This window comes from Lysobacter sp. Soil_C_15, from assembly GCF_057657315.1.
On record NZ_JBDGIR010000004.1, the window covers coordinates 391,822 to 449,492 of the forward strand.

The window sequence follows — 57,671 nt, forward strand, 5'->3', positions numbered from 1 at the left end:
CAGCCCGGCTCCACCACCGGAGCCGGAGCGACCGCAGCGACCGGCTCCGGACCCAGCGGGACGATGATGCCGACCGAAGCCAGCACGTCGCCGAACCAGTCTTCCGACTTGCCGTTGCGGTCGACGCCGTTGACGCTGTTGTCGTCGAAGTCGGCGCGGTAGGCCAGCTCGGTGCGGATGCCGACGCGGCCCAGGTCGCCCTGGACGCCGACGCCGACCTTGGCGGCGAAGTTGCCGTCCTTACGCTCGGCCGGCGACAGCGGCGAGTTGACCACATACTCTTCTTCCGAGCGCTGGTAGCCCAGGCCCATCAGCAGGTACGGGTTCCAGTTGCGGCCTTCGGTGACGAAGTGGCGGCGCAGGTCGAGCGAGATGCCGTACTGGCTCCAGTTGGCGTCCTGGTTGGCGTCGAACTTCGGGTTCTGATAGTTCAGCTCGCCGTCCAGCGACCAGTTCGGGTTGAGGAACTTGCCCAGGCCGATCGCGCCGAACGGAGCGTTGCGGGTGCCGCGGTCGTTGTCCTGGACGTTCATGCCGGCCGAACCGGTGAGGTACCAGCGGTCGTCGAAGTCCTGCGCGCTGGCGACCTGCGCGAGGCTCAGGCCACCCAGCAGGGCGGCGCAGAGGAGTTTCTTATTCATCTTGTAGCTCCTGGTTCAGAAAATTCGGAAAACCGCGTCTGCGAGGTTTCTACCGTTCAGGACGGTCGCCTGGATGACGCCATCCCGCGCAGGTTAGGTTTGCCAACGTGAAAGCGGTGTTAACAACCGTCTAACATATCGACGCGCAGCGTCACCGAATCGCTGCGAGTCGTGATTCGTTCAGTTTCGATGTACGCAAAGCCGCGGCCGGCTTTGCGCACACGAATGAGTCGCCGTGGCGATGCTCTATTACTTGGCCGAGGCGAACAGGCCGAGGAACTCGGTGATCGGCAGCGCTTCCAGTTCCTCCGGCTTGGCCGCCAGGGCCAGCAGGCGCTCGGCCTGGGCGGCCGGCAGCTTGGCCCGGATCGCCGCTTCGAACTTGGCCATCAGCACCGGGATGCCTTCGGCGCGGCGCTTGCGGTGGCCGATCGGGTAGTCGATCGAGACCTTCTCGGTCGAGCTGCCGTCCTTGAAGAACACCTGCACCGAGTTGCCGATGTAGCGCTTCTCGGGATCGAAGTAGTCCTTGGTGAACTGCTCGTTCTCCTTGACCACCATCTTGTCGCGCAGCGCGTCGATGCGCGGGTCGGCGGCGACCGCGTCGACGTAGTCGTCGGCGGTCAGGCGGCCGAAGATCAGCGGCACGGCGACCATGTACTGCAGGCAGTGGTCGCGGTCGGCGTAGTTGGCCAGCGGGCCGGTCTTGTCGATGATGCGCACGCCGGCTTCCTGGGTCTCCAGCTCGACGCGCTCGATCTGGTCGAGCTTGTCCTTGACCTGCTCGTGCAGCTTCATCGCGCACTCGACCGCGGTCTGGGCGTGGAACTCGGCCGGGAAGGAGATCTTGAACAGCACGTTCTCCATCACGTAGCTGCCGAACGGACGCTCGAACTCGAACTGCTTGCCCTTGAAGGCGATGTCGTAGAAGCCCCAGGTCTTGACCGACAGCGCGCTCGGGTAGCCGACCACGCCCTTGTTGGCGTTCAGCGCATGGGTCACGGCGCGGCGGCAGGCGTCGCCGGCGGCCCAGCTCTTGCGCGGGCCGGTGTTCGGCGCGTGGCGGTAGGTGCGCAGCACGCCGTTGTCGATCCACGAGTGCGAGACCGCGGTGACGATCTCGTCCTTGCCGCCGCCCAGCATCTGGGTGGTCACGGCGGTCGAGGCCAGGCGGACCAGGATCACGTGGTCCAGGCCGACCCGGTTGAACGAGTTCTTGAGCGCGTAGCCGCCCTGGATCTCGTGGGCCTTGATCGCGTGGCCGAGCACGTCGCGCACGGTCATCGCCTGGCCGCCTTCGGCCTCGGCCTTGCGGCCCAGGTAGTCGGCGACGCCGAGGATGGCGCCGAGGTTGTCGGAGGGGTGGCCCCATTCGGCCGCCAGCCAGGTGTCGTTGAAGTCGAGCCAGCGGATCTGCACGCCGATGTTGTAGGCGGCCTGGACCGGGTCGAGCTCGTAGGAGGTGAACGGCACGCGCGCGCCGCCCTTCATCTCGCCGCCCGGCACCAGCGGGCCGAGGTGCTTGAGGCATTCCTTGTGGTCCATCGCCAGCGCCGCGCAGGCCAGCGAATCCAGCAGCATGTAGCGCGCGGTGTCGAAAGCCTCCTTCGAATCGATCTTGTAGTCGGCGACGTAGTCGGCGATGTCGACCATCGGCTTGTCGGGATCGGGGCGGACGGTCGAACGGATGTCGAAGTGGCTCATGTGCAAGAGGCCTGCGGGTGAGTGAGCCGGCTATTTTGCCAGACGGCGGGGAGCCGGCGGCACGGGCGGCCGGCGCGGGCAGGCGGCGCGGACAGGAACGGCAAGCCGCGGGCGGCGGCGCGGATCAACAATCGCGCCGCAGCCTCCTGATTGCGAACAGGAACGGAACGATCAGGCGCGCCGACCCAACTTGGAAATCGTCCGGCGCAGGATCACCCTGGACGCATGGACATCCCCACTCGCCTGCCGACCCTGTTCCTCTCGCACGGCTCGCCGATGCTGGCCCTGGAGGACTCGCCCGCCGGACGTTTCCTCGACGATCTCGGCCAGCAACTGCCGTGGCCGCGGGCGATCGTGATCGCCTCCGCCCACTTCATGACCGAGCGGCCGATGGTCGGCGGCCACGAGCGCCCGCACACCGTGCACGACTTCGGCGGCTTCCCCGAACCGCTGTACCGGATCCAATACCCGGCGCCCGGCCTGCCGCGGCTGGCCGAAGAGATCCGCGACCGCCTCGCCGATGCCGGCCTGGAGGCGCGCCTGCGCGACAACCACGGTCTCGACCACGGCGTCTGGGTGCCGCTGCGGCGGATGTACCCGCAGGCCGATATTCCGGTAGTGCCGCTGTCGGTGATGCCGCACGGCGACGCGCGGCGCCATTACGCGGTCGGCCAGGCCCTGGCGTCGTTGCGCGACGAGGGCGTGCTGGTGATCGGCTCCGGCGGCTTCGTGCACAATCTCGGCGATCTGGACTGGGCCGACCGCGACGCGCCGATGCCGGCCTGGGCGGCCGAGTTCGCCGACTGGATGCGCCGGCGCCTGGCCGCGCACGACCTGCCCGCCCTGCTCGACTGGCAGGCGCAGGCGCCGCATGCGCATCGCGCCCATCCCACGGTCGAACACCTGATGCCGCTGTTCGTCGCCCTCGGCGCCGCCGGCGAAGCCCCGACCGCGCGCGGCCTGCACCGCTCGCACGAAATGGGCTCGCTGGCGCTGGATGCGTTCGCGTTCGATTGATGGCCGCCAGCGCCGAGGCCCCGGCGAAGTAACGGAGCGGCAGTGTCGGGTCTGGATCCATTACGGCGGCATGGTTTTCCGCGCATCCGATGGTCGCGGCTTGCGCCGCTCCTACAGACGACAGCTTCGAGCTTCGATCACTGACGACAGTCTTGGATTTTCTGCGCGTCCCTTGGCCGCGGATTGTGACCGCAGGAAATCCCCGTGGGACGCCGCTCCTACAGGGGCCGGACGCGGCAAGATCGGCGAATGCAATCGCGGCTCGCGCCTCAGCCGCCGCGTTCCCATGGCGGCACCTCGCCGAACGACTCGGCGACGAAGTCGATGAAAGCGCGCACCCGCAGCGGCACGAAACGGCGCTGCGGCATCACCGCACTGATCGCCGTGTCCGGCAGGCGGTAGTCCGGCAGCACCTGGACCAGGCGGCCGCTGCGCAAGTCCTCGTGCACGTGCCAGACCGAGAAATGGGCGATGCCCAAGCCCGCCGCCGCGGCGTCGCGCAGCACTTCGCCGAAGTTGCTCTCGATCCGGCCGTTGACCCGCACCGTGGTCGCGACGCCGTCCGCGTCGAGCAAGCGCCAGTCTTCCATCCGCCCCTGCCCGCCCACCAGCACCAGGCATTCGTGCCCGATCAGATCCTGCGGCGTGCGCGGCGCGCCGTGCCGGCGCAGGTACTCGGGCGCGGCCGCCAGCACGCGCCGGTTGTCGGCCAGCTTGCGCGCGACCAGGCTGGAATCGTCGAGCGGGCCGATCCGGATCGCCAGGTCCATACCGGCGGCGATCAGGTCCAGGTTCTGGTCGGTCAGGTTCACGCTCAGCCGTACCGCCGGGTAGCGGCGCTGGAACTCGGCCAGCAGCGGCGACAGGTACATGCGCCCGAATGCGGCCGAGGTGGTGACCCGCAACAGTCCGGCCGGCTCGCTGCCGGCGCGGCGCAGGTCGGCGGTCAGCGCCTCCAGTTCCTCGATCAGGCCGCGGCCGCGCTCGGCCAGGGCCTGGCCTTCGGCGGTGGCGTGCAACTGGCGGGTGGTCCGGTGCAGCAGGCGCACGCCGAGCTCGCGCTCCAGCCGTTTCAGGCGCTGGCTGGCGACCGCGACCGACAGGTCCAGGCTGCGCGCGGCGGCGCTGATCGAACCCAGGTCGAGCACGCGCAGGAACAGCTGCAGGTCGGCGATGCGGTCCATGCCACTTTCAATAATTCGTTGATAGTGATTCGCCATCCTGGCGGTTTTTCCACAAGATGCAAGCGCCCAGACTGCCGCGCATCGCCCCTTACGGATGCGCCTCATGCACGCCGCCCCCGCTCCCTCGTCCGCCCCGGCCAGCGCCGCCGGCGGACGCCTGCCGATCGCCCTGTACGCCCTGACCGTGGGCGCGTTCGGCATCGGCACCACCGAATTCGTGATCATGGGCCTGCTGCTGCAGGTCGCCGCCGACCTGCAGGTCGGCCTGGCCGCGGCCGGGCTGCTGATCTCCGGCTATGCGCTGGGCGTGTTCGTCGGCGCGCCGGTGCTGACCGTCGCCACCGGGCGCATGCCGCGCAAGGCGGTGCTGGTCGCGCTGATGCTGATCTTCACCCTCGGCAACATCGCCTGTGCGATCGCGCCCAACTACACCGTGCTGATGATCGCGCGAGTCATCACCTCGCTCGCCCACGGCACCTTCTTCGGCGTCGGCGCGGTGGTCGCCACCGGCCTGGTGCCGGCCGACAAGAAGGCCTCGGCGATCTCGATCATGTTCACCGGCCTGACCGTCGCCACCCTGCTCGGCGTGCCCGCCGGCGCCTGGCTCGGCCTGCAGTTCGGCTGGCGCTCGACCTTCTGGGCGGTGGCCGCCATCGGCGTGATCGCGACCGTGGTGATCGCCGGCCTGGTGCCGGCCGACCGCAGCAAACCCGAGCCGGTGGCGCTCCGTCGCGAACTGAAGGCGGTGCTGCATCCGCAGGTGCTGCTCGGCCTGGCGATGACCGTGCTCGGCTTCGCCGGCGTGTTCACCGTGTACACCTTCATCCAGCCGATCCTGACCCGGATCAGCGGCTTCGGCGAGGCCGCGGTGTCGCCGATCCTGTTGGTGTTCGGCGGCGGCATGATCCTCGGCAATCTGATCGGCGGCCGCTTCGCCGACAAGCGCCTGGCGCCGGCGCTGATCGGCACCCTGATCGCCCTGGCCGCGGTGCTCGGGATCATGACCTTCGCCCTGCATCATCAGATCGCCGCGATCGCTTTCGTCGGCCTGCTCGGCGTGGCTGCGTTCGCGACCGTGCCGCCGCTGCAGCTGTGGGTGCTGCAGAAGACCGACCCGGCCGGGCAGAACCTGGCCTCCAGCCTCAACATCGGCGCATTCAATCTCGGCAACGCGCTCGGCGCCTGGCTCGGCGGCGCGGTGATCGAACACGGCCCCGGCCTGGGCGCGGTGACCTGGGTCGCGGCGCTGGTGACCGTGTCGGGCCTGCTCCTGGCGCTGTGGGCCGCGCGCCTGGATGCGCGGCCGCGTCGGCGCGAAGCCAGCGTGCCCGCCGACGCGGCTACCTGCGTCGCAGGTTGAGCCGAATGCGCCAGCGCTCAGCCCGGCGGCAGCTCCAGGCCAGGCAGCTCCAGGCCAGGCAGTCCCAGGCCGGGCAGTAGCGGCAGGCGTTCGCTCAGGAACTCCAACAAGGCCCGCGTGCGCACCGGCAGGTAGCGGCGGGCCGGATACAGCAGATACAGCTCATGCGCCGACGCCCGCCACTGCGGCAGGATCCACTGCAAGCGCCCTTCGTCGACCAGGTCCTGCACCAGCCAGGCCGGCGCCAGGCCGATGCCGCTGCCGATCAGGAAGCTTTCGCGGATGCCCAGCGAGTTGTTGATCCGGTAGCGGCCGTCGCCGCGCAATACCGCGGTCTCGCCGCCGGGGCCGTGCAGGGTGTAAGTGTCCCCGGCCCAGGCGAAGCGCAGGTAATCGTGCGCGGCGGTGTCGCCGGGGCTCAGGATCGGCGCATGCCGGGCCAGATACTCGCGCGAAGCGACCAGCCCGCGCGGCGATACCGCGGCACGGCGCGCGACCGCGTTCGGCGGCAGGTTGGCGCCGATGCGCAGGGCCAGGTCCATGCCTTCTTCGACCAGATCGACGTAGCGATCGTTGAGGATCAGTTCGACCTCGACCTGCGGATGCAGGGCCAGGAATTCCTGCACCAGCCGGTTGAGGCGCAGCACGCCGACGCTGACCGGCGCGGCCACGCGCAACAGCCCGGCCGGAGTTTCGCTGAGCCCGCGCGCATCGGCCACCGCCTCGCCGTATTCCTCCAGTACCCGCCGCGCGCGCTCGTAGAAACGCCGGCCTTGCTCGGTCGGCGCCAGATGGGTGGTGCTGCGTTGCAGCAGGCGCACACCGAGTTCCTGCTCCAGCGCGGCCACGGTCTTGCTGACCGTGGGCTGGGTCGTGCCGAGTTCGCGCGCGACCGCCGACAGGCTGCCGAGTTCGACCGCGCGCACGAAGGTCTGCAAGCCGCGAAGCGTGTCCATGGGCGGTTCGGGCGACTCCGGGCCATGCCCATTCCGAAATGGAATGAGCCCCATGCGATCTTGCCCGCTACTAGCGAATTCCGGAAGAGCCTAACGTGGTCGGCGTCGACTCCCCGACCCCATTGCGGACCCCACTCATGAACATTTCCCGCCTGCTCTCCCCCCTTGCCGCCGCGGCGCTCGCCCTGGGCCTGGCCTCGCCGGCCCGGGCCGCCGACGCCCAAGCCGCGCCGCATTGGGTCGGCACCTGGATCGCCAGCCCCCAGGCCACCTGGGGCGCCGATTTCGTCCTGCCCAACGGCGCCCCGGCGCGCCTGCACGACCAGACCCTGCGCCAGGTGGCGCGGGTCAGCGTCGGCGGCGGCCGGGTCCGGATCGCCCTGTCCAATGCCTACGGCGATGCGCCGGTGACCATCGGCGCGGCGCGCATCGCCCGCAGCGCCGGCGGCTCGCGGATCGAACCGGGCAGCGACCGGGTACTGACCTTCGGCGGCCGGCGCGAGGTCACCCTGCTGCCGGGCGCGCCGGTGCTCAGCGACCCGGTCGAGCTGAAGCTCGCCGCGCTCGCCGAAGTCGCGGTCAGCCTGTACCTGCCGCAGGACACCGCCTTGCGCAGCTTCCATTGGGAAGGGCGCCAGGATGCGTTCCTGGTCGCCGGCGACCGCACCGCCCAAGCCCGGCTGGACGGCGGCGACGTGCTGCAGACCCGGCCTTTGCTCAGCGGCGTCTATGTCGAAGCCGCGCAGCCGGTGCGGCGCGTGGTCGCGTTCGGCGACTCGATCACCGACGGCGCCGCGTCCACCCCCAACCGTTACCAGCGTTGGCCGGACCTGCTCGCCCAGCGCCTGGCGCCGCGCGGCGTCGCCGTGCTCAACGCCGGCATCTCCGGCGCACGCGTGCTCAGCGACGGCATGGGCGTCAGCGCGCTGGCCCGGTTCGAGCGCGACGTGCTCAGCCAACGCCCGGATACGGTGGTGCTGCTGATGGGCATCAACGACATCGCCTGGCCCGGCAGCAGCTTCGAACCGGCGCGCGAGGCGGTCGACGCGCAACGCCTGATCGACGGCTATCGCCAGTTGATCGCTCGCGCCCGGCTGCAGTCGGTGCGCATCGTCGGCGCCACCCTGACCCCGTTCGAAGGCGCCCTGCCCGGCACGCCGATCCACGATTACTACAGCCCGGCCAAGGAACGGGTGCGGCAGACGGTCAACGCCTGGATCCGCGACAGCGGCGAGTTCGATGCGGTGGTCGATTTCGACGCGATCGTCCGCGACCCCCAGCGTCCGAGCCGGTTCCTGCCGGTCTACGACTCCGGCGACCGTCTGCATCCCGGCGACGCCGGCTACCGCGCCATGGCCGCCGCGCTCGACGAGCCGCTGCTGTTCGGACCGCGCTGACGCCGACGCGGCTCGGCGGCGGCGCGGCTTGGCGACCCGCAGCTCGACAACGACGAACCTGCGCTTGATCCACAATCCGGCATCGATGCCCGCGATGCCGGTTCTCCTCCCCTCCCCTCGGAGTCCGCAATGAAAGCCGTAGCCCTGATCCGCCACCTGCCGATCGACGATCCGCAATCCCTGCTCGAATTCGACCTGCCCACGCCGGTCGCCGCCGGCCACGATCTGCTGGTGCGGATCGAAGCGGTCTCGGTCAATCCGGTCGACACCAAGGTGCGCCGCTCCAAACCGGCGACCGAGGTGCTGGCCGAGCCGCGCGTGCTCGGCTACGACGCCGCCGGCACGGTCGAAGCGGTCGGCGCAGCGGTGAGCCGATTCAAGGTCGGCGATCGGGTCTACTACGCCGGCGACATCGGCCGTCCCGGCAGCAACAGCGAATGGCAGCTGGTCGACGAACGCATCGTCGGCCGCGCGCCGACCTTGCTGAGCGCGGCCGAAGCGGCGGCCTTGCCGTTGACCGCGATCACCGCCTGGGAACTGCTGTTCCAGCGCATGCCCTACGACAGCGAGCGCGGCGGCCGCGGCCGCCGCCTGCTGATCGTCGGCGGCGCCGGCGGCGTCGGCACGATCGCGATCCAGTTGGCCAAGCGCGCCGGGTTCGAGGTGATCGCCACCGCCTCGCGCCCGCCCAGCATCGAATGGTGCAAGCGCTACGGCGCCGACCACGTGATCGATCACTCGCAGCCGCTGGCGCCGCAGTTGCAGGCGCTGGGCTACGAGCAGATGGACGCGGCGCTGAACCTGGCCGACACCGACCGCTACTGGACCGAACTGGGCCAGTTGCTCGCGCCGCAGGGCCACGTCGGCCTGATCGTCGAGCCGACCGGGCCGCTGCACATCGGCGATCCGTACAAGGCCAAGTGCATCGGCATCCACTGGGAAATGATGTTCGCCAGGCCGCGCTTCGGTACCGCCGACCTGATCGAACAAGGCCGCCTGCTCGACCGCGTCGCCGAGCTGATCGACGCCGGCGAACTGCGCGGCAGCCACGCCGAAACCCTGGGCGCGATCAACGCCGAGAACCTGCGCGAAGCGCATCGCCGGCTGGAATCGGGCGCCACCATCGGCAAGCTGGTGCTGGCCGGCTGGTGAGCCGGCCCGGTTACGCCACGAGAAGGCGCCGCATCGACGATGCGGCGCCCGGGACCGTCGCTCCGGCCGCAACCGCGGCGGCCGGTCGCAAGGATCAGAACTTCGCCTGCACGTTGAGGAAGAACGCGCGTCCGATGTAGTCGTAACCGCTGTACAGCGGTGCGTTGCCGACCCGGTTGTAAGCGCCTGACTGAGAGATCACCCGCGGCTCGGCGTCGAACAGATTGCGCACGCCGCCGGTGACCGACCACTTGTCCCACTTGTACTGCGCGGACAGGTGCGAGAGGTAGTAATCCTCGGTGTGCATCTTGTACGGCGAGGTCGCCTTTTCCAGGCCGTAGTAGCCGTAGCTCTGCGTCGCGTCGACCCATTCCAGGCCGTAGCGGAGCTTCCAGTTCTTCCAGTCGTAGGTGGTATCGAGCATGGCCACCATCGACGGCGAGGCCACGTTGCCGTTGACGTCGTCCAACTCGTCCTCGGCGAACAGCTTGTTGGACTGTTCCAGGAAGTGGCTTGCCTGCAGGGTGCTGCGCAGGGTGCCCGGGCCGATTTCGCGCACGTAGCGCACGGTGAAGTCCAGGCCGCGCACGCGGTCGGTGGCCAGGTTCACGTAGCTGTCGTGCACGCGCAGGGCGTTGCTGCCCGGGGTACGCGGGTCGACCAGGCGGCAGAAGCCGCCGCCGCTGCGGAAATCCGGGTCGTTGTAGCAACGGTCGAGGATGCCGCTGCCGCCAGCGCGGGCGACGCCGTTCTCGACTTCGATTTTGTAGTAATCGACCGCGAACGACAGGTCGCCGATACTCTTGGGCAGTTCCGGCTGCAGGACGATGCCGGTGGTGAAGTTGGTCGAGGTTTCGGCCTTCAGGCCCTGCTCGGCGCCGCCGGCGGTGATGATGGTGATGCTCTGAGTCGCGCGGAAGTCCGGCGCCAGGCCCTCGGCGCGGCAATTGGCGGCCAAGGCGACCGAGGCGTCGGGATCGACGCCGTACTCGTTGCAAGGGTCGCCGGTCGCGGACAGGAAGCCGGTAGTGCCGCCGAGGAACTGCTCGAACAAGGCCGGCGCGCGGTAGGACGTGCCGTAGGACGCGCGCAGGGTCAGCCAGTTCACCGGGGTCCACAGGCCGCCGAGCTTGTAGGTCTTGTCGCCGCCGTAGGACTGGTAGTCGGTGTAGCGGGCCGACACGTTCATGGTCAGCTCCTGCGCGCCCTTCAGGCCCGACAGCAGCGGCACTTCCAGTTCGCCGTAGATTTCCCGCACCGAGTCCTTGCCGCGGGTCGGGGCGGCTGAGGTCAAGTTCAGCAGGTTGGCGTTCTGCGAATCCAGCGCCGGGGTGTCGTCGATCTTGGCGCGGCGGTACTCGATGCCGAACGCACCGCGCACTTGGCCGTAAGGCAGCGAGAACAACGGACCGTCGATCGCGAAATTGGCGGTACTCTCCTCGTACAGGGTGCTGCTGTGGAACGGGCGGAATACGTAGTTCTTCCAATTTTCCGGCAACGCGCCTGCGATCACCTGCGAGGTCAGGAACGGCGCCGCGACGCAGCCGCCGGCCGGGTTGCGGCAGACGAAGCCGCCGCCGGGCGCGGCGACCGCATCCAGGCTGCGGGTCATGCGGTCGATCATGAACGCTTCGGCGGTGTAGTCCGCGTCCGACCGCGACTTGCTGAGCATGAAGTCGTAGCGCCAGTCGGTCCAGACGAAGTCGCCGCGCACACCGGCGATGGCCTTCAAGTAGTCGACGGTCTGCTCGCCGTGATCGTTGCCGAAGCCGATGAAGGCGCGCACGCCCAGCGGACGGCCGCCGGTGGTCTCGGTCGGCGCGGCCTGGACCTGGCTGGTCTGCAGGAACGCCGGCAGCAGCGGGCTGCCGCGGTAATAGTCCAAGGTCAGCTGGCGATAGCCGGTCTGGCTGGACTCGCGGCGGTTGGCGAGCACTTCGAAGTACAGCTCGGCATTGCCCAGCGCCTGCAGGTCGAACGCACCCTGGACGAAGCCGGTGCGCACCTCCACCGGCGAGATCAGCGAGCGGTTGAGCATGCGCGGATCGAAGGTATCGCGCACGTTGAGGCTGTTGGCGCCGCCGCCGACGCCTTCGAAGCCCGGCAGGCCGGTGGTGATGGCCGCGTTCGGACGCCAGCGATTGAAGCTGGTGCCGACCGAGCCGGCCGCGCCGACGCCGGTGCGGGTGTTGGTGCCGATGGTGTTGATGGTGACGCCGTTGGAACCGGTGCCGGTGATCGGATAGCACTTCGGCCGTCCGGTCAACGGATCGACGAAGTCGGCGCTGCCCCAGGCGCCCACGCCGGTGACGTTGCCGGCGCTGTCGCGGCTGACGGTGCGGCGATAGTCGGTATTGCAGCGGGTCCAGTCGCGGTCGCCGAGGTTCAGGTCATCGCGATCGTAGGCCTCGAACGAGCCGGAGATGCTGAAGCGGTCGCCGGTCTTGCCCCAGCCGAGCGAGTAGCGGGTTTCCTCGCCGCCGCCGTCTTCGGTGGCGTTGTACTGGGCCTCGACCGAAAATCCGTCGATGTTCTTGCGGGTGATGATGTTGACCACGCCGGCGACCGCGTCGGAGCCGTAGATCGACGAGGCGCCGTCCTTGAGCACTTCGACGCGATCGATCATCGAGGTGGGCAGCACGTTGAGGTCGGCCGAACCGACCGAGCCGCGCGAACCGGCCGGCGCGACGCGGCGGCCGTTGAGCAGGATCAGGGTGCGGGTCGGGTCCATGCCGCGCAGGCCGAGCGTGTTGGCGCCAGGACCGCCGTTGGTGACGAAACCGCCGTACGCGTTGTTGATCTGCGCCGAGCCGCCGGTCACGGTATTGCTCTGCAACGCGCCGGTGGTCGAATTGAAACCGGCCAGGGTGGTCTCTTCGCGGGTGATCACCTGCAGCGGCGACACCGAGGTGAAGGTGTCGCGGCCGATACGCGAACCGGTGACCGTCACCGTCTCCAGGCTGGTCGCCTCTTGCGCGGGCTTGGCCGCCTTTTTCTCGTCGGCGGCCGCGGTGTCCTGCGCGAAGGCGAGGCCGGCGTTGGGAAGGATCAACGCTGCGATCAGTGCGCAGCAAAGACGGTGCCGCCGCGGAGCGGCGAGGCGACGTGAAGCCATAGGTTTTCCCCCGGAATCAAAGTGTGCTTAAGAACTTCTTTGACGTTCTGTCTGAATACAGTCGGCCGGCTTCGCGTCCATCGCAGCAGTCGGCGGCTTTCGAAGGCCGAATCCCACATTCGACCGAAGCGAACGTAACGGAGCGAACGCGCATTCGCTAATTACAAAAACGAATGATAATTACCGTTAGCTATCAACGCGCACGCAAACATCAGCAAGCACATTTATCAGTGTGCTATCGCGCATTTTTCAGCCATGAAAACGCGGTTGTCACACTGTCTTATCGCCAATTCTTATCTCGCAATTGGCACATTACTTCGCTGCATTCTCCGCTTGGATCCGCTGACGCGGCTCCCGACATCCAACAACGCGCGCCTGTTATGACCTCCCTACCTCGGCCAAAAAATACCAGGCACGGTTTTCCGTGCCTGGCAACGAAGCCCGCTGCGTGCGGGCCCAGCGCGAGCTCGTTTACGCCGCTTCGACCGCGGCGCGCGCGACCTCGTAACCGTCGAACACCATCGACGCCGAGGCGCGTCCCTGAGTGAGCGAACGCAGGCTGGTGGTGTAGCCCGACAACTTCGCCAGCGGCGCGCGTGCGGTCACGTCGCTGCGGCCGCCGTTGTCCTGGATCGCCAGGACCCGGCCGGAACGCCGCTGCACGTCGCCGACCACATCGCCGACGTGGGCCGCGGGCGTATCCACTACCAACGCCATCACCGGCTCGAGCAAGGTCGTGCCGGCTTGCGCCAGCGCCGCCTTCAGCGCCTCGGCCGCGGCGATCTGGAACGCCAGTTCCGAGGAGTCCTTGGCGTGGGTTTCGCCGTCGACCAGGGTCACGCTCAGCCCCACCACCGGGAAGCCGCGCGGTCCCTCGGCCAGCGCCGCGCGCAGGCCCTTCTCGGTCGCGGCGACGAAGTTGCGCGGCACCGCGCCGCCGACGGTCCGGTCGACGAATTCGAACCGGCCGTCGTCGCGCGGCGCCACATCGACGATCACCCGCGCGAACTGGCCGATGCCGCCGTTCTGCTTGGCCTGCTTGCCCTCCACGCCGCGCACCGCGCGGCTCGGCGTTTCCTGATAGGCCACGCGCGGCGAACCGGTGCGCACCTCGACGTTCCACAACTCGCGCAAACGGTCGACCATCACCTCCAGGTGCAGCTCGCCCATGCCCCAGACCAGGGTTTCGCCGGTATCCGCATCGGTGCCGACGCGGAACGACGGATCCTGCTGGGCCAGGCTGGCCAGGCCCTGGCCGAGGCGGATCAGGTCGCTGGACTTGCCTGCGGTCAGCCGCCACGACAGCACCGCCGGCTGGGCCTGGATGCTGTCCAGCGCCAGGCGCCGGCCGGCGTCGCTGAGCGTCTCGCCGCTGACCGCGTCTTTCCAGCCCGCGATCGCGACGATCTCGCCGGCGTAGGCCACGTCCACGTCCTGCCCGCGGTCGGCCTGCACGACCTGCAGCCGGCCCACGCGCAGCGCCTTTTCGCGCCGCGACGCCCACACCGTGTCGCCGACCCGCAGCGTGCCCGAGTACAGGCGCACGAAGCTCAGCGCACCGTGTTCGTGGTGCACGATCTTGAACACCAGACCGGCCAGCGGGCCGTCGGCATCGGCCGCCAGCGCGACCTCGCCGCGCTCGCTCTGCGCACGCACCGGCGGACGCTCCAGCGGCGACGGCAGATAGTCGACGATGGCGTCGAGCAGCGCTTCCACGCCCTTGTTCTTGAACGCGGACCCGGCCAGTACCGGGGTGCCGGCGCCGGCCAGCGTGGCCCGGCGCAGCGCCGCCTTCAGCGACACGGCGTCGATGGCGCTGCCGTCCAGGAACGCTTCGGCGAGCGCATCGTCGTGATCGGCGACGGCTTCGACCAGGCGCTGCCGCGCCGGCTCGAAAGCCTGCGTTTCCGACTCGGTCCAGGCGCGCCGCGACAACATGCCGCGCTCGTCCCAGGACAGGCGTTCGCGCGCGACGTAGTCGATCCAACCGCTGAGCTCGGATTCCGCGCCCACGGTTTCGCCCAGCGCCCACGGCACTGCGTCGAGCTTCTCGCGCATCTGCGCGAGAGTACGTTCGAGCGAAGCGCCGACGCGGTCCATCTTGTTGACGAAGGCGATCAGCGGCACGCCGTGGCGGCGCGCCTGGCGCCACACGGTTTCCGATTGCGGTTGCACGCCGTCGACGCCGCTGAACACCGCGACCGCGCCGTCGAGCACGCGCAGCGAGCGTTCGACTTCGATCGCGAAGTCGATATGGCCGGGCGTATCGATGACGGTCAGGCGATGCTCGTCGCCGTCGTGCGGCGTCCAGCGCGCCTGCACGGCGGCCGCGCCGATGGTGATGCCGCGGCGGCGTTCGATCGGATCGAAATCGGTGGTCGTGGCGCCGTCGTGGACTTCGCCGGTGCGATGGATCGCGCCGGTTTTCCACAGCAGCCGTTCGGTGAGGGTGGTTTTGCCCGCGTCGACGTGGGCGATGATGCCGAGGTTGCGCCAGCGACGGGCGGGGATGGTGCTGAGGAGCGGGGTGTTCATAAGAGTGTTCGCATTCGTGGCCAACGCGTGGGACGCCGCGCGCCCCGGTTGGCGACGGGACGCGCGGCTAGGCTTGGGTTTCGGCCGTGGTATTCACGACACGTTCTCCTTGGGTTTCAGGCGGACTGCGGCGATGGGAGACCGGCGATCGCCGGCGGCTCGGGAATTGCGGGCAACAAAAAAGCACCCTTGCGGGTGCTTTGTTCTCTGCGGCATCGCACGACGCGGGTCAGTTCGACCGCGAAGCGAAGACTGCAGGAGGCAGGCGCACCCGGCCTGCGCTCGCGCGCAGGGCGTTCAGCGATATCAGGAGCGGGAAGCGCTGCATGACGGAGTGGCCTGAAAGAGGGGTTGTTGCGTTTGCATAGAGTAGACCCGGCGCTACGCCAGTCAAGCGTTGCGCTGGTGCGGACGATGGGATTTATCGTTCCAGGCTTGAGAAGTTCGCCGTTGCTGTTGCGGCGACAAGAGATCGAAAGCAAATCCCCCCTGCCCTCCTTTTCAAAGGAGGGAACAGCAACGGCGGGGAACGCAACGGGGACCGCGGTTCGAGCCATGGCGGCACTATCGATGGCGCGCGAGCCGTGGCCCCCTTTGAAAAAGGGGGCCGGCGCCCGGCGCGGGCTTCGCTGCTGAGTGGCGCGCGGAGCGCGGGGGATTTGCTGTTGCTGTTGTGGCGACAGAGCGAAAGCAAATCCCCCCTGCCCCCCTTTTCAAAGGGGGGAACAGCAACGGCGGGGAACGCAACGGGGACCGCGGTTCGAGCCATGGCGGCACTAACGATGGCGCGCGAGCCGTGGCCCCCTTTGAAAAAGGGGGACCGGCGCCCGGCGCGGGCTTCGCTGCTGAGTGGCGCGCGGAGCGCGGGGGATTTGCTGTTGCTGTTGCGGCGACAAGAGAGCAAAAACCAATCCCCCTGCCCCCCTTTTTCAATGGGGGGGAACGGCGATGGCAAAGCCGCGACGGGGCGGCGAACGCTAAGCCGCCTTGCTGGGACCGCCTTTGCTCAGGCGGCCTTGCCGGCGGCGTCGACCTGGCGCTTGAGCACCGCGACCGGCTCGGCCCAGGCGTTGCCGCCGCGGCGCTTGCTGGTGGTCAGCACCAGGTCGGAGGGATCGAACACGTTGAGGTTGTGGGTGATCGGCGTGGTCAGGATGTACTGGGCGTCGGTGGCGCGCAGGAAGCGGCCGACCTTTTCGATGTTGAACACGTCCAGGTGGGCGAAGGGCTCGTCGATGAACACGAAGCCGCCCGGCTGGTCTTCGTCGCGCAGCAGCGCGACCAGCAGCAGCAGCGACTTCATCACCTGCTGGCCGCCGGAGGCCTCGCCGTCGTCGAGGCCGATCCAGCCCTTGCGGTCGAAGTCGAACCGCACCGACAGGCCGGCCTGGGCCAGGGCGACGTCGTTGTTGGCCAGCTCCGGCATGTCGGCGTCGACGCCGATGCCGGCCAGTTCGCCCAACGCGACCAGGTTCTTCTTGTAACGGCGCACGGTCGCGCGCAGCACGTTGATGTAGGCGCCGCGCGCTTCCTCGGTCAGGCGCTTGGCCCGCTCCAGGTGCGCCTCGCGGCGCATGATCGAGCTGGCCAGTTCGTCGTGGTCGGCGCCGATCTTGTCGCGCAAGGGCACGCAGGACTCGTCGACGACGAAGCCGCCGCGGGTCAGGCGGTCGTCGATGCGGTCGAGCTCGCGCCGCACCGCCGAAGCGCTTTCGTATTCCTCGCGCGCCGCGGCCAGCGCCGCCGCGCTGCGCCAGTCCGCCGGCATCAGGCCGCGCTTGCGCCGGTAGTCGAGGATGCGCTGGATCAGGCTGTGGCGTTCGCCGTTGATCTGTTGCGCCCGCTCGCGCAGCTCGCGCGCCAGGGCGTCGATCTGGCCCTGGCGCTTGGCCGCGGCGATGCCTTCGGCCTTGTCCTGCTCGCCGGCCGCGTCGATCTGCGCGCGCGCCTGGGCCAGGGCCGCGGCGGCTTCGGCGGCGGCTTCGGCCAGCGCCGGCAGGCGTTCCTGGGCATCGGCGAATTCGGCCGCGCGGGTCACCAGTTCCTGGGTCGCGTCCAGGCCGAGCAGGCGCGACTGGTCGGCGTCGACGCGCTGGTTGAGTTCCTGCAGCTCGGCCTCGCGCGCCTGCGCGCGCTGGGCGATGGCGGTCTGTTCGGCGCGCAGTTCGGCCAGCTGCGACTGGCGCGCGCCGCTGCCGAAGTGCTGCTGGTTGCCGCCGATGTGGCGGCCGCCGCGACTTTCTCGCAGGTAGCCCTTCTGGGTGATCCAGTCCTGCGAGGCCGGCAGGCGCGAGCCGTGCTCGATGTCGGTGACCCGGCGGATGCGGTCGAGCTGGCGCGGCAGCCAGGCCGGCGGATCGGCCGAGAAACGCACCACTTCCAGCAGCGAACCGGCGCTGGGCTTGGGCACCGGCGCCCGCTCGGCGACGATGAAATGCCGGTACTGCAGGCTTTCGCCGAGCTTCCAGGCTTCGCGCGCGTGTTTCGGGTTTTCCAGCACCAGCAGATGCCGGTACGGCGCCAGCACCGCTTCCACCGCCACCGACCATTGCGGGTCGGCGATCTCGACCAGTTCGGTCAGCACCCGGTGGTCGATGTTCGCGCGGTCCAGCGCGGCGCGGAAGTCGCGTTCGAACGGCTCGACGATGCGGCCGCCGCCGCTGAGCGCGGCGAGCTGGGCGGAGATCTCGCCGGCGCGCTTGCGGTCGCGCTCGGCCTCGAGCTTGAGCTCGGCCTGGCGGCGGCGTCCGCTCTCGACGCCGGCGCTGAGCGCGTCGATGTCGAGCGCGCCGCGCTGGGCCTGCAGCCTGGCCAACTCGTCGCGGCGTTTGACCAGCATTTCCGCGTCGCGGGCGGCGTCGCGGGCCTGGGTGAAGGCCTGCTCGCTGGCGCCGACCTGGCGCCGCGCCTCGCGCATCGCTTCCTGCAGCACGTCGCGTCCCTGCGAGGCGACGGCGTCCTGCGCCTGCATCTCGTCCAGCGCGCGCTCGCGCTCGCGCAGCGCGCGGCGCAGGCCGGTCAGGCGCGGCTTGGCGCCGTCGATGACCGCGCGCTGTTCGGCCAGCTCGACCTTCGGCGCGACTTCGGTTTCCAGGCGCTGGCGCTGGTTGCGCAGCGCGTTGTATTCCTCGAACGAGCGTACGTCGGCCTTGGCCGATTCCAGGCGCAGGTGCAGGCCGGCCAGGTCCTGGCCGAGCTGCTGCAGCTCCTTCTCGACGTCGAACTGCTCGGTGCGCGCGCGCTGGTAGTCGTCCAGCACCGCCTTGTCCTCGAACACGTCGAAGATCAGCTGCAGCAGTTCGCGCGGCGAGTACTGGCAGAGCTTGTCGGTGGCGCCCTGCTCCAGGGTCAGCACCCGGCAGATCGCGCGGGTCAGGCCGGCGCCGGCCAGGCGCACGCGGTAGTCGCGCACGCCGAGCCATTCGCCGCCCTGCTCCAGGGTCTCCACCGCCACATCGCCGCCGACGATCTGGTAGTCGCGGCTCCAGTCGCCGCCGCGCTTGCGCACCCGGCAGGCCAGGGTGACCAGTTCGTCCTTGATCGGGAAGAACGGCCGGCCGCCGCGCCGGTCGGGGCGGTTGCTGACCACCGCGCGCAACCAGGCGTAGGGCTTGCCGTTGTGGCGCAGATAGGTCTTGTAGTCGCGCGCGGTGTCGCGGTCCTCGATCGCCAGCAGGGTACGCAGGGCGTCGAGCAGGGTGGTCTTGCCGGAACCGTTCGGCCCGACCACGGTGACGATGGACGCGTCCAGCGGCAGCTGGAAACGCTGCCAGTAGTCCCAGTGCACGACTTCGAGCGAGCGGAATTCAAACATCGGCCGCGGCCTCCTGGTCGTGCTTCATGTCGGTGCCGGCGGACGCCCGATGGGCGTCGCCTTCGTCTGGGTCTTCGTCGTCTGCGTCCGTCGTCGCCGAGGGTTCGGCCGCGGCCTCGTCGTCGGGCGCAACGGCGCCGGCCGCGCCGTCGGGATCGGCGCCGGCTTCGGTCTCGGTTTCTTGTCCGGTTTCGTCTTCGGCCGCCGCATCCGCCGCCCGCTCCAGCGCGGCATCGGTCTCGGCGGCCGCGGTCGCCGCGGCCAGCGCCGCGAACGCGGCGTCCTCGTCGCCGACGTAGGCGCCGACCCGGATCGCCGCGGCGGCCGCCTCGTCCTCGGCGTCGCCGTCCAGGCCCGCGGCCGCGTCGAGCAGCGCCTGTTCGTTCGCGTGCTGGCGCGCCTCGGTCACCACGAACGACAACGCGCCGTCCATGACCCGGCCGGCGATGCGTTCGTAATCGAAGGCCAGGTCCAGCAGCGGCCCCTCATGGATGCGCTCCTTGCGCCGGGTGATGAAGCCCTGCCGCGCCAGCGAACCCAGGTTGAACTGGATCCGGGTCTTGCCGCCGAGCTTCTCGCCGAAGTCGGCGAGCAGGGTGCGCTCGTTGATCGGCTCGACCACTTCGGCGCCGACCGGAATCGGCTTGAGCTCGGCGAACATCTGCTCCTGGTCCTGGTCGCGGTCGGCCTGCTGGCGCGCGATCTGGCGTTGGCGCTTGGGCAGCACCAGCAGCGCCCACAGCACCACCAGCAGGGCGATCGCGTCGCGGTCCAGTTGCAGGTTGGTCGCCGACCAGGCCTTGGCGCTGCCGAACGCAGCCGATTCCTGCGGCCGGGCGATGCCGACCGCGACGTTGGCCGCGTAGGGATGCTCGAGCAAACGCAGGCCCGCGGCGGCCAGGCGCCGGTCCAGGTCGTTGCGCAGTTCGGCGTCGGTCAGCAGTTCGCGCACCGAGGCGTCGTCGCGCGGCAGCCAGCGCTCGGCCAGCAGGCGCGCGATCAAAGAAGCGATGGGGTCGTTCATCGTTTAAGCGGTGTCCTTGGCCGGCTTGGCGCGGCGCGGCTTGGCCGGCGCGTCCGCGGAGGCGGTCTTGTTCTTGGGTCTGGGCTGGGCGCGTTGGGGCGCAGCGGGCTCGCCCTCGCCCTCGTCGGGCTTGGGCGCGCGCCGGCGCGCGCTGCGCTGTTGACGCAGTTGTTCTTCGCTAAGGGTTTCCAGGCGGCCGCGGCTCATGTAGGCGACGCCGGCGCGGCCGACGGTTTCGAATTCGGTGTCGATCTTCCACGCCAGCGGCAGGCGCGCCATCTGCGCGCTGACGCCTTCGCGGTTCTCCGCGCCCGGGTCGCCGATCAGGCCCAACAGCGACAGGCGATAAGCGCTGATCGAGAAGCTGTCCTGCGGCACCAGTTCGCACAGGCCGGCCGCGTCGACGGCCAAGCCGGCCAGTTCGTCCAGCCAGCGCTCGGCGTACTGGAAATCGGTGGCCGCAGCGGGCGAACCGTCGGCGTTGGGCGCGGCCTGCGCCGGCGGCAGCGACTGGTCCTCGCGCGCCTCGCGCTCGCGTTCGACCAGTTCGTACTCGGCCACGTCCAGCGCGATCGGCGCCAGCACGAAGGCCGGGATCGCGGTGCGCGCGAGCACGTCCTCGGACAACGCGGCGAGCGCATCGATGTCGAGCTCGCGCAGGAAGCGGTTGACGTCCGAGGACGACAGGCCGCTGGCGCCGAGGTGCACACGATGCCGGTCGAGCTGGCTCAACGCGCGCTGGAACACCGAAGCCTGGCGCAGCATCGCGCTCTGGGCGCGGCCGATCTGCTGGGCGACGCGGTGGGTCACGCTGTCCAGGTCCTGGTCGGCGGCGATGTCCTCGACGATCTCGGTGCCCTTCTCGATCCAGCGCCAGGCCTGCTGCAAGGTGCCGGCGGCGCGCAGGATGCGGTGTTCCGAGCCGCTGAGCACGGCCTGATCGAAGTCCTCGCGCAACTCGTTCAGGCGAGACAGCAGGTGTTGCAGGTCGTCGGCGCTGACCCGGCCCACCGCCTGGCCGGCGGCGATCTGGGCGGTGACGTAGGCCAGTTCGTCGCCTTCGCGGTTGAACTGCAGCAGCAAGCCGATCGAGGCCAGGGCCTGGCGCCCGACCGGGCTGATCCGGTAGCGCTGGGTTTCGCCGTCCCACAGCAGCAGCCCGTTTTCGCGCAGGCGGCCGAGCACGGTGTCGAACTTGATCGGCTCCAGGTAGGCGAAATGCTCGCGCAGCTCCTGCGGGCTCCAGTCCGGGGCCTGCCCGCGCTCGCCGATCGCCCGCAGCACCAGCAGGCGCACCATCACCGACTCTTCGCCGCCGTGGAACAGGGTCGAGAACGCGCGCAGCAGCTCGCGCGCGCCCAGCAGGGGCTGCAGGTCCGGCAGATCGGCCGCCGACATGTCGGCGCGCAGATAGTCCTGAAGGCTGGGATCGAAGGCGGGGTCCATGGAATCCGGACGACTAGGGGTCGGGCATGTTCGGCGATGGGTCCGGCCGTGACAACCGTTGCAATCGGCGGCGTTCGGTGCCTGTCCTCGCGCGGCCTCGACGCGGAGCGTGCCGGCGCTTGAATTACGGCGCTTTTCCCGGCATCGTGCATATTCCATACGCCAGCGTATCCAGCCAGCATGTCCTCGGCCGCCCTCTCCGCCCCGCTCGTCTCCGACGCCGCCCCGCACCCGCTGTATCCGCACCTGTTCGCGCCGCTGGACCTGGGTTTCTGCACCCTGCCCAACCGGGTGCTGATGGGGTCGATGCACACCGGCCTGGAGGACAAGGCGGCCGACTTCCCCAAGCTGGCGGCGTATTTCGCCGAGCGCGCCGCCGGCGGGGTCGGCCTGATCGTCACCGGCGGCTTCGCCCCCAATCTGGTCGGCTGGCTCAAACCGTTCGGCGGCAAGCTCAGCTGGCCCTGGGAAGTCGGCAAGCACCGCCAGGTCACCCGCGCCGTGCACGAGCACGGCGGCCGCATCTGCATGCAGATCCTGCACGCCGGCCGCTACGGCTATCACCCGCTGCAGGTCGCGCCGAGCAAGCTCAAGGCGCCGATCAACCCGTTCACTCCGCGTGCGCTGTCGGCCGGCGCGGTCGAACGCCAGATCAAGGCCTTCGTCAACGCCGCCCGGCTGGCGCGCGAGGCCGGCTACGACGGGGTCGAGGTGATGGGCTCGGAAGGCTATCTGCTCAACCAGTTCACCGTGCCGCGCACCAACCAGCGCAGCGACGCCTGGGGCGGCGACGCCGCCAAGCGGATGCGCTTCTGCGTGGAAATCGTCCGCCGCATCCGCGAGGCCTGCGGCCCGGACTTCATCATCGTCTACCGGCTGTCGATGATCGACCTGGTCGACGAAGGCTCGACCTGGAGCGACGTGGTCGCGCAGGCGCGGGCGGTCGAGGCCGCCGGCGCGACCCTGATCAACACCGGCATCGGCTGGCACGAGGCGCGGGTGCCGACCATCGCCACCTCGGTGCCGCGCGGCGCCTTCACCGGCATCACCGCCCGGCTCAAGCCGGAGGTGCGGATCCCGCTGGTCACCACCAACCGGATCAACATGCCCGACGTCGCCGAACGCATCCTCGCCGACGGCGACGCCGACATGGTGTCGATGGCGCGGCCGCTGCTGGCCGACCCGGCCTGGGTGGCCAAGGCGCGCGACCGCCGCGCCGCCGACATCAACACCTGCATCGGCTGCAACCAGGCCTGCCTGGACCACGTGTTCGAGAACAAGCACGCCAGCTGCCTGGTCAACCCGCGCGCCTGCGCCGAGACCGAACTGAACTACCTGCCGGCCGCGGCGCCCAAACGCGTCGCCGTGGTCGGCGCCGGTCCCGCCGGCCTGGCCTGCGCCACCGTCGCCGCCGAGCGCGGCCACCGGGTGACCCTGTTCGACGCGGCGGCCGAGATCGGCGGCCAGTTCAACCTGGCCAAGAAGGTCCCAGGCAAGGAGGAGTTCCACGAAACCCTGCGCTACTTCGGCCGCCGCATCGAGCAGACCGGGGTCGAGCTGCGCCTGGGCACGGTGGCCGATGCGCAGAGCCTGCAGGACTACGACGAGATCGTCCTGGCCACCGGCATCGTCCCGCGCGAGGTCGCCTTCCCGGGCTCGGACCACGCCAAGGTGGTCAGCTACCTGGACGTGCTCAAGGGCCGGGTCGTGCCGGGCCGGCGCGTGGCCATCGTCGGCGCCGGCGGGATCGGCTTCGATGTCGCCGAGTACCTGGTCCACGAAGGCCATTCGGTCAGCCTGGACCCGGCCCGCTGGCGCGCCGAATGGGGCGTGGACCTGGACTACGCCGACAACCGCGGCGGACTGGTCGAGCCGCGGCCGGAACCGCCGGCGCGCGAGGTCTGGCTGCTGCAGCGCAGCGCCGGCAAGCCGGGCGCGAAGCTCGGCAAGACCACCGGCTGGATCCACCGCGCCACGCTGAAGGCGAAACAGGTGCGGATGATCGGCGGGGTCGAATACCTCGGCGTCGACGACGAGGGTTTCCATGTCAGCGTCGACGGCAGCCAGCAGGTGCTGCCGGTCGACCAGGTGGTGATCTGCGCCGGCCAGGAGCCGTTCAAGCCGCTCGCCGCCGAGCTGGCCGGCAGCGGCCGGCCGGTGCACGTGATCGGCGGCGCCGACGTCGCCGCCGAACTCGACGCCAAGCGCGCGATCGCCCAAGGCAGCCGCTTGGCGGCGCGCCTGTAAAACCCGGGTTTTTCCGCAGCTTTCGCGGCGCGAACGAGCGCGTCGCTGCGCGCTCGCGAACATCGCGCATACATATATATGTGTGCGCGCGTGAGCGACGGACGCGACGCGGCTCGAGTCGGCTTGCGTATCTGGCGCGCGGACTCGGGTCGCAGGCGGAGCGCTTTGTCTGCTCGTCCGATCGTTGCCGGGTGTCGAGGCGGTCGGGGCTGGCGTCGGCAGGCGCGGGGGCGCGGGGGCGCGGTCGAGGCTTGCGCCGCTCCTGCCCCGGGCGGGGGTTGATGTCGGATTTTTGACTCGGACGGGCGCCAATCCCAGTCGCTTTGGAGTCCACGACCGGCTGGAGACGCCGAAACGCGCATTCAGGCAAACCATACGGTTTGAGATCAGAAGTCCGTGAGACGGACTGGGCACGCTTCGTGCCGGCACAAAGCCCTGTAAAACCAAGGACCTGCCGCCTGTTCAGAATAAAAACTCCAACCAAAATAGGAACTTGGGTTTTCGACGTTCAGGTTTTGTTTGGTTAGGCGTCGCTACCGTTCGCCGACTTTTCCGCCGCCCCTGCAGAAGCGGCACCCACCACCGACCCGAGGCCCTGTTGGCCCGGATCCCGGTGACGGGGCAAAAGCGCGCCGCTAGAGCCGCTGCCCTCCCCAGTACGCCATGTTGGCCCAATCGCGGTTCCCCTCGCCCCCGCGGGCGGTGGAACCCCCGGTGCGGCCAGCGCAACGGAGCAAGGAGTCATCTGATGAAACTGGCCTGGATCCTGTGGTTGGCCTCGGTACTGCCGCCACAAACCGCCGATTCGCTGTGTTTGAGCACCACCGTGTACCTGGAAGCCCGCGACCAGTCCCTGCGCGGCCAACAGGCCGTCGCCGAGGTCGCCCTGCGCCGCCGCGACAGCGGCCTGTGGGGCGATACGGTCTGCGACGTGGTCACCGCCAACAAGCAGTTCGCCCCGACCCTGGTCTCCCCGGGCACCCGCCTGAGCAATAGCGAGGCCTGGACCGAGTCGGTCAACGTCGCCCTGGCGGCCGAGCGCAACTGGGCCCTGCCGAACGGCCAGCGCAAGGAAATCGTGCCCGGCGCCAGCCACTTCGCCGCCCACGCCATCGCCAGCCCGTCCTGGCGCAACGCCTACCAGGTCGCGGTCATCGGCGATCACACCTTCTACAAGGTGCAGAAGCTCAAGTCGCGGCGCGGCTGAGCCGGGGCTCGGGACTCGGGGCTCGGGACTCGGAAAAGCTTGGAGCTGCGCCGCTTCTGCTTTGCGAGTCCCGAGTCCCGAGTCCCGAGTCCCAAAACAATACACTCCGTTGCAGCACCCTCCTTGAGGATGCGAAACAGGTCGGTGATAGTCGCCGGCCTGTTTTTTTGTTTATCGCCATTACGGAGAGGCCCGCATGAAGCTCTATACCAAGCCCGGCGCGTGTTCGACCGCCGACCACATCGCCCTGCAGTGGACCGGCGGCGCGTTCGAGGTCGAGGTGCTCGACAAGGACACGATGAAGGCGCCCGCCTTCCTCGCGATCAATCCGGCCGGCGCCGTGCCCGCCGTGGTGGACGGCGAGTTCGTGCTGACCCAGAACTCGGCGATCATGGGCTACATCGCCGACTCGTTCCCGCAGGCGCGCCTGACCGGCGACGGCAGCGCGCAGCAGCACGCCGAGGCCGCGCGCTGGCTGGCGTACGTGAACTCCGACGTCCATCCGGCCTACCTGCCGATCTTCGCGCCGGGCAAGTTCCACCCCGATCCGGCCCAGGCCGACACGCTGCGCCAGCACGCGCGCGAACGCCTGCGCGCGATGTACGCCAGCGCCGACCGGCGCCTGGCCGACCGCGAATGGCTGGCCGGTTTCCGCAGCTACGCCGATCCCTATCTGTACATCACCCTGCGCTGGGCCGACTCGGTCAAGGTCGACCTGTCCGGCTACGAGCACCTGGCCGCGTTCAAGCGCCGCATGGAAGCCGATGCCGGCGTGCAGGCCGCGCTGAAGGCCGAAGGGCTGCTGTAAGAAGCACACGCGGTGCGGCTCCAGGGCCGCACGCAGCGCCCCGGGGAGCGCCGCCCCCCCCTTGCTGCAGGAGCGGCGTAAGCCGCGACAGCCGAAGCGACGTACGCGAGCGCGTTCGCCAAACCCGGTTGACCGGAGGGGTTCGTTCCGGGCGGCGTCTCGGCTTCGCAAAGCGACGTGGCATGCCGCGTCTTCGGTTGGTCGCGGCTCACGCCGCTCCTACGCGAGCCATCGCTGCTTGTAGGAGCGGCGTGAGCCGCGACAACCGCAGCGACGTACGCGAGCGCGTTCGCCAAACCCGGTTGACCGGAGGGTTCGTTCCAGGCGGCGTCTCGGTTTCGCAAAGCGACGTGGCATGCCGCGTCTTCGGTTGGCCGCGGCTCACGCCGCTCTTACACGAGCCATCGCTACTTGTAGGAGCGGCGTGAGCCGCGACAACCGCAGCGACGTACGCAAGCGCGATCACCCGAAGCCCGTACAGACGGGTTGCGGCATATCCACCGAGATCAGGTTTCGGACGGCGACGCGATATCGCAGCGCGATTGCGGAATCGCGCGCTCACACCCCGGTAGCGAAGCGCGCCTCGATTTGCGCGGCGATATCGTCCCTGCGCACCTTGGCCAGCGCCGCGCTCAGATCGGGCAGCAGTTCGGCCAGCTCGTCGCTGTTGCCGCAACGCTCGATCTTGAGTTGCAGGAAATAACCGCGCAGGCCCAAGTGCTCGCGCACCGCTTCGGTCATCAGCCCGTACAGGGTCTGGTAACGCTGCGCCGCATCGGCCATCGACAACGGCGCCGGCATCGGCACCGCCGCGGCGAACGCCGCGCCCGGGGTCGGCGCATGCGCGAACTGGGTCGCCGCCACCGCCGCCGAGGAGGCGATCAGGCCCATCGCCTCGAGTTGCTCCAGGGCGTCCTGCGGGCCGTGCAGGCTGGCGATCAGGTCGCGCAAATGGCGCGCGCTGCGATCGCCGTCGACGATCAGCAGAATCGAACGCAACACCGGCGCGAGCTTGCGCGTGCGGTTCTGGATTTCGTCGCGGCCGGCATGGGTTTTGACCGGCACATCGCTCTCGCGCATGGTGTTTCCTCTGAGTCTTCCCCTGCCGCAACCCCCGATGCGGCGTGTGCGGAGGCCGCACGCGGTCGCGCCATGCGCTGGGCGCGGCGGACCGCCGTACGGCGTACCGGCTGGCGAGGGACTATGCCACGCCGCCAGATGCGGATTCTGTGTCGGATTCGACGTTAGTCGTATGCCGCAGCCGCTACGCTGCGCGGCTGCGCGCAAGTCGCGACCAAAAGCGAAAGGCCAGGCGGATCGCCTGGCCTTTCGCGTTGCCGTCCTGCGTTTTCGCTCCGGCGGACCGGGCGGCGCAGAACCCTCAGCGCCGCTCGATCGACACGTAGGCGCGATCTTCCGGGCCGGTGTAGTTGGCGCTCGGGCGGATGATCTTGCCGTCCTCGCGCTGCTCGATCACGTGCGCGCTCCAGCCGGTGGTGCGCGCGATCACGAACAGCGGGGTGAACATCGGCGTCGGAATGCCCATCATGTGGTAGGCGGACGCCGAGTACCAGTCGAGGTTCGGGAACATCTTCTTGCTGTCCCACATCAGCGTCTCGATGCGCTCGCTGACGTCGAACAGGGTCTGGTTGCCGCCGTCCTTGCACAGCTTGCGCGAGATCTCCTTGATGATCGGGTTGCGCGGGTCGCCGACCGTATAGACCGGGTGGCCGAAGCCGATCACGATTTCCTTGCGTTCGACCCGGGCGCGGATGTCGGCCTCGGCCTCGTCGGCGCTGCCATAGCGGGAGATGATGTCCATCGCCACTTCGTTGGCGCCGCCGTGCTTGGGGCCGCGCAGCGCGCCGATCGCGCCGGTGATGCAGGAGTGGATGTCCGAACCGGTGCCGGCGATCACCCGGGCGGTGAAGGTCGAGGCGTTGAACTCGTGCTCGGCGTACAGGATCAGCGACTTGTCCAGCGAGTCGGCGTGCAGCGCGCTCGGCGGCTCGCCGTGCAGCAAGTGCAGGAAGTGCGCGGCGACCGAGTCGTCGTCGGTCTCGCAATCGATGCGGCGGCCGTTGCGGGTGAAGTGCCACCAGTACAGCAGCATCGAACCGAAGCTGGCGATCAGGCGATCGGCGATGTCGCGCGCTTCCGAAGCGACGTGGCCTTCGCGCTCGGGCAGCACGGTGCCCAGCACCGAGCAGCCGGTGCGCAGCACGTCCATCGGGTGGGCGTTGGCCGGCACCAGCTCCAGCGCGTCGGTGACGATCGCCGGCAGCCCGCGCAGGCGCTTGAGCTTGGTCTTGTAGGCTTTCAGCTGCGAGACGGTCGGCAGCGCGCCGTGGACCAGCAGGTGGGCGACTTCCTCGAAGGTCGACTGGGTCGCCAGGTCGTGGATGTCGTAGCCGCGGTAGTGCAGGTCGTTGCCGCTGCGGCCGACGGTGCACAGCGCGGTGTTGCCGGCGGCGGTGCCGCTGAGGGCCACCGATTTCTTGGGCTTGGGCAGGGTCGATTGCGGTTCGCTCATGGTCCTTCCTCAATAAAAAGTGGTCTTTTCCTTATTCCCTCTCCCATGCGTGGGAAAGGGCAAGGGTGAGGGCGCGCGACTTGCGGCTTGGTCGCTGGCTGGAAGTTTCGCTCGCCCTCATCCGGCCCCTGCCTGCGCAGGGGCAGGCTTTTCGGGCCACCTTCTCCCGCAGTGCGGGAGAAGGAAAAAACGGACTCCTCCCGCGAGCGGGAGAAAAAAATCTCAACCGCCCTTCCTGGCGAACAGCGCGTCGAGCTTGTTCTCGAAGGCGTGGTAGCCGATCCGGTCGTACAGCTCGGCGCGGGTCTGCATGCTGTCGACCACGTTCTTCTGGTGGCCGTCGCGGCGGATCGACTCGTACACGTTCTCGGCCGCCTTGTTCATGGCCCGGAACGCCGACAGCGGGAACAGCTGGATCGCGACCCCGGCCGAAGCCAGTTCGTCGCGCGAGAACAGCGGGGTCTGGCCGAACTCGGTGATGTTGGCCAGCACCGGCACCTTGACCGCGTCGACGAAGCGGCGGTAGGTCGCCAGGTCGTAGGCGGCCTCGGCGAAGATGCCGTCGGCGCCGGCCTCGACGCAGGCGATGGCGCGCTCGATCGCCGCGTCGACGCCGTCGACGGCGATGGCGTCGGTGCGCGCGATCAGGAAGAAGTCCGGGTCGGTCTTGGCGTCGGCCGCGGCCTTGACCCGGTCGGCCATCTCGCCGGCAGTCACGATTTCCTTGCCCGGACGATGGCCGCAGCGCTTGGCGCCGACCTGGTCCTCGATGTGGCAGGCGGCCGCGCCGGCCTTGATCAGCGACTTGACCGTGCGCTCGATGTTGAACGCGCTGGGGCCGAAACCGGTGTCGATGTCGACCAGCAGCGGCAGGTCGCAGACGTCGGTGATGCGGCGCACGTCGATCAGCACGTCCTCGAGCGTGTTGATGCCCAGGTCCGGCAGGCCCAGCGAGCCGGCGGCGACGCCGCCGCCGGACAGGTAGATCGCGCGGTAGCCGGCGCGCTGCGCCAGCAGGGCGTGGTTGGCGTTGATCGCCCCGATCACCTGCAGCGGCGATTCGGCGGCGAGCGCGGCGCGGAACTTCGCGCCTGCGGAGGTGAACGACATCGGCAAACTCCGGCGGGCCCGTTCGGGGCGATCCGGCATTTTACCCCGTCGCGCCGGCCGGGCACTCCCGCCCCGGGCGCCGGCCCCGGCTAGCCGATGGTCTGCACCACGTTGCCGTCGCGGTCGCGGATCTGGCTGCGCTGCACCTGGATCTCGAGGAATTCCACCTCCTCGACCCGGTACTCGCCCTCCTGGGCGCGCAGGCAGGCGACCAGATTGCGCAAAGCAGCCTCGTTCAGGCGCAGGTGCAGCGCGCCCTCGACGACCTGGACGCCGTTGCGCGGCGCGGCCTCGAACACGATCCGCGCCTGCGGCCCGACCAGGCTGAACGGCTTGCCGAACGGCAAGCGCAGCGGCAGCAGGGCCAGCAGTTCGCCGACCTGGCGCGCGCCGATGACGATCCGCGTCGCCGGCTGGCGCAGCAGGCGCTTGCGCTGGCTCCATTCGAGCTGGTCGGTGTAGACCATCGCCGAGCTCGAGCCCTCGTGGGCGGAACCGGCGGCCAGGCGCGCGGCGATGTCGGAATCGGCCAGCAGCGACTCGCGCTCCAGGTCGGTCACCCACAGCGGCAGGTAGTCCTGGAACACGTCCAGCACCTTCAGCGTCGACCAGCGCTTGAGCGCGAACTCCTCCTCGCTGGTCAGGCCGATCACCTGCAGGAATTCGAGCCGGCCGTTGGGCGTGTCGATCGGCGGCAGCTCCGGGTCGTGGGCGAACGCCACCGCCTGCAGATGGGTGGCGGTGTCGGCGGCGATCGGACCGTTGGCATGCAGGTAATGGCCGGCGTGGAAACCGTGCCCGCTCTGGAACACGTAGCGGGCCAGGTTCTGCAGGAAGTTCAGCGCCCAGGCCGGCGGCTGCTCGCTGTCCTCGGGGTCGGCGACGCGGAAGGTCAGTTCGAAGCCGAACCCGCTGAGCGCCGGGTCTTCGGAGGTCTTGTCGTAGAGCTCGCTGAAACCGTAACTGACCAGATGCCAGTGCGGCACCGGGGTGATGCGCTTGTAGGCGCTGATGCCGCGCAAGGGCTCGCCGCCGAGTTCGGGGCCGACCGGACTGCCGTAATGCAGCGGTTGCTGGCGCGTGTACAGCCGGGCCAGAGCCTGGTCGATCGCGTCCCACCCCGGCGCGCTGTCCTGTTCTGCCGTCATTGCGCGTTATGCCTCGCTCGCATCGGCCGCGGACGGTCCCGCGTATTCACGATGCTAGCGCGCCGGCGGCGAAAAATCCGTCAAGGGACTGAACCCGCGCGAACCGTGGCGACGCGCGGACGGTCAGCCGCCGGCGTCGGCGCCGCGCTCCAGCGCGCGCCGCACTTCCTCCAGCGCGCCGGGATCGTCCAGAGTCGACAGATCGCCGGGGTCGCGGTGTTCGGCCAGGGCCTGGATCGAACGCCGCAGCAGCTTGCCGGAGCGGGTCTTGGGCAGGGCCGCGACCACGTACACCCGCGCCGGCCGCGCCACCGCGCCGAGCTGTTCGACCACGCAGCGCTGCATGCCGGCCGCCGCCAGGCCCGCATCCTCGCCGCTGCCGCCCTTGAGGGTGGCGAACACCACCGGCACCTGGCCCTTGAGCTCGTCGTGCACGCCGATCACCGCCGCCTCGGCGACGCTGGCGTGGCTGGCCACCGATTCCTCGATCTCGCGCGTGCCCAGGCGGTGGCCGGCGACGTTGATCACGTCGTCGGTGCGGCCGAGGATGAAGGTGTAGCCGTCCTCGTCGCGCACCGCCCAGTCCAGCGAGCTGTACAGCAGTTCCTTGAAGTGGCCGAAGTAGCTCGACAGGAAACGCGCGTCGTCGTTCCAGACCGTGGTCATGCAACCCGGCGGCAACGGCGGCACGATCACCAGCACGCCTTTCTCGTGCGGGCCGACGTCGCGGCCGGTGGCCTCGTCGATCACCCGCAGGCGATAGCCCGGCGTCGGCAGGCCGGGCGAGCCGAACTTGACCGGCTGCAGGTCCAGCCCCGGCATCAGCGACAGCACCGGCCAGCCGGTTTCGGTCTGCCAGTAGTTGTCGATGATGGTCTTGCCGATGCCGTCGGTGATCCAGTGCGCGGTCGGCTCGTCCAGCGGTTCGCCGGCCAGGAACAGCCATTGCAGCGCCGACAGGTCGTGCTTCTTCAGCCAGGCCGGGTCCTGCTTCTTGAGCACGCGGATGCCGGTCGGCGAGGAGAACATGGTGCGCACGCCGTAGCGTTCGCAGATCCGCCACCAGATGCCCGGGTCGGGATTCGTCGGCAAGCCTTCGTACAGCACCGAGGTCGCGCCGGCGATCAGCGGGCCGTAGACATTGTAGGAATGGCCCACCGCCCAGCCGACGTCGGAGGTCGAGAACATGACCTGGCCGGCGCGGATGTCGTAGATAGACCACATCGACAGCGCCAGCGCCACCGCATAGCCGCCGACGTCGCGCTGCACGCCCTTGGGCTTGCCGGTGGTGCCGGAGGTGTAGAGCAGGTAGCTGGGTTCGTTGGATTCCAGCCATTGCACCTCGACTTGGGCGCCTTCGTGCCGCGCGCGCAGGCTCGCGTAGTCGAGGTCGCGCCCGGCCAGGATGCGATGTTCCGGGTCCAGGCCGCGGCTCACCACCAGCACGTGCGGCGGCGGTTGCCGCGCTTCCTCGCAGGCCGCATCGACCAGCGGCTTGTAGGGGATGACCTTGCCGCCGCGCATGCCGGCGTCGGCGCAGATCAGCAGCTTGGGCGCGGCGTCGTCGATGCGCAGGGCCAGGTTGTGCGCGGCGAAGCCGCCGAACACCACCGAGTGCACCGCGCCGATGCGCGCGCAGGCGAGCATGGCGAACACCGCCTCGGCCATGTTCGGCATGTAGATCACCACCCGGTCGCCGCGGCCGACGTCGAGCGACTGCAACACCGCGGCGAAGGCGTTCACCTCGGCGTGCAGCTCGCGGTAGCTCAGCTCGCGGGTCTGTCCGGTTTCGCTGGAGATCGCGACCAGGGCGAGCTGGTCGCCGCGTTGCTCGAGATGGCGGTCGAGGGCGTTGTAGCACAAGTTGGTTTCGCCGCCGGCGAACCAGCGCCGGAACGGCGGCCGGTCGTACTCGAGGATGGCCTGCGGCGGCTTGTGCCAGTGGATCGCCTGCGCTTGCTCGGCCCAGAAGGCCTCGGGCTGCTCGATCGAGCGGCGATGGAAATCCTGGTAGCGCATGCATCGACCTCGCGCGGGGCGTAGCGGCGGATGCTGGGCAGGCTAGTCCAAGCGCGGGCGGCTTGCGTTACGACGATGGTCTAGGCGGCGGTAAGGGGCGGCGGCGACAAGGCGAAGATCAAAAGCAAATCCCCCCTCCCCCCCCTTTTTCAAAGGGGGGAACAGCGTTCGCAATCCGGGACGCGACAAACAGCCCCCTTTGCAAAAGGGGGCCAGCGCCCGGCGCCGGCCCGGAGCCGGGACGACGAGCGGAGCGCGGGGGATTTGCTTTGCGCAGCGCAGCAACGACACGTCGCCGCTCGAGCCGCCTGGCCTCAGAACTGCGCATCCAAGGTCAGAAACACCTGCCGCGGCGCGTTGGCGTGGAAGGCGTAGGTCTTGCCCTGCGGGTCGGAAGCGCTGAACGCGGTCAGGTTGCTGGCGGTGCGCTTGTCGGTCAGATTGCTGCCGTGCAGGGCGATCGACCACTGCCGCAGCGGGCCCATCGCGTCGAAGCGGTAGCGCAGGCTGGCGTCGAAGGTGGTCGCGCCGCCGAAACCGTTGTCGTTGGTGTAGGTGAAGTAGCGCTTGCCGGTGTACTTGCCGCTCAGGCTGGCCAGCCACGGGCCCTGGCGCCAGGTGATTTCGCTGGACAGCATCTTGTCCGGCACGTCGACCACGCGCTTGTCGCGGGTCTGCACCACCTTGCCGCCGTCGAGGTAATTGTCCTGGTAGGTCGACTTGTTCCACGACAAGGCGTTGTACCACTCGAACCGATCGCTCGGCTTCCAGATGAACACCAGTTCGCTGCCGACGCTGTCGACCGAGCCGACGTTGAAGAACTTGGTGATGCATTCGGGCCGGGTGCCGGCCTCGATGCTGGAGCAGGGGTTGAGCGACAACAGGCGATCGTCGAAACGCACCTTGTACACGCTCAGCGAGGCCTGGTAGGTCTCGCCGACCCGACGGTAGCCGGCCTCGAAAGTCTTGGACGACTCCGGCTTGAGGTCGCTGCGCTGGGCGTCGAACGCGGCCTGGTTGATCGCCAGCGGGCCGCCGGCGCCGCCGCCGACGAAGGCGGCGACGTTCTCGGTGTAGGCGGCGAACAGCTCGCCGCGATTCTCGCCGAGGCGATAGCCGACCCCGAGCTGAGGCAGGAACCGATCCTGGGTCTCCAACTGGCCGGTCGCGTTCGGCACTTCCATCGCACGCGGGTCGACCTGGCGCGCGCGCATCGTCACCTGGGTGCTCTTGGCGCCCAGATCCAGGGTCAGGCGGTCGTCGAACAGGCGGATGGTGTCCTGCAGATAGGCCTGGCGGGTGTGGATGCGGTACTTCTGGAAGAACAGGCGGCGATCGGGGTCGTTGAGGAAACGGTCGTCGTCGACCGGGCCGTCGATGAAATAGAAGTTGCGCTGGACGTCGTGGTGGTTGCTCTCGTACCACACCCCGCCTTCGATGCGATGGTTGCCGACCTCCCAGACCAGCGAGCTCATCGCGCCGTAGCGGTTGATCCCGTAGTTGGTGCTGCGGATCGAGATCGGGATCGCCTTGGCCGTGTTCGGGTAGGAGTAATTGCCCGGCGACCACCAATGGCCCTGGCCGCGGTCGTCGTGGTAGTAGGCCTGGGCCTTGAGCGACAGGCCTTCGCCGAGGTTGAACTCGCCGGCCAGCGCGCCGAGGTGGTCGGTGCGCAGCGCGCGGCTGGCGTAGTAGGCGTCGTCGATGGTCGCCGCCGGGGCGACGAAGGCGCAACGCGGGTCGCCGGCGCGATGCTGGTTGGCCGGCCACGGCCGCGGCGCGCAATAAGCGGCGGCCAGCGCGCGCTTCCAGTCCGGCTTGTACAGGTTCCAGTCCCAGTCGGCGCCGCGCGCCAGCAAGGCCTTGGACAGATAGGCGTAATTGGCCTGGCTGGTCTGCGCGCTGGCGAAGTAGGCGCTGATCCGGTTGCCCTCGCCGAACCGGTAGACGGCCTTGAGGTTGACCTGGTTCTGGTCCTGATTGTCGTGCGGGCGCGACCACATGTCGGCGCTGAGCAGCGAACCGGACAGATACATCGAGAAGCCGCCGTGCTCGCCGGTGTCCACGCGCGCATAGCTGCGGCGGGTGCGGTCGCTGCCGAAGGTCTGCGCCAGGCGCAGGCCGAACTCGCTGTCCGGATCGGCCGAGTAGTACTGCAGGGTGCCGCCGAGGTTGCTGGTCGAGGCGGTGCCGAGCGCGCCGACGCCGGCGGCCAGTTCGGCCCCGGCCAGGTTTTCGCCGATCAGGGCGCGGCTGATGCCCAGGCCGTTGTAATTGCCGTAGCTGTTGTCGCCAAGCGGGATGCCGTCGAGGGTGTAGCCGAGCAGGCGCTGGCTGAAACCGCGCAGGCTGATGGTCTGCGATTCCTCGTTGGCGCCGTAGGCGTCGTTGGACTGCACCGAAATGCCCGGCAGCTTGTTCAGCACCTTCTGCGCGCTGCTGCCCGGCACTTTGCGCTCGATGTCGGCCAGCTTGATCCGCTGCACCTGGCGGGTTTCGCCCAGGCCGATCACCGAGACCGCGTCCAGGGTGGTGGCATCGGCGTCGCCGGCATCGGCGCTGGCGACGGCCGCCGCGGCGGCGGCGGCGTCCGCCGGCACGGCGTAGGCCGGCAGCGTGGCCAGGGCGAGACAGATGGCGGCCGACAGCGTCGGGGCGAACACTCGGGTCATTGCGTGCGTCTCCGTGCGGCGTAAGGGCATTGCCGCGATGCAAAGCGCGCAGGGTGACGGGCTTTGATGACGCGCTGATGGCGAAGCGTGCGCGCCGGCACGCTCAGCGATCGCGCCGCGGCGCTGGTCGCGGCGCGAATGAACGGGCGGATCGCCGAACCTGAGCCGGGGCTCTAACCCGATGGTGCTATTGGCCCTGCCGCGGCCCCGGCCCACCATCGACGTCGGCGCCAGGAGGTGCCGCCGTTGTGCCGCGGCCGCGCGCCCTCCCCCCGCGCCGCCCGGCACCGTCCGCACCGACCTGGAGCCGCCTGCCTTGAGCGCGATCACCGCCGACACCGCCGCCGATACCCTGCCACGCGCCTCGTCGATGACCGCCGGACAACGGCTGAAGTCGATCTTCTCCGGCTCGGTCGGCAACCTGGTCGAGTACTACGACTGGTACGTGTACAGCGCCTTCTCGCTGTACTTCGCCCACGTGTTCTTCCCCAAGGGCGACAAGATCTCGCAGGCGCTGAACGCCGCGGCGATCTTCGCCGTCGGCTTCCTGATGCGCCCGCTCGGCGGCTGGGTGTTCGGCCGCTACGCCGACCGCCGCGGCCGCAAGGCGGCGCTGATGCTGTCGGTGCTGATGATGTGCGCCGGCTCGCTGATCATCACCTTCACCCCCGGCTACTCGACCATCGGGGTGATGGCGCCGGTGCTGCTGGTGCTGGCGCGGCTGATGCAGGGCCTCAGCGTCGGCGGCGAGTACGGCAGCTCGGCCACCTACCTCAGCGAGATGTCCTCGCGCGAGAACCGCGGCTTCTGGTCGAGCTTCCTCTACGTGACCTTGATCATGGGCCAGTTGCTCGCCCTGCTGGTGCTGATCGTGCTGCAGCAGTTCGTTCTCGACGAGGAGCAGCTCAAGTCCTGGGGCTGGCGCATCCCGTTCGCGATCGGCGCGATGGCGGCGATCATCGCCCTGTACCTGCGCCGCAACATGCAGGAAACCGAGTCCTTCACCAAGCTCAAGGCCAGCGACGCGCCGGCGCGCAAGGAAGGCTCTTTGCGCACCCTGATGCGGCACCCGCGCGCGGTGCTGACCGTGGTCGGCCTGACCATGGGCGGCACGCTGGCGTTCTACACCTACACCAACTACATGCTGAAGTTCCTCACCATCAGCACCGGCTTCGACAAGGAGACGGCGTCGCTGATCAACGCCGCGACCTTGTTCGTGTACATGCTGATGCAGCCGCTGATCGGCGCGCTGTCGGACCGGATCGGCCGACGCCCGATCCTGATCGCCTTCGGCGTGCTCGGCGCGACCCTGACCGTGCCGGTGATGCACCTGATCCAGGACGCGCAGACGCCGATGCAGGCGTTCTGGCTGATCATGATCCTGCTCAGCGCGGTCAGCGGCTACACCGCGATCAACGCGGTGGTGAAGGCCGAACTGTTCCCGGTCGAGATCCGCGCCCTCGGCGTCGGCCTGCCCTATGCGCTGACCGTGGCCCTGTTCGGCGGCACTGCCGAACCGGTCGCGCTGTGGTTCAAGAAGATCGGCCTGGAAACCGGGTTCTTCTGGTACGTCAGCGCCTGCATCGCCTGCTCGCTGCTGGTCTACGTGCTGATGCCCGACACCCGCAAGCACTCGCACATCGATCGCGACTGAGCACCGACGCCCGCTCGCCGCCCGTCCCTCTCCACTCGTTCCTCGCCCTCGAGTACCCGCCATGAAAAAGTCCGGCTCGCGCTTCTACCTGTGGGTGCTCGGCGCCATCGTCCTAGGCGGCGTGGTAGGGCACTACTTCCCCGATTTCGCGGTCAAGCTCAAGCCGCTGGGCGACGGCTTCATCTCGCTGATCAAGATGCTGATCGCGCCGATCATCTTCCTGACCGTGGTGCTCGGCATCGCCGGCGTGTCCGACGTCAAGAAGGTCGGCCGGGTCGGGGTCAAGGCCATCGTCTATTTCGAGATCGTCTCGACGATCGCCCTGGTGATCGGCCTGATCGTGGTCAACACGCTCAGGCCCGGCGCGGGCTTCAACGCCGACCCGGCCACGCTCGACGCCAGCGCGGTGGAGAAATACGCCAGCGCGGCCAAGGAGCAGAGCACGGTCGACTTCCTGCTGCACATCATCCCCAAGACCTTCACCGACGCCTTCACCGGCAACGGCGACCTGCTGCAGGTGCTGCTGCTGGCGGTGCTGTTCGGCTTCGCCCTGCTGCATATGGGCAAGTCCGGCGAGAAGGTCATCGATCTGTTCGAGACCGTGTCCAAGGCCTTCTTCGGCATGATGGGCATGATCATGAAGCTGGCCCCGATCGGCGCCGGCGCGGCGATGGCCTTTACCATCGGCAAGTACGGCGTGGATTCGCTCGGCCCGCTGGCGCGGCTGATGGGCAGCTTCTACCTGACCTGCGCGGTGTTCATCCTGGTCGTGCTCGGCGCCATCGCCTACTTCACCGGCTTCAGCATTCTGCGCTTCATCCGCTACATCCGCGACGAACTGCTGCTGGTGCTCGGCACCTCGTCCTCGGAATCGGCGCTGGTGCCGCTGATGCGCAAGCTCGAGCGCCTGGGCTGCTCCAAGCCGGTGGTCGGCCTGGTCGTGCCCAGCGGTTACTCGTTCAATCTCGACGGCACCAACATCTACCTGACCATGGCGACGATCTTCATCGCCCAGGCACTGAACGTCGAGTTGACCCTGACCCAGGAGCTGACCCTGCTGGCGGTGGCGATGCTGACCTCCAAGGGCGCCTCGGGCGTCACCGGCGCAGGTTTCATCACCCTCGCCGCGACCCTCACCGTGGTGCCGGCGGTGCCGGTGGCGGGGCTGGCCCTGATCCTCGGCATCGACCGCTTCATGAGCGAGGCGCGCGCGTTGACCAACTTCATCGGCAACGGCGTGGCCACGATCGTGGTCGCGCGCTGGGAAAACGAACTCGACCGCGACCGCCTGCAGCGCGAGCTGCTCAACCCGCCCAGCGCGACCGATCTCGACGTCGACCTGCCCTCGGACCATCACGGCCCGCTCGCCGACAAGCCCGCCTGATCGCCGCTCGATCCGGGCGCAGCGACCGGCGCCCATCTGATCGAACCCGCTGATCGAACCCGCCGATCGACCCATCGATCGACGACGTCGATCGCCCCCGTTGACCGCCCGCGGCCGGACGCCCTGCGTCCGGCACGGCGCCCTGCGGCCAGGACGGCCCCTCGACCTACCGATGGAGCCCGTCCGATGCCGCGTTTTCCCCGCTATGCCCCCGTCCTGACCGCCGCCGCACTCGCCGCTGCCGCCCCGCTCGCCCAGGCCGGCGACGGCCTGTCCCTGGAGAACTGGCCGACCAAGTACGCCTTCGGCGACGGCACCGAGTTGTCGGCGACCGCCAACTGGGCCTACGACGTGGTCGATTTCTCCTCCGATCGCGGCTACGGCAGCGCTGCCACCGCGCTGCGCGACGACGGCCATTACCGCCGGCGCGAGTTCGGCATGAACCTGAAGAAGAAGGACGTCTACGACTTCACCGCGGTCTACGACTTCGAGTCCAAGCTGTGGCTCGACGTCGCCCTGCGCATGGAGACCAAGGCGCTGTTCGGCGCGGATCTGGGCAAGGTCCGCGTGGGCTACTTCAAGACCCCGGTCAGCATGGAAAGCGTCGCCGCCTCGCGCGCCGGCAGCCTGATGGAGCTGTCGGCCGCTTCGCAGGCGATCTACCAGGGCCGCCGCACCGGCGTGGAATGGTCGCTGGAGCGGCCGCGCTACGCGCTCAGCGCGGCCTATTTCTTCGGCCACGACCTGCAGGGCGACAATCCCGGCACCACCGCCGCCGGGCGCGCGGTATGGACGCCGATCAAGGACAAGACCCGCGTGCTGCACCTGGGCCTGACCGGCTCGGTCGAGAACCCGCACGGCTACCGCGACGGCCGCGGCACGTACTTCGGCCCGGCCGCGCGCTTCCGCGCCCGCCCGCAGAACGGCCTCACCGGCGTGCGCCTGGTCGATTCCGGCAGCCTGCGCAACACCGACAAGGTCGTGCGCAACGGCGTCGAGGCGCTGTGGATCGACGGCCCCTGGTCGGCCCAGGCCGAATACCTGCGCGCCACCGCGCAGCGCGACAACGGAGCGCGCGACTTCAGCGCCGACGGTTACTACCTCACCGGCAGCTGGGTGCTGACCGGCGAATCGCGCCCCTATAGCGGCAACAACGTCGGCAACGTCAAGCCCGCCCACCGCTACGGCGCGGTCGAACTGCTGGCCCGCTACGGCGAACTCGACCTGGACGATGGCGGCATCGCCGGCGGCCGCCAGCGCGACCTGACCCTGGGCGTGAACTGGTACCTGACCAGCCACTTCAAGTTCCAGGCCAACTACGTGCGGGTGAAGGCCGACAAGGGCCTGCTGTCGGCCGATCCGGAGGTGCTGGAGATGCGGGCGCAGCTGCAGTTCTGAGGCTCCGGCGTCGGGACTCGGGACTCGGGACTCGGGACTCGGGACTCGGGACTCGGGACTCGGGATCGATGTTGAGAATCGTGGGGCTCACGGCAACAGGCATCTCCGGCCCGGGCGAGTAAGCTGCCAGACACCGCAAACCCGCTCCGCGAGTCCCGAGTCCCGAGTCCCGAACCCCGCCCCGTGCTCAACCATCCCCGCCAACTCCGCAACACCCTATGGCTGGTTCTGATCGTGGCCGGCGCGCTGCTGTCGGCGCTGCTCGCCGGGCGGGTGGCGTATGCGCAGGCGCTGCTGCGCCAGGCCGGCGAGGCGCGCGCCCTGCTCGGGCAGCGGGCGCAGGTGATCGAGCAGCATATCGACCGCTACCGGATCATGCCGGCGGTGCTGTCGCTGGACCCGCAGCTGCGCGCGACCCTGGCCAACCCGAACGATCGCGCCCAGCGCCAACGCGCCAACGAGCGCCTGGTCCAGCTCAATTTCGCCAACCGCACCAGCACCCTGACCCTGATCGACGCCGCCGGCATCGGCATCGCCGCCAGCAACTGGAACCTGGCCAACAGCAACGTCGGCCACTCCTACGCGTTCCGCCCGTATTTCCAGCGCGCGATGGCCCACGGCGCCGGCGAGTTCTACGCCATCGGCGTCACCACCCACGTGCCCGGGCACTTCATCGCCCGCGCGATCCACGACGAGCGCGGCGGCGCGGTCGGCGCGGTCGCGGTCAAGGTCGAGCTGGAAGACATCCGCTCGGACTGGAGCGGACGCGGCGACCTGGTCCTGCTCAGCGACGCCAACGGCGTGGTGTTTCTCAGCGCGCAGCCGCAGTGGCGCTATCGCGTGCTGGCGCCGCAGAGCGCGGCGCAGCAGCGCGAACTGCGCCTGACCCGGCAGTACCAGGGCCAGCGCCTGCTGCCGGCGCGGTTCCGGGTCCAGCGCGAAGTCGGCGACGGCGCGCGGGTGGTGCGGCTGCGCGACCCGGCGATGCGCGAGCCGGTGCTGTGGCAATCGCTGCACCTGCCGCGCGAGCGCTGGACCCTGCACCTGCTGCGCGACACCACGCCGAGCCTGCGCACCGCCTGGATCGCGCGCGGCGTCGCCGCCGGCGCCTGGCTGCTGCTGGTCTCGGTCGCGCTGCTGATCCTGCAGCGCAACCGCATCGCCGCGCTGCGCCTGCGCAGCCGGCAGGAACTGGAGAAGATGGTCGAGCTGCACGCCGAAGCGCTGCGCAACGCGCGCGACGGCGTGGTCCAGGCCGCGCACCAGGCCGGACCGGGCGAAAGCCAGAGCCTGGAGCATCTGCCGCAAGGCATCAGCGTGGTCGACTCGGAGCTGCGCCTGGTGGCCTGGAACCGGCGCTACGCCGAGCTGTTCCGCTACCCGCCCGAGTTGCTGCAGATCGGCCGGCCGATCGAGGACCTGATCCGCTACAACGCCCGCCGCGGCCTGCTCGGCCCCGATCCCGAGGACGCGATCCGGCGCCGGCTCGAGCATTTGCAGCGCGGCCAGCCGTATCTGCACGAACGCGAACGCCCCGACGGCACGGTGATCGAGATCCGCGGCAACCCGATGCCCGACGGCGGCTTCGTCACCAGCTATGCCGACATCACCGCCTACAAGCAGGCCGCGCGCGACCTGCGCAGCCTCGCCGACAGCCTGGAACGCGGCATCGAGCAGCGCACCAGCGACCTGCAAACGGCCAAGGGCGAAGCCGAGCGCGCCAATCGCTACAAGACCCGCTTCGTCGCCGCGGCGGTGCACGACCTGCTGCAACCCTTGAACGCGGCACGGATGTATCTGTCCTCGCTGCGCCGGCGGGTCGATGCGGACAGCCGCGAACTGACCGACCGGATCGAAGCCGCGCTGACCGCGCAGGACGACATCCTGTCCAGCCTGCTCGACATCTCGCGGCTGGAATCGGGCGCGCTGGAAGTGCGTCGCGGCGCGCTGCCGCTGGCGCGGGTGTTCGACGCGATCGAGGGCCAGTTCCGCATCCTGGCCGAATCTCGCGGCCTGCGCCTGCACTGCATCGCCAGCGGCGCGACGGTCGACAGCGACGAAGTGCTGCTGCGCCGGATCGTGCAGAACTTTCTCTCCAACGCCTTGCAATTCACTCCGCGCGCGGGCCGCATCGTGCTCGGCGCGCGGCGCTTGCGCGAGGGCGTGCGGATCGAGGTCTGGGACACCGGACCGGGCATCCCCGAGGCCAAGCGCGAACTGATCTTCGAGGAGTTCCAGCGCCTGGACGTCGGCGTCGAGGCGCCGGCGCGCGGCGCCGGCCTGGGCCTGGCGATCGTGCGCCGGGTCGCGCAGTTGCTCGGCCATCGCATCGCGGTGCGCTCCTGGCCCGGGCGCGGCAGCGTGTTCTCGGTCGAGGTGCCTTATGCGCGCCAGGCGGAGGTCGTGCCGTCCCTGCCGGCATCGGCACCGGCACAGCCCGCGCCCGCGGACACCGAGCACGACCCGATACTGCGCGGCCGCCGCGTCTGGGTGGTCGACGACGACCCGCCCTCGCGCTTGGCCGCGCAGGGCTTGCTGGCCGACTGGGGCTGCGCGATCGAGAGCGCGGGCAGCGCGGCGCAAGCCGTGGCCCTGGCCGCCGATGCGCCGATGCCGGAGCTGCTGCTGCTCGATTACCGGCTCGGCGACCGCACCGGCTTCGAACTGGCCACGCAACTGCAAGCGCTGTGGCAGGGGCTGCCGCCGCTGGTGCTGATGTCGGCCGACGCCGACCCCGGCCTGCGCCCGCGCGCGCTCGAGCGCGGCTGGCACTTCCTGCCCAAACCGCTCAAGCCGGCGGCGCTGCGCGCGCTGGCGATGCGCTTGCTCGCGCGAGGGGAATGAAGCGGCCGGGAGGCGGTGGCGTACTGGGCGAGGAGCAAGAGCGAATCCCCCCTAGCCCCCCTTTTTCAAAGGGGGGAACTCGCGTCAAGCATCGATCCCAGTAGCGCAGCGGCAAGTGCGGGACGGCAGGCCGCGGCACTTCGCTTCGCGAGCGCGATAACTCGCCCCCTTTGAAAAAGGGGGGCTGCGCCCTGCGCCGGCACGAAGTCTGGGCGTGGGCGCAATGGCGTGGGGGATTTGCTTTGGCTTTGCGTTTCGACAAAGCCGAAGCAAATCCCCCCTAGCCCCCCCCCTTTTTCAAAGGGGGGAACTCGCCTCAAGCGTCGATCCCAGTAGCGCAGCGGCAAGTACGGGGCTGCAGGCCGCGGCACTTCGCTTCGCGAGCGCGATAACTCGCCCCCTTTGAAAAAGGGGGGCTGCGCCCTGCGCCGGCACGAAGTCTGGGCGTGGGCGCAATGGCGTGGGGGATTTGCTTTGGCTTTGGCTTTGGCTTTGCGTTTCGACAAAGCCAAAAGCAAATCCCCCCTGCCCCCCTTTTTCAAAGGGGGGAACGGCACGGATAGCTAACGCAGGCCGTTGGCCTGATCGTGCAGGCCGCTGGCGTCTTCTTCCAGCGAAAGGCCCTTGACCAGCACCGCGGCCTGGGTGCGCGAGTGGCAGCCGAGTTTGCGCAGGATCGCGGTGACGTGGATCTTGACCGTGTTCTCGGCCAGCGACAGTTCGTAGGCGATCTGCTTGTTGAGCAGGCCGTCGGCCAGGCGCATCAGCACCCGCAACTGCTGCGGGGTCAACTGGGCCAGGCGGTCGGCGAGCTGGGCGTCGCCTTCGTCGCGCTCGGCCTGCAGCGGCGGAAACCAGACCTTGCCGGCCAGCACCGCGGTCACCGCTTCGCCGAGCACGCTGGCCGGGGCCGACTTGGGCACGAAGCCGGACGCGCCGAACTGCTGCGCGCGGCGGATCGTGCGCGGGTGTTCGTTGGAGGAGATGATCACCACCGGCAACTCCGGACGCTGGCCGCGCGCGAACACCAGCGAGGAGAAGCCCATCGCGCCCGGCATCATCAGGTCGAGCATGGCCAGGTCGAAGGCCTCGCCGCCGGCGATCGCCGCTTCCAGCGCGCTCTGGCTGGCGACCTCGACGATCGCGGCGCCCGGCAACACCTCGCCCAGCGCGTGCCGCAGCGCCGCCCGGAACATCGGATGGTCGTCGGCGATCAACAGGCGCAGCGCGTCGCTCATGGGCGGTCCCGGGCGCTCCCGGCGGTCGGAGCGGAACCGATCCTACACGCTCCGGCCGGCTCGCGGCGGCGCAGTGTTCCGCCGCGCCGGCGCGGGCGGCGGCGGAAACGAAACGGGGCGGCCGCAGCCGCCCCGTTCCGGGTCTTGCGAGCAGCGCGGATCAGCCCAGCAGGTGGGCGACGCCGGCGCGCTCTTCTTCCAGCTCGGCCAGGGTCTTGTCCATCGCGGCGCGGCTGAACGCGTCGACGTCCAGGCCTTCGACGCGGGTGTATTCGCCGTTGGCGGTGATCACCGGCACGCCGTACATCACGCCTTCCGGAATGCCGTAGCTGCCGTCGGACGGCACGCCCATGGTCACCCACTCGCCGTTGCTGCCCAGGGCCCAGTCGCGCATGTGGTCGATGGCGGCGTTGGCGGCCGACGCGGCCGAGGACAGGCCGCGCGCTTCGATGATCGCCGCGCCGCGCTTGCCGACCACCGGGATGAAGGTGTTGGCGTTCCAGTCGGCGTCGTTGATCTTGTCCTTAAGCGACTGGCCGCCGACGGTGGCGAAGCGGTAGTCCGGGTACATGGTCGGGCTGTGGTTGCCCCACACCACCATGTTCTTGATGTCGGCGACGGCGACGCCGGCCTTGGCGGCCAGCTGCGACAGCGCGCGGTTGTGGTCCAGGCGCAGCATGGCGGTGAAGTTCTTGGCCGGCAGGTCCGGCGCCGACTTCATGGCGATGTAGGCGTTGGTGTTGGCCGGGTTGCCGACCACCAGCACCTTGACGTTGCGCGAGGCGACCTCGTTCAGGGCCTTGCCCTGCACGGTGAAGATCTCGGCGTTCTTCAGCAGCAGGTCCTTGCGCTCCATGCCCGGGCCGCGCGGCATCGCGCCGACCAGCAGGGCGTAGTCGGCGTCCTTGAACGCGACCTTGGGATCGTCGGTGCCGACCATGCCGGCCAGCAGCGGGAAAGCGCAGTCTTCCAGCTCCATCATCACGCCCTTGAGCGCGGCCTGGGCCTTCTCCAGCGGCAGTTCCAGCATCTGCAGGATGACCGGCTGGTCCTTGCCGAGCATTTCGCCGGAAGCGATGCGGAACAGCAGGGCATAGCCGATCTGGCCGGCAGCACCGGTGACGGCAACGCGGACGGGAGTCTTCATGGGGTGTTTCCTTCGCTATTGGATCGCAGATGGGATCGCAGGTTGAACGGATGCGGGCGCGCGGCCCGCGAACGGGGGGACGAAGCGGCCGCGCTTACAGGCGGTAGCCCAGCGGCTCCAGCCGCTGCTTGATCTCGTCCATGTTGTAGCCGTAGACGATGTCCTGGCCGACGATGGTCACCGGCACGCCGCGCGCGCCGACCGCGCTCATCGCGCGCTGGCCCTCGGCGGTGTCGATGTCGATGATGCGGTAGCGCACATCGGCCAGCTCGAAGTCCTTGCGCAGCTTCTCGCAGTAGCCGCACCACTGCGCGGCGAGCATGACGATGCGCTTGTCGCCGGTGCTGCGGCGCGGATCGTCCGGCAGCAGTTCGGCCGGGCGCGAGGAGAACAGCCCGGCCAGGCTGCCGGACTTGAGCGCCTTGGCGCCGCCGATGCCGACGGCGGCCGCCAGAGCGATCCAGAGCACGGTGGTGACACGCATGGGCTTCCTTTCTCCGAATCGTCTGGGGCGGCCTGGAAGTTCTTGCCGGGCTCAGGCGAGCTCGGCGAAGAATTCCTGGAAGCGCTGCAGGCCCGGGGCCAGCTGCGGGGTCGGACAGGTGTAGCTGATGCGCAGCGCGCGCGGTTCGCCGAACGCCGAGCCCGGCACGCAGGCCACACCCTTGGTTTCCAGCAGCGCGTTGCACAGGTCCATGTCGTTGCCGATCTTCAGGCCGCTGGGCTGGTGGGTCTTGCCGAACGCGACGCTGATGTCGGGGAACACGTAGAACGCGCCCTGCGGACGCGGGCAGATCACGCCCGGGATGGCGTTCATCACCGCCATGACCTGGTCGCGCTTGGCCTGGAACTCGGCGCACTTCTGGGTCGGCACGTCCTGCGGGCCGGCCAGCGCGGCCACCGCGGCGGCGGTAACGATCTCCGGCACGTTGGTGATGTGGTTGGAGTTCATCGTGGTCACGGCCTGGGCGACCGATTCCGGCCCGGCCATGAAGCCCACGCGCCAACCCGGCATGCCGTAGGTCTTGGACAGCGAGTCGATGAAGATCACCCGGTCGCGCAATTCCGGACGGGCGTGGACGAAGTTGTGGTAGCCCAGGCCGTCGAACACCATCCGGTTGTAGATGTCGTCGGTGATGATCCAGGTATCCGGATGCTTGGCCACGACGTCGGCCAGCGCGTCGATTTCTTCCTTCGAATAGACCATGCCGGTCGGGTTCGAGGGGTTGTTGAACAAGAACACCTTGGGCTTCTTCGCCAGCGCGGCGTCGAGCTGCTGCGGGGTGAGCTTGTAGTCCTGCGAGGCCGGGCACGGCAGCAGGTCGATCTTGGCGTTGACGATCTCGGCGATGTCGAGATAGCTGGTCCAGTACGGGGTCGGGAACGCGATCGTGTCGCCTTCGTCGAGCAGCGCTTCGGCGATGTTGTAGATCACGTGCTTGGCGCCGATGCCGGTGGCGCAGTTGACCCGGCCGTAGCCGGTCAGGCCGATCTTGCCCATGTGCTCGATGAAGGCATCCAGCAGCGCGTCGGCGCCGCGGTTGCTGCCGTACTGGCCGCTGTCTTTGGCGAGCGCTTCGCGCACCGCGGCGTAGACGTGCTCGCCGGGCAGGAAGTTGGGAACGCCGATCGAGAAGCTGATGATGTCGCGGCCTTCGGCCTTGAGCCGCTTGGCCTTTTCGGCAACCTGCATGATCGCGCTGGGCTTGGCGCGACCGATGCGCCGGGCGAGCTGGGGCATCGTAAAAACCTCGTGGGGTCGGGTACGTCGGGAACGTGCGGGAGAGGTGCGCGACGGGGTTCCCGAAGGCTGCGAAACCGCCGGATCGAGCCGCAAAATGGTAGCACAGCGCTCGCCGCGGGCCGCGCGGCGATGCCCGTGCGGCGGCGTGCGGACACGCGCGGAACAAGGCCGATCCCAGCGCCGCAGGCCGGCCGGAACGGCCGGAGTGGCGGTCGGTGCGCGGCCGGGCGCGTGCGTGTGCCGGTCGTGGCGGGCGGATCGGCGGGCGCCGACGGACGCGGCGCGAGCCGGCGCCCGCAAACGCGCACGGCCCGGGATCGCTCCCGGGCCATGCGCGGCTACGGCGATGCTTCGGCGCGAGTTGTCAGGCCGACAGGATCTTGTTCCACTCGGCGACGCGGTCGGCCTTGGCGGCCAGCGCGGCGGCGGCATCGCCCTCGATCTTGACCGACTTGATCTTGTCGCCCTGCTTGACCGCGTCGACCACGTCCAGGCCTTCCAGGACCTTGCCGAACACGGTGTGCTTGCCGTCCAGCCAGTCGCAGACGATGTGGGTGATGAAGAACTGGCTGCCGTTGGTGCCCGGGCCGGCGTTGGCCATCGACAGCACGCCGCGCTGGTGGGTCAGGCCGTTGCGGGTCTCGTCCTCGAAGCGGTAGCCCGGGCCGCCGGTGCCGGTGCCCTGCGGGCAGCCGCCCTGGATCATGAAGTTGGGGATGACACGGTGGAAGTTCAGGCCGTCGTAGAAGCCGCGCTGGGCCAGGTTGACGAAGTTGGCGACGGTCAGCGGCGCCTTGTCGGCGGCGAGTTCGACGCGGATGGTGCCGCGGTCGGTGTCGAAATTGGCGATCAGGCTCATGGTCCGGGCTCGGCTACGGTGAGGGAGCCGCATAGCATACCCCGATGCCGGGACCGGGCTGCTCGGGCGCTGGACAGGTCGGATGGGATGGCTCGGCCCGGCTCGATCCGGGCGGGGCCGGGGCGGGCCGGTTCGGCAGCGAACGCTGCGCCGACCAGGCCGCACACGCCCGGCGCGCCGGCGCGGTGGCTCCAAGACGCAGGATCAACAGCCAATCCCCCGCGCCAATGCGGCCATCGGCGGGCATCCGGCCCGCGCAGGGCGCCGCCCCCTTTGCGAAGGGGGCATGTTTTCCGCGCCTGAGCCGAGCTCGCAGCCGCTTCGGCCGCCGCCCCCTCTGAATCCCCCTCTGAATCCCCCTCTGAATCCCCTCCTCTGAATCGCCCCTTTGATTGCCCCCGAATCGAATCGATCCTGAATCGGCCGTTCCGCCTTTGAAAAAGGGGGCCAGGGGGAGGATTTGCTTTGCTTTGCTTTGCTTCGCCTTTGCTTTGCTTCGCCCTTGCCCTGCCCTGTTCCGCCCCCTCCCGGGTGGCGTCCCGAAGCCCGTCCCGCTCCATCTCCCCCGATTCCGGTCGCCCGGGCCGCCGAAACCACCCGAACGAGCCCCTTTTCGGTTGCCGATGCCGCCGCATTGAGCGAGCGGTCACCGTTGCCGGCTATAATGATCGGCTACCTTCCTCAGCTATAGCGCCTCGCGGCGTCCCCTCGCATGTCCATCGATCGCCTGCGCAATATCGCCATCGTCGCCCACGTCGACCATGGCAAGACCACCCTCGTCGACTGCCTGTTGAAGCAGTCGGGCACCCTGTCCGAACGCACGGTGCTGGCCGAGCGCGCGATGGACAGCAACGACCAGGAAAAGGAACGCGGCATCACCATCCTGGCCAAGAACACCGCCATCACTTGGCAGGGCAACCGGATCAACATCGTCGACACCCCGGGCCACGCCGACTTCGGCGGCGAGGTCGAGCGCGTGCTGTCGATGGTCGACTCGGTGCTGATCCTGGTCGATGCGATGGACGGCCCGATGCCGCAGACCCGCTTCGTCACCCAGAAGGCCTTCGCGATGGGCTTCAAGCCGATCGTGGTGGTCAACAAGATCGACCGCCCGGGCGCGCGTCCGGACTGGGTCATCGACCAGGTGTTCGACCTGTTCGACAAGCTCGGCGCCACCAACGAGCAGCTCGACTTCCCGATCGTCTACGCCTCGGCGCTGCACGGTTACGCCAGCCTCGACGACGCCGCGCGCTCGGGCGACATGACCCCGCTGTACGAAGCGATCATGAAGCACGTCGCGCCGCCGCAGGTGGACGAGGACGGCCCGTTCCAGATGCGCATCAGCCAGCTGGACTACAGCAACTTCGTCGGCCTGATCGGCATCGGCCGCATCCAGCGCGGCAAGGTCAAGAAGAACATGCCGGTCAGCGTCATCGATCGCGAAGGCAAGAAGCGCCAGGGCAAGATCGTGCAGGTGCTGGGCTTCATGGGCCTGGAGCGCATCGAGACCGAGGAAGCCGGCGCCGGCGACATCGTCGCCATCGCGGGCGTCACCGACCTGTCGATCTCCGACACCGTCTGCGCGCTCGACGCGCCGGAAGCGCTGCCCGCGCTGACCGTCGACGAGCCGACCATCAGCATGACCTTCCAGGTCAACAACTCGCCGTTCGCCGGCCACAAGGAATACAGCGGCGGCAAGTTCCTCACCAGCCGCCAGCTGCGCGAGCGCCTGGAGCGCGAGACCCTGCACAACGTCGCGCTGAAGGTCGAGGAAGGTTCCGACCCGGACAAGTTCCTGGTCTCCGGCCGCGGCGAGCTGCACCTGTCGGTGCTGATCGAGAACATGCGCCGCGAAGGCTTCGAACTGGCCGTGTCGCGTCCGGAAGTGATCATCAAGGAAATCGACGGCCAGCTGATGGAGCCGATCGAGCAGCTGGTGGTCGACATCGAAGAGCAGCACCAGGGCGGCGTGATGGAGAAGCTGGGCATCCGCAAGGCCCAGCTGAAGAACATGGAACCCGACGGCAAGGGCCGCGTGCGCCTGGACTACGAGATCCCGGCGCGCGGCCTGATCGGCTTCCAGAACGAGTTCCGCACCCTGACCCAGGGCTCGGGCCTGCTGTTCCACGTGTTCGACCATTACGGCCCGAAGGAAACCGGCGCGATCGCCAAGCGCCCGAACGGCGTGATGATCGCCAACGCCGCCGGCGCCACGCCGGCCTATGCGCTGGGACCGCTGGAAGAGCGCGGCCGCCTGTTCGCCGCCGAAGGCGACAACGTGTACGAAGGCCAGCTGATCGGCATCCACTCCAAGGACAACGATCTGACCGTCAACGCGATCAAGACCAAGCCGCTGACCAACATGCGCGCTTCGGGCAAGGACGATGCGATCAAGCTGACCCCGGCCATCAAGTACACCCTGGAACAGGCGCTGGACTTCATCGAGGACGACGAGCTGGTCGAAGTCACCCCGAAGGAAATCCGCCTGCGCAAGAAGTTCCTCACCGAAAGCGACCGCAAGCGCGCTTCGCGCGCCGCCTGATGCGCCGCCGCGGCGGCCCGCTTGAAGCGCGCCGCCGCATCCCCATGTCCTTGCTCTCCCGCTCGCCGGGAGAGGCAAGGCGTCCGACGCGGGCCGCGCCCGCGTTGCGGTCCTCGCCCCGTCCGCGCCCTCTCCGCGCCTTGAGGATCACCGCCCGCATGCGTCTCCTGGTTCCGACCGGCCCGATCCGGGCCCATCGCCGCGCCGCGCGATGAACGCGTACCCCGGCTACGACCCCGCGCCCGCGGCGCACCGCGGCCTGCACGCGATCGCCGCGCTGGAAGCGGCCAAGGGCGTGCTGGCGCTGTCGGCGGCCAGCGGCCTGGAACTGCTCGGCCCGGCGCCGCTGCAGCGCTGGATCGAAGAACTGATCGCACGCTTCCACCTGGATCCCGCGCACGGCGCGCTGGCCTGGCTGGCGCGCGGCATCGACCCGGACTCGGTGCATCTGGCCGCGGCGATCGCGCTGGCCTACGGCCTGCTGCGCCTGCTCGAGGCCTGGGGCCTGTGGCGCGCGCGCGCCTGGGCCTCGTGGCTGGGCTGCATCGGCGCGGCGCTGTACCTGCCGGTCGACCTGTACGCGCTGTGGCGGCATCCGGGCTGGCTGTCGGTGGCGGTGCTGGCGATCAACGTGATCGTGGTCTGGGTTCTCGCCCGCGACTTGGCCAAACGGCGTCGCTGAGCGCGCCGCGACCGCCGTCTGCGCCCGCTCGCCGGGCCGCGATTCGGTCGCCAATCACAGGCGCGGCCGCGGGCCGCGGTGTATCTTCGGCAAGTCGCGGCCGATGCGCCGCGACCGTCCCACTCCCCAACGAGGAACGCTCATGAAGACCTGGTCCAAGCCTCAGATCCGCGAGATCTCGGTCGGCTGCGAAATCAACTCGTACTCGTCCGGCGATCTGTTCTGAGCATGTCCGCTTCCGCCGCCGCGACGCGCGCGAGGCCCGATACCGATAGTCCGGGCGGGCGCTGATGCGCATCGTCGTGCTCGGAGCGGCGGCCGGAGGCGGCTATCCGCAGTGGAACTGCAACACCCCCGGCAGCCGCCAGGCCTGGCGCCAGGCGCCGGGGCATAAGCGCCGCACCCAGGCCAGCGTGGCGGTCAGCGCCGACGGCGAACGCTGGCTGCTGATCAACGCCTCGCCGGATTTCCGCCAGCAGGTGCTGGCCGCGCCGCAGCTGTGGCCGCGCCGGGGCCTGCGCCATTCGCCGATCGAGGCGGTGCTGCTGAGCAGCGGCGAAATCGACCACATCGCCGGCCTGCTGTCGATGCGCGAACGCCAGCGCTTCGACCTGTGGGCCAGCGCGCGCGTGCATCAGTTGCTGCGCGACAACCCGATCTTCGACGCCCTGGACCCGGCCTACGTGCGCCGCCGCGCGCTGGCGCTGGACGCGCCGCAGGACATCGACGGGCTCGAGGCTCCGCTCGGCCTGCGCGTGACCGCCTTCGCCGTGCCCGGCAAGGTGCCCTTGTTCATGGAGTCGCGGGTCGAGGACCTGGCCGGCGACGCCGAACACACCCTGGGCCTGGAAATCGACGACGGCCGCGAGCGTTGCTACTACATTCCCGGCTGCGCGGCGATGACCGACACCCTGCGCGAACGCGTGCGCGGCGCCGCGCTGGTGTTCTTCGACGGCACCGTCTGGCACGACGACGAACTGATCCGCGCCGGCGTCGGCAGCAAGACCGGCGCGCGCATGGGCCACATGAGCGTGGCCGGCGAGCATGGCACCCTGGCCGCGTTCGCCGGGCTGGCGGTCGCGCGCAAGGTGTTCGTGCACCTCAACACCACCAATCCCCTGCTCGACGACGCCTCGCCGGAGCGCGCCCACGCCGGCGCGCAGGGTTGGGAAGTCGCCGAGGACGGCATGGAGATCCAGCTGTGAACGCCCGCCCCGCCCCGTCGCCGCCCGACCCCACCGACGCCCGCACCGATGCCGACGCCGCGCGCGTGCTGAGCGCGGCCGAACTGGAAGCGCGGCTGCGCGCGATCGGCGCCGAGCGCTACCACGACCGGCACCCCTTCCACGCCTTGCTCCACGGCGGCCGCCTCGACCGCGGACAGGTCCAGGCCTGGGCGCTGAACCGCTACGAGTACCAGCGCTGCATTCCGCTCAAGGACGCGGCCCTGCTGGCCCGGATCGAAGACCCCCAGCTGCGCCGGGTCTGGCGCCAGCGCATCGTCGACCACGACGGCGACGGCCCCGACGAGGGCGGCATCGCCCGCTGGCTGCGCCTGACCGATGCGCTGGGCCTGGACCGCGAACTGGTCGAGTCCGGGCGCGCGCTGCTGCCGACGACCCGTTTCGCCGCCCAGGCCTACATCCAGTTCGTGCGCGAGCGCAGCCTGCTGGAGGCGATCGCCTCCTCGCTGACCGAGCTGTTCGCGCCGACCATCATCGGCCAGCGCGTCGCCGGCATGCTGGCCAACTACGACTTCGTGTCCAAACAGGCACTGGCCTATTTCGACTCGCGCCTGCACCAGGCGCCGCAGGACGCCGACTTCGCCCTCGACTACGTGCTGCGTCACGCTCGCAGCCGCGAGCAGCAGGATGCGGTCTGCGCCGCGCTGCGCTTCAAGTGCGAGGTGCTGTGGTCGATGCTCGACGCGCTGCATTTCGCTTACGTCGAACCGCGCCTGCCGCCGCCGGGCGCGTTCGTGCCGGATCGGACCGGAGCGGACGCGCTGCCGTCGGAGCCGGGCGCATGAGCGCGACGCTGCCGCCGCCGGCGCCGGACGCGGTGCCGCGCTTTCCGCCCGGGGTGCGCCTGCAGCACGACCGCGCGCGCGATCAATGGGTGCTGCTGGCGCCCGAGCGGGTGGTCGAGCTCGACGAGATCGCCCACGCCGTGCTGTCCCGCGTCGACGGCGCGACCGCCGTCGACGCGATCGTCGCCGCGCTGGCCGCCGAGTACGGAGCCGAACCGGGCGAAGTCGCCGCCGACGTCGGCGAGTTGTTCGCGACCCTGCTCGAACGCCGCCTGCTGGCGCTGGCGCCGGCGACATGAACGCCGTGCCGCTGGCGCCGGAGGCGATCGCGCGACGCGCGCCGGCGCCGCCGCTGGCGGTGCTGCTGGAACTCACCCACCGCTGCCCGCTGGCCTGCCCTTACTGCTCCAATCCGCTGCGCCTGGTCGGCCAGCGCGAGGAGCTGGCCACCGCCGACTGGCTGCGCGTGCTCGACCAGGCCGCCGAACTGGGCGCTTTGCAGGTGCATTTCTCCGGCGGCGAACCGACCCTGCGCAAGGATCTGGCCGAACTGGTCGCGCGCGCCCGCGCGCTGGGCCTGTACGCCAATCTGATCACCTCCGGCATCGGCCTGGACCGCCCGCGCCTGCAGGCCCTGCAGCAGGCCGGGCTCGACCATCTGCAACTGAGCCTGCAGGACAGCGAGCCGACCGGCGCCGACCGCATCGCCGGCTACCCGGGCGCGCACCGGCGCAAGCTCGCCCTGGCGCAGTGGTGCCGCGAACTGGACTTGCCGCTGACCCTCAATGCGGTGATCCACCGCCACAACGCCGGACGCGTCGCGGCGATGATCGAGCTGGCGCTGGAACTCGGCGCCGGCCGGCTGGAAGTCGCCCACACCCAGTACTACGGCTGGGGCCTGCGCAACCGCGCCGCGCTGATGCCGAGCCGCGAACAGCTCGAGGCCGCGACCGCCGCGGTCGAGGCCGCGCGCGAACGCCTGCGCGGGCGGCTGATCATCGACTACGTCACCCCCGACTACTACGCGCGCCGGCCCAAGGCCTGCATGGGCGGTTGGGCGCAGCGCTTCGTCAACGTCAGCCCGGAAGGCAAGGTGCTGCCCTGCCATGCCGCCGAGACCATCGACGGCCTGCATTTCGACTCGGTGCGCGAACGCAGCCTGGGCGAGATCTGGCGCGAGTCGGAGGCGTTCGCCCGCTTCCGCGGCACCGATTGGATGCCCGAACCCTGCCGCGGCTGCGAGCATCGCGAACGCGACTGGGGCGGTTGCCGCTGCCAGGCCTTGGCGCTCAGCGGCCGCGCCGACACCCTCGACCCGGTCTGCGAGCGTTCGCCCGACCACGCCCGGGTGCGCGCGCTGGCCGAACGCGAAGCGCAGGCCCCGGCGCCGGCGTTCGTCTATCGTCGCCCGTTGCGCGCGGCGCAGGGCGGCGCCGAGCCTGGCGACAGCGCGACCTGAGCGCGACCGGCCCGGCTGCGGGCATACTCGGTCGAGCCATCGCAGGGGGAATGCCATGTCCGCTCCGTCCGCCGTCCTGCGCTACCGCGCCTTGGCGCTGGCATCGGCCCTGGCCCTGGCCGCATGCGCCGGCGCGCCGCCGGCGGCGCAGCGTCCCGCCGCCGCGGACGCGCCCGCCGGCCGCCTGCCCGCCGACCCGCAGCGCATCGTCGAAGCCGACCTGGCCACCCTGGCCGCGCGCATGGCTGGCGGCGATCTCAGCAGCGCGCGCCTGACCGAGGCTTACCTGGCCCGCATCGCCGCGCTCGACGACGCCGGCCCGCGCCTCAACGCGGTGATCGAGCTCAACCCGCAGGCGCTGGCCGAGGCGCGCGCGCTGGATGCCGAACGCAAGGCCGGGCGCGTGCGCGGGCCGCTGCACGGCATCCCGGTGTTGCTCAAGGACAACATCGACGCGCGGCCGATGGCCAACTCGGCCGGCTCGCTGGCCCTGGCCGAACACCGGCCGAACCAGGACGCGCCGCTGGTCGTCGCGCTGCGCGCGGCCGGCGCGGTGATCCTGGGCAAGACCAACCTCAGCGAGTGGGCCAATTTCCGCTCCACCCGCTCGACCTCCGGCTGGAGCGCGCGCGGCGGCCTCACCCGCAACCCTTACGCGCTGGACCGCAGCGCCTGCGGTTCCAGCAGCGGCACCGGCGCGGCGATCGCCGCCAGCCTGGCCGCGGTCGGGGTCGGCACCGAAACCGACGGCAGCATCCTGTGCCCGGCGGCGATGAACGGCCTGGTCGGCTTCAAGCCCAGCGTCGGCCTGGTCAGTCGCGCCGGCATCATCCCGATCTCGCACAGCCAGGACAGCGCCGGACCGATGGCGCGCAGCGTCGCCGACGCGGCGCAGTTGCTCAACGTCCTGACCGCGGCCGAAGCGGGAAGCGACGGCCTCGCCCGTGCCGCCGCCGGCAAGCGCGCGCAGGACTACCTCGCCGCGCTCGACGCCGACGCCCTGCGCGGCGCGCGCCTGGGCCTGCTGCGCGACCACGGCGTACGCAGCCACCCCGACCAGGACGCGGCGTTGCAACGCGCGCTGCGGGCGATGCGCGAGGCCGGCGCGACCGTGGTCGAGGTGCGCCTGCCGACCCAGGGCAAGTGGGAGGCGGCCGAGTTCGAAGTGCTGTTGTACGAATTCAAGGACGGCCTGCAGCGTTACCTGCGCGACAGCGACGCGCCGTTCAAGACGCTCGACGAACTGATCGCGTTCAATCGCGCCCAGGCCGCGCGCGAGCTGCCGTTCTTCGGCCAGGAGCTGTTCGAGCAGGCGGCGAAGAAAGGCCCGCTGAGCGAGCCGGCCTACCGCAAGGCTGCCGCCCGCGCGCGCCAGCTCGCCGGCGCGCAAGGCATCGATGCGGCGCTCAAGAAGCACCGCCTGGACGCGCTGATCGCCCCGGCCACCACACCGGCGTTCATGGCCGATCCGGTCAACGGCGACGCCTTCGGCGGCGCCAGCTGGGGCGCCGCCGCGGTCGCCGGCTACCCCAGCCTGAGCGTGCCGATGGGCGAAGCGCAGGGCCTGCCGGTCGGCCTGGCCTTCATCGGCCCGCGCTGGAGCGACGCGCGCCTGCTCTCGCTCGGCTACGCCTTCGAACAAGCCACCCGCGCGCGGCGCGCGCCGCGCTATCCGGCGAGCGTGAATCCCTAAGGCGAGAGCCCACCTGCCCGGCCAGCAGGCCCTAAGAAGCGACGCCTTCCACGCCGTCCGCATCGCCCCTTGCGCGGCGGCGCCTTCAACATCGCTCCCTTCGGCAAAGGGGGCGCGCGCCTTGCGTCGTCGCATGCGAGCCAGAGAGCGGCAGCGCGGGGGATTTGCTTCTGCTCGGTTCAAGACGGGAGCCGAAGCAAATCCCCCCTAGCCCCCCTTCTTCAAAGGGGGGAACAGCAACGGCTACAGAGAGATGAACCGTAAAAGTCGGCCAAGCGGTGCGCTGGCTCAAGTCCTGACGAAGATCTCGACGCGCCGGTTGAGCTGGCGGCCGGCCGGGTCGTCCTGGCCGGCGACCTCGTTGGGCGCCACTGGCTGGGTTTCGCCATAGCCCTTCGCCGTGGCGTCCGCGGCGGCGCCTCGCTGCTGCAGCGCGCCGACCACGGAGCGGGCGCGCCGCTCCGACAGGGCCTGGTTGTAGTCGTCGGCGCCCTTGGAATCGGTGTGGCCGCGGATCTCCAGGCCGGTGGTCTTGACCTTGGCCAGCGCCTTCGCCAGCGCATCCAGCACGTCCGCCGCATCGGCGCGGATGTCGGACTTGTCGAAGTCGAACAGCACCCGATCGCTCAAGCTGATCACGTAGCCGCAGGGCGCGCCCGGCAACGAGAACTTCGCCAGCGGCGGAAATTTGCCGGCCGGGGCCAACTTCGCCAGCGGCGCCATCTTCACCTTGCGGCCCGGCGTACCGACGGTGCCGGTGCCGTCGCCGTGGTTGCGCACCATCTCGTCGGGGCCGTTCCAGGTGCCGGAGCCGTCCTTGTTCACCACTACCAGGCCGAGCGGGCCGTTCCAACTGCCGCTGCCATCGCCGTTGTTGCGGATCTGGTTGTGCTCGTCGTTCCAGCTGCCGCCGCCCTTGCCGTCGAGCGCGATCTGGCCGGCGGGACCGGTGTAGCTCCCCGAACCGTCCGCTTTCACCTCGACGATCGGACCGCGGGCCGGGCCGTCTTCGTCGTCCTCGTCGCCGCCGGACGGCGCCTTGCCCGAGGAAGCGTTGATCGAACCGCTGCCGTCGGCGTTGACCACGATCTGGCCGCCTTCGTAGTTGGCGCTGCCGCTGCCGTCGGCGCCGAGCCGGAACGCGCCGTGGGCGCTGTTGCGGGTCCAGCGCCCTTGCGCGTCCACGCTGGTCAGGCCGGCGTCGGCCAGCAACTGGCCGCCGGCATCGCAGCGCGCCGGCTTGACGCCGATCCCGGCCACCGGATCGAGCACGTCCTGGATCGAGCTCTCCAGCGCGCGCTGCGCCGGCGAGACGCCGACGATGTCGGGCACGACGATGGCCGGAATCACCGGAAACTGCGGCACGGCCTGCGCTTCGTCGCCGTCCGCGGCTTCGGTCTCGTCGGCCGCCGCGGCCGCATCGCCGCGATCGGCCGCGCTTTCGGCGGCGGGCGCCGCCGCATCGTCGCTACCGGCTCCGCCGCAGGCCGCGAGCGCGGCGCAGGCCAACAGGCAGGACGTCATCATCGCAAACCGTCGCATCGCGTTCCTCCATGGAAAGAGGCGCATGATAGTCGCCCCTCGCGACGCCCGACGGCGCGCTTGCGACACAAGCCGCGCCAACCGCGACGAAGGTCCGCAAAACCGCCGCGAACCACACCGGCCTCGCCCCGGCGCCCACTACAACGGCTTCGTCCCGCCCCGCGTAGCTGATTCAAGAGCCCGCCCCGCACACGATCGCACGCACTCGCTCCAACCCATCCCCAATCCCGACCTTACGCCGGCGCCGCGATCTGCGCCTGCTTGCGCACGATCAGCATCGCCACTTCCAGCGCCTGCTCGTAGTTCAGGCGCGGATCGACGGTGGAACGGTAGGCGCGTTCCAGATCGCTTTCGGTCAGCTCGCGCG

General features: G+C 69.6%; 41 protein-coding genes (1 of these 41 running past the window's edge). 19 read left to right on the plus strand and 22 right to left on the minus strand.

Features of this window, described 5'->3' with window-relative positions:
- Both AC3A57_RS12185 and AC3A57_RS12190 read right to left on the minus strand, forming a co-directional pair.
- The coding region (locus tag AC3A57_RS12185) for an outer membrane beta-barrel protein (protein WP_487579163.1) at positions 1-641 on the minus strand (641 nt) is incomplete at its 3' end.
- A gap of 249 nt (positions 642-890) precedes the next feature.
- Positions 891-2,345: a bifunctional 2-methylcitrate dehydratase/aconitate hydratase gene (locus AC3A57_RS12190; protein WP_487579164.1), complete on the minus strand. Its 1,455-nt coding sequence runs from the start codon at positions 2,343-2,345 to the stop codon at positions 891-893.
- 225 nt (positions 2,346-2,570) lie between these two features.
- On the opposite strand from AC3A57_RS12190, the gene AC3A57_RS12195 reads away from it, so the two are divergent.
- Positions 2,571-3,362, plus strand: a complete 792-nt coding sequence (locus tag AC3A57_RS12195; RefSeq protein WP_487579165.1) for a DODA-type extradiol aromatic ring-opening family dioxygenase — start codon at positions 2,571-2,573, stop codon at positions 3,360-3,362.
- Between the two features lie 269 nt (positions 3,363-3,631).
- Here the strand turns inward: AC3A57_RS12195 and AC3A57_RS12200 are convergent, their stop codons facing one another.
- Positions 3,632-4,546, minus strand: a complete 915-nt coding sequence (locus tag AC3A57_RS12200) for a LysR family transcriptional regulator (protein ID WP_487579166.1) — start codon at positions 4,544-4,546, stop codon at positions 3,632-3,634.
- Between the two features lie 103 nt (positions 4,547-4,649).
- On the opposite strand from AC3A57_RS12200, the gene AC3A57_RS12205 reads away from it, so the two are divergent.
- A complete protein-coding gene (locus tag AC3A57_RS12205) occupies positions 4,650-5,906 on the plus strand; it encodes an MFS transporter (protein ID WP_487579167.1) in 1,257 nt (418 codons plus the stop codon).
- A gap of 17 nt (positions 5,907-5,923) precedes the next feature.
- On the opposite strand, the gene AC3A57_RS12210 is transcribed toward AC3A57_RS12205, so the two are convergent.
- Positions 5,924-6,862, minus strand: coding sequence for a LysR family transcriptional regulator (locus AC3A57_RS12210; protein WP_487579168.1), 939 nt, complete (start codon positions 6,860-6,862; stop codon positions 5,924-5,926).
- Between the two features lie 137 nt (positions 6,863-6,999).
- Here AC3A57_RS12210 and AC3A57_RS12215 point away from each other — a divergent pair, with 137 nt between their 5' ends.
- Together AC3A57_RS12215 and AC3A57_RS12220 are read left to right on the plus strand one after the other, a co-directional pair.
- Positions 7,000-8,259, plus strand: a complete 1,260-nt coding sequence (locus AC3A57_RS12215; protein ID WP_487579169.1) for an SGNH/GDSL hydrolase family protein — start codon at positions 7,000-7,002, stop codon at positions 8,257-8,259.
- A gap of 129 nt (positions 8,260-8,388) precedes the next feature.
- Positions 8,389-9,411: a zinc-binding alcohol dehydrogenase family protein gene (locus AC3A57_RS12220; protein WP_487579170.1), complete on the plus strand. Its 1,023-nt coding sequence runs from the start codon at positions 8,389-8,391 to the stop codon at positions 9,409-9,411.
- A 94-nt stretch (positions 9,412-9,505) separates the two neighbouring features.
- Here AC3A57_RS12220 and AC3A57_RS12225 read toward each other — a convergent pair whose 3' ends face one another.
- The 5 genes from AC3A57_RS12225 to AC3A57_RS12245 form a co-directional block, all read right to left on the minus strand.
- Positions 9,506-12,463, minus strand: coding sequence for a TonB-dependent receptor domain-containing protein (locus AC3A57_RS12225; protein WP_487579171.1), 2,958 nt, complete (start codon positions 12,461-12,463; stop codon positions 9,506-9,508).
- Positions 12,464-12,997: 534 nt separating this feature from the next.
- Positions 12,998-15,061, minus strand: a complete 2,064-nt coding sequence (gene fusA / locus AC3A57_RS12230) for an elongation factor G (RefSeq protein WP_487579172.1) — start codon at positions 15,059-15,061, stop codon at positions 12,998-13,000.
- 1,006 nt (positions 15,062-16,067) lie between these two features.
- Positions 16,068-18,875 carry an AAA family ATPase gene (locus tag AC3A57_RS12235; protein WP_487579173.1) on the minus strand — a complete coding sequence of 936 codons (2,808 nt, stop codon included), beginning with the start codon at positions 18,873-18,875 and terminating at the stop codon, positions 16,068-16,070.
- Positions 18,868-19,899 (minus strand): hypothetical protein, encoded by a 1,032-nt coding sequence (locus AC3A57_RS12240; RefSeq protein ID WP_487579174.1) that lies wholly within the window; start codon positions 19,897-19,899, stop codon positions 18,868-18,870. The genes AC3A57_RS12235 and AC3A57_RS12240 overlap by 8 nt, the downstream gene beginning before the upstream one ends.
- 3 nt (positions 19,900-19,902) lie before the next feature.
- Positions 19,903-21,345 carry a hypothetical protein gene (locus tag AC3A57_RS12245; protein ID WP_487579175.1) on the minus strand — a complete coding sequence of 481 codons (1,443 nt, stop codon included), beginning with the start codon at positions 21,343-21,345 and terminating at the stop codon, positions 19,903-19,905.
- A 180-nt stretch (positions 21,346-21,525) separates the two neighbouring features.
- Here AC3A57_RS12245 and AC3A57_RS12250 point away from each other — a divergent pair, with 180 nt between their 5' ends.
- From AC3A57_RS12250 to AC3A57_RS12260, 3 genes are all read left to right on the plus strand, one after another.
- A complete protein-coding gene (locus AC3A57_RS12250; protein ID WP_487579176.1) occupies positions 21,526-23,592 on the plus strand; it encodes an oxidoreductase in 2,067 nt (688 codons plus the stop codon).
- Between the two features lie 748 nt (positions 23,593-24,340).
- A complete protein-coding gene (locus AC3A57_RS12255; RefSeq protein WP_221671633.1) occupies positions 24,341-24,799 on the plus strand; it encodes a cell wall hydrolase in 459 nt (152 codons plus the stop codon).
- A 196-nt stretch (positions 24,800-24,995) separates the two neighbouring features.
- Complete coding sequence (locus tag AC3A57_RS12260; RefSeq protein WP_221671632.1) at positions 24,996-25,607, plus strand: glutathione S-transferase N-terminal domain-containing protein; 612 nt, start codon at positions 24,996-24,998, stop codon at positions 25,605-25,607.
- 558 nt (positions 25,608-26,165) lie between these two features.
- Here AC3A57_RS12260 and AC3A57_RS12265 read toward each other — a convergent pair.
- The 6 genes from AC3A57_RS12265 to AC3A57_RS12290 all read right to left on the minus strand — a co-directional run bounded on the left by AC3A57_RS12265 (position 26,166) and on the right by AC3A57_RS12290 (position 35,089).
- Positions 26,166-26,687: a hypothetical protein gene (locus AC3A57_RS12265; protein ID WP_487579177.1), complete on the minus strand. Its 522-nt coding sequence runs from the start codon at positions 26,685-26,687 to the stop codon at positions 26,166-26,168.
- A gap of 301 nt (positions 26,688-26,988) precedes the next feature.
- Positions 26,989-28,140: a bifunctional 2-methylcitrate synthase/citrate synthase gene (prpC, locus tag AC3A57_RS12270; protein WP_487579178.1), complete on the minus strand. Its 1,152-nt coding sequence runs from the start codon at positions 28,138-28,140 to the stop codon at positions 26,989-26,991.
- Between the two features lie 222 nt (positions 28,141-28,362).
- A complete protein-coding gene (gene prpB, locus AC3A57_RS12275) occupies positions 28,363-29,250 on the minus strand; it encodes a methylisocitrate lyase (protein ID WP_487579179.1) in 888 nt (295 codons plus the stop codon).
- A gap of 89 nt (positions 29,251-29,339) precedes the next feature.
- Positions 29,340-30,398 (minus strand): suppressor of fused domain protein, encoded by a 1,059-nt coding sequence (locus AC3A57_RS12280; protein ID WP_487579180.1) that lies wholly within the window; start codon positions 30,396-30,398, stop codon positions 29,340-29,342.
- A gap of 123 nt (positions 30,399-30,521) precedes the next feature.
- Complete coding sequence (gene prpE, locus AC3A57_RS12285; RefSeq protein ID WP_487579181.1) at positions 30,522-32,417, minus strand: propionate--CoA ligase; 1,896 nt, start codon at positions 32,415-32,417, stop codon at positions 30,522-30,524.
- Positions 32,418-32,731: 314 nt separating this feature from the next.
- A complete protein-coding gene (locus AC3A57_RS12290; protein ID WP_487579182.1) occupies positions 32,732-35,089 on the minus strand; it encodes a TonB-dependent receptor in 2,358 nt (785 codons plus the stop codon).
- Positions 35,090-35,405: 316 nt separating this feature from the next.
- On the opposite strand from AC3A57_RS12290, the gene AC3A57_RS12295 reads away from it, so the two are divergent.
- The 4 genes from AC3A57_RS12295 (at position 35,406) to AC3A57_RS12310 (ending at position 42,369) form a co-directional block, all read left to right on the plus strand.
- A complete protein-coding gene (locus AC3A57_RS12295; protein ID WP_487579183.1) occupies positions 35,406-36,743 on the plus strand; it encodes an MFS transporter in 1,338 nt (445 codons plus the stop codon).
- Between the two features lie 61 nt (positions 36,744-36,804).
- A complete protein-coding gene (locus tag AC3A57_RS12300; protein WP_487579184.1) occupies positions 36,805-38,127 on the plus strand; it encodes a dicarboxylate/amino acid:cation symporter in 1,323 nt (440 codons plus the stop codon).
- Between the two features lie 186 nt (positions 38,128-38,313).
- Positions 38,314-39,525: an OprO/OprP family phosphate-selective porin gene (locus tag AC3A57_RS12305; RefSeq protein ID WP_487579185.1), complete on the plus strand. Its 1,212-nt coding sequence runs from the start codon at positions 38,314-38,316 to the stop codon at positions 39,523-39,525.
- 183 nt (positions 39,526-39,708) lie between these two features.
- A complete protein-coding gene (locus AC3A57_RS12310; RefSeq protein WP_487579186.1) occupies positions 39,709-42,369 on the plus strand; it encodes a hybrid sensor histidine kinase/response regulator in 2,661 nt (886 codons plus the stop codon).
- Between the two features lie 563 nt (positions 42,370-42,932).
- Here AC3A57_RS12310 and AC3A57_RS12315 read toward each other — a convergent pair.
- The 5 genes from AC3A57_RS12315 to AC3A57_RS12335 all read right to left on the minus strand — a co-directional run bounded on the left by AC3A57_RS12315 (position 42,933) and on the right by AC3A57_RS12335 (position 47,357).
- Positions 42,933-43,607: a LuxR C-terminal-related transcriptional regulator gene (locus AC3A57_RS12315; RefSeq protein WP_487579187.1), complete on the minus strand. Its 675-nt coding sequence runs from the start codon at positions 43,605-43,607 to the stop codon at positions 42,933-42,935.
- A 160-nt stretch (positions 43,608-43,767) separates the two neighbouring features.
- Positions 43,768-44,754 carry a malate dehydrogenase gene (locus AC3A57_RS12320; protein WP_487579188.1) on the minus strand — a complete coding sequence of 329 codons (987 nt, stop codon included), beginning with the start codon at positions 44,752-44,754 and terminating at the stop codon, positions 43,768-43,770.
- A 94-nt stretch (positions 44,755-44,848) separates the two neighbouring features.
- Positions 44,849-45,238: a glutaredoxin family protein gene (locus AC3A57_RS12325; RefSeq protein ID WP_487579189.1), complete on the minus strand. Its 390-nt coding sequence runs from the start codon at positions 45,236-45,238 to the stop codon at positions 44,849-44,851.
- A gap of 51 nt (positions 45,239-45,289) precedes the next feature.
- A complete protein-coding gene (locus tag AC3A57_RS12330) occupies positions 45,290-46,495 on the minus strand; it encodes a pyridoxal phosphate-dependent aminotransferase (protein WP_487579190.1) in 1,206 nt (401 codons plus the stop codon).
- A 367-nt stretch (positions 46,496-46,862) separates the two neighbouring features.
- Positions 46,863-47,357 (minus strand): peptidylprolyl isomerase, encoded by a 495-nt coding sequence (locus AC3A57_RS12335; protein WP_221671617.1) that lies wholly within the window; start codon positions 47,355-47,357, stop codon positions 46,863-46,865.
- 712 nt (positions 47,358-48,069) lie between these two features.
- On the opposite strand from AC3A57_RS12335, the gene typA reads away from it, so the two are divergent.
- The 8 genes from typA to AC3A57_RS12375 all read left to right on the plus strand — a co-directional run bounded on the left by typA (position 48,070) and on the right by AC3A57_RS12375 (position 55,762).
- Positions 48,070-49,899, plus strand: coding sequence for a translational GTPase TypA (gene typA, locus AC3A57_RS12340; protein WP_487579191.1), 1,830 nt, complete (start codon positions 48,070-48,072; stop codon positions 49,897-49,899).
- A 211-nt stretch (positions 49,900-50,110) separates the two neighbouring features.
- Positions 50,111-50,581, plus strand: coding sequence for a DUF2127 domain-containing protein (locus AC3A57_RS12345; protein ID WP_487579192.1), 471 nt, complete (start codon positions 50,111-50,113; stop codon positions 50,579-50,581).
- Positions 50,582-50,723: 142 nt separating this feature from the next.
- Entirely contained in the window at positions 50,724-50,807 is an 84-nt protein-coding gene (pqqA, locus tag AC3A57_RS12350) for a pyrroloquinoline quinone precursor peptide PqqA (RefSeq protein WP_036111709.1), read from the plus strand.
- A 64-nt stretch (positions 50,808-50,871) separates the two neighbouring features.
- Complete coding sequence (pqqB, locus tag AC3A57_RS12355; protein WP_487579193.1) at positions 50,872-51,786, plus strand: pyrroloquinoline quinone biosynthesis protein PqqB; 915 nt, start codon at positions 50,872-50,874, stop codon at positions 51,784-51,786.
- A 65-nt stretch (positions 51,787-51,851) separates the two neighbouring features.
- A complete protein-coding gene (gene pqqC, locus AC3A57_RS12360) occupies positions 51,852-52,610 on the plus strand; it encodes a pyrroloquinoline-quinone synthase PqqC (protein WP_487579242.1) in 759 nt (252 codons plus the stop codon).
- Complete coding sequence (gene pqqD, locus AC3A57_RS12365; protein ID WP_487579194.1) at positions 52,607-52,909, plus strand: pyrroloquinoline quinone biosynthesis peptide chaperone PqqD; 303 nt, start codon at positions 52,607-52,609, stop codon at positions 52,907-52,909. The genes pqqC and pqqD overlap by 4 nt, the downstream gene beginning before the upstream one ends.
- A complete protein-coding gene (pqqE, locus tag AC3A57_RS12370; RefSeq protein WP_487579195.1) occupies positions 52,906-54,069 on the plus strand; it encodes a pyrroloquinoline quinone biosynthesis protein PqqE in 1,164 nt (387 codons plus the stop codon). The genes pqqD and pqqE overlap by 4 nt, the downstream gene beginning before the upstream one ends.
- A gap of 91 nt (positions 54,070-54,160) precedes the next feature.
- Positions 54,161-55,762 carry an amidase gene (locus AC3A57_RS12375; RefSeq protein ID WP_487579243.1) on the plus strand — a complete coding sequence of 534 codons (1,602 nt, stop codon included), beginning with the start codon at positions 54,161-54,163 and terminating at the stop codon, positions 55,760-55,762.
- Between the two features lie 288 nt (positions 55,763-56,050).
- Here AC3A57_RS12375 and AC3A57_RS12380 read toward each other — a convergent pair whose 3' ends face one another.
- Both AC3A57_RS12380 and AC3A57_RS12385 read right to left on the minus strand, forming a co-directional pair.
- The gene (locus AC3A57_RS12380) at positions 56,051-57,304 is read right to left on the minus strand and encodes an OmpA family protein (protein ID WP_487579196.1); all 1,254 of its coding nucleotides are present in this window, start codon (positions 57,302-57,304) and stop codon (positions 56,051-56,053) included.
- A 233-nt stretch (positions 57,305-57,537) separates the two neighbouring features.
- Positions 57,538-57,671, minus strand: the final stretch of a protein-coding gene (locus AC3A57_RS12385) for a class II 3-deoxy-7-phosphoheptulonate synthase (protein WP_487579197.1). It continues 1,258 nt past the right edge of the window; 134 of the gene's 1,392 nt are visible here — the last part of the coding sequence; its start codon lies beyond the right edge, outside the window; its stop codon occupies positions 57,538-57,540.

Excerpts from the sequence above, each read along its gene's own strand:
- AC3A57_RS12190 (WP_487579164.1), bottom strand. The coding sequence starts at position 2,345 with ATGAGCCACTTCGACATCCGTTCGACCGTCCGCCCCGATCCCGACAAG.
- AC3A57_RS12195 (WP_487579165.1), top strand. The coding sequence starts at position 2,571 with ATGGACATCCCCACTCGCCTGCCGACCCTGTTCCTCTCGCACGGCTCG.
- AC3A57_RS12200 (WP_487579166.1), bottom strand. The coding sequence starts at position 4,546 with ATGGACCGCATCGCCGACCTGCAGCTGTTCCTGCGCGTGCTCGACCTG.
- AC3A57_RS12205 (WP_487579167.1), top strand. The coding sequence starts at position 4,650 with ATGCACGCCGCCCCCGCTCCCTCGTCCGCCCCGGCCAGCGCCGCCGGC.
- AC3A57_RS12210 (WP_487579168.1), bottom strand. The coding sequence starts at position 6,862 with ATGGACACGCTTCGCGGCTTGCAGACCTTCGTGCGCGCGGTCGAACTC.
- AC3A57_RS12215 (WP_487579169.1), top strand. The coding sequence starts at position 7,000 with ATGAACATTTCCCGCCTGCTCTCCCCCCTTGCCGCCGCGGCGCTCGCC.
- AC3A57_RS12220 (WP_487579170.1), top strand. The coding sequence starts at position 8,389 with ATGAAAGCCGTAGCCCTGATCCGCCACCTGCCGATCGACGATCCGCAA.
- fusA (WP_487579172.1), bottom strand. The coding sequence starts at position 15,061 with ATGAACACCCCGCTCCTCAGCACCATCCCCGCCCGTCGCTGGCGCAAC.
- AC3A57_RS12235 (WP_487579173.1), bottom strand. The coding sequence starts at position 18,875 with ATGTTTGAATTCCGCTCGCTCGAAGTCGTGCACTGGGACTACTGGCAG.
- AC3A57_RS12240 (WP_487579174.1), bottom strand. The coding sequence starts at position 19,899 with ATGAACGACCCCATCGCTTCTTTGATCGCGCGCCTGCTGGCCGAGCGC.
- AC3A57_RS12245 (WP_487579175.1), bottom strand. The coding sequence starts at position 21,345 with ATGGACCCCGCCTTCGATCCCAGCCTTCAGGACTATCTGCGCGCCGAC.
- AC3A57_RS12250 (WP_487579176.1), top strand. The coding sequence starts at position 21,526 with ATGTCCTCGGCCGCCCTCTCCGCCCCGCTCGTCTCCGACGCCGCCCCG.
- AC3A57_RS12255 (WP_221671633.1), top strand. The coding sequence starts at position 24,341 with ATGAAACTGGCCTGGATCCTGTGGTTGGCCTCGGTACTGCCGCCACAA.
- AC3A57_RS12260 (WP_221671632.1), top strand. The coding sequence starts at position 24,996 with ATGAAGCTCTATACCAAGCCCGGCGCGTGTTCGACCGCCGACCACATC.
- AC3A57_RS12265 (WP_487579177.1), bottom strand. The coding sequence starts at position 26,687 with ATGCGCGAGAGCGATGTGCCGGTCAAAACCCATGCCGGCCGCGACGAA.
- prpC (WP_487579178.1), bottom strand. The coding sequence starts at position 28,140 with ATGAGCGAACCGCAATCGACCCTGCCCAAGCCCAAGAAATCGGTGGCC.
- prpB (WP_487579179.1), bottom strand. The coding sequence starts at position 29,250 with ATGTCGTTCACCTCCGCAGGCGCGAAGTTCCGCGCCGCGCTCGCCGCC.
- AC3A57_RS12280 (WP_487579180.1), bottom strand. The coding sequence starts at position 30,398 with ATGACGGCAGAACAGGACAGCGCGCCGGGGTGGGACGCGATCGACCAG.
- prpE (WP_487579181.1), bottom strand. The coding sequence starts at position 32,417 with ATGCGCTACCAGGATTTCCATCGCCGCTCGATCGAGCAGCCCGAGGCC.
- AC3A57_RS12290 (WP_487579182.1), bottom strand. The coding sequence starts at position 35,089 with ATGACCCGAGTGTTCGCCCCGACGCTGTCGGCCGCCATCTGTCTCGCC.
- AC3A57_RS12300 (WP_487579184.1), top strand. The coding sequence starts at position 36,805 with ATGAAAAAGTCCGGCTCGCGCTTCTACCTGTGGGTGCTCGGCGCCATC.
- AC3A57_RS12305 (WP_487579185.1), top strand. The coding sequence starts at position 38,314 with ATGCCGCGTTTTCCCCGCTATGCCCCCGTCCTGACCGCCGCCGCACTC.
- AC3A57_RS12315 (WP_487579187.1), bottom strand. The coding sequence starts at position 43,607 with ATGAGCGACGCGCTGCGCCTGTTGATCGCCGACGACCATCCGATGTTC.
- AC3A57_RS12320 (WP_487579188.1), bottom strand. The coding sequence starts at position 44,754 with ATGAAGACTCCCGTCCGCGTTGCCGTCACCGGTGCTGCCGGCCAGATC.
- AC3A57_RS12325 (WP_487579189.1), bottom strand. The coding sequence starts at position 45,238 with ATGCGTGTCACCACCGTGCTCTGGATCGCTCTGGCGGCCGCCGTCGGC.
- AC3A57_RS12330 (WP_487579190.1), bottom strand. The coding sequence starts at position 46,495 with ATGCCCCAGCTCGCCCGGCGCATCGGTCGCGCCAAGCCCAGCGCGATC.
- AC3A57_RS12335 (WP_221671617.1), bottom strand. The coding sequence starts at position 47,357 with ATGAGCCTGATCGCCAATTTCGACACCGACCGCGGCACCATCCGCGTC.
- typA (WP_487579191.1), top strand. The coding sequence starts at position 48,070 with ATGTCCATCGATCGCCTGCGCAATATCGCCATCGTCGCCCACGTCGAC.
- AC3A57_RS12345 (WP_487579192.1), top strand. The coding sequence starts at position 50,111 with ATGAACGCGTACCCCGGCTACGACCCCGCGCCCGCGGCGCACCGCGGC.
- pqqA (WP_036111709.1), top strand. The coding sequence starts at position 50,724 with ATGAAGACCTGGTCCAAGCCTCAGATCCGCGAGATCTCGGTCGGCTGC.
- pqqB (WP_487579193.1), top strand. The coding sequence starts at position 50,872 with ATGCGCATCGTCGTGCTCGGAGCGGCGGCCGGAGGCGGCTATCCGCAG.
- pqqD (WP_487579194.1), top strand. The coding sequence starts at position 52,607 with ATGAGCGCGACGCTGCCGCCGCCGGCGCCGGACGCGGTGCCGCGCTTT.
- pqqE (WP_487579195.1), top strand. The coding sequence starts at position 52,906 with ATGAACGCCGTGCCGCTGGCGCCGGAGGCGATCGCGCGACGCGCGCCG.
- AC3A57_RS12380 (WP_487579196.1), bottom strand. The coding sequence starts at position 57,304 with ATGCGACGGTTTGCGATGATGACGTCCTGCCTGTTGGCCTGCGCCGCG.